The organism is Pseudomonas juntendi (assembly GCF_009932375.1).
Classification (GTDB): domain Bacteria; phylum Pseudomonadota; class Gammaproteobacteria; order Pseudomonadales; family Pseudomonadaceae; genus Aquipseudomonas; species Aquipseudomonas juntendi.
Window position 1 is genome coordinate 1 of sequence record NZ_BLJG01000047.1, and the last position, 55,429, is coordinate 55,429.

Below are 55,429 nucleotides of genomic sequence, written 5' to 3' on the forward strand. Positions count from 1 at the left end.
ATGCGGCTGCCGTAGCCGAACAGCGGCATCACGCCCTGCAGGCTCAACTGCTTGTCGAAGTCGGTACCGCCAATGTGCACGCCGCCCGTGGCCAGGATGTCGCTCTGGCGCTCGGCCAGCAGGTGGCGCTCTGGCGACAGGCGGATCAAGGTGAAGTCCGAGGTACCCCCGCCAATGTCGACAATCAGTACCAGCTCTTCGCGGCTGATGGTCGACTCGTAGTCGAACGCGGCGGCAATCGGTTCGTACTGGAACGACACGTCCTTGAAGCCGAGCTTGCGTGCCACCTCGGCCAGGGTGTCCTCGGCCTCCTGGTCGGCGGCCGGGTCTTCGTCGACGAAAAATACCGGGCGCCCCAGCACGACCTGGTCGAACTCGCGGCCCGCGGCCGCCTCGGCACGCTTTTTCAGCTCGCCGATGAACATGCCCAGCAGGTCCTTGAACGGCAGGGCACTGCCCAGCACGCTGGTGTCGTGCTTGATCAGCTTGGAGCCCAGCAGGCTTTTCAGCGAGCGCATCAGGCGGCCTTCGTAGCCTTCCAGGTACTCGTGCAGTGCCAGGCGGCCATAGACCGGGCGCCGCTCTTCAATGTTGAAGAACACCACCGAGGGCAAGGTGATCTTGCCGTCTTCCAGGGCGATCAGCGACTCGACCCCAGGGCGGTGCCAGCCAACCGTGGAGTTGGAGGTGCCAAAGTCGATGCCCAGGGCACGGGCCGGGGTTACGTCAGACATGGGAAAAGGCTTCCGGAGGCAAAACGGCCGCGCAGTTTATGCCAGTTGGCTACAGAATCAAGACCAGTCGTCTGCGATGGAGCAAAGCCAAGGCGGTCTTGAAAGGCTATGCTTGACCCCTATCTTCAGTAGCATCTTCAGTTGCAACACGCACTTTCACATTGGTGATCCACAGATGGACTTCAAAGACTATTACAAGATACTTGGCGTAGAGCCCACGGCGGACGAGAAGGCGATCAAGGCCGCGTACCGCAAGCTGGCACGCAAGTACCACCCCGATGTCAGCAAGGAACGCGACGCCGAGGACAAATTCAAAGAGGCCAATGAGGCCTACGAGGTTCTGGGCGACGCGCAGAAACGCGCCGAGTTCGATGAGATCCGCAAGTATGGCGGCCAGCACGGCCGGCCATTCCAGGCGCCGCCGGGCTGGGAAAACCGCGGTGGCGGTGGCGGCTTCGAGGGCGGCGATTTCTCCGACTTCTTCAGCTCGATATTCGGCAACCGTGGTGGCAACCCCTTCGGTGGTGGCCGGCAGCAGCAACGCAGTGCCGGCAGGCGGGGGCAGGACGTGGAACTTGAATTGGCCGTATTCCTTGAAGAAACTCTGAGCAAGGAGTCCAAGCAGATCAGCTTCCAGGTGCCGCAAACCAATGCCATGGGCCAGCGCACCGGTTTCACCACCAAAACCCTGAACGTGAAGATTCCGGCCGGGGTCACCGATGGCGAGCGTATCCGCCTCAAGGGCCAGGGCGCGCCGGGCAGTGGCGGCGGGGCCAATGGCGACCTGTTCCTGACCATTCGCATGGCACCGCACCCGCTGTTCGATGTTGAAGGCCATGACCTGATCATCACCGTGCCGCTGGCGCCATGGGAGGCTGCGCTGGGCACCAAGGTTGCGGTACCCACCCTGGACGGCAAGATCAACCTGACCATCCGCCCGGACAGCCAGAGCGGCCAGCGCCTGCGTGTACCGGGCAAAGGCTTGGCGAGCAAGCACGGTGAGCGCGGTAACCTGTATGCACAGCTGAAGGTGGTGATGCCGCCGGCATCCGACGAGTCTGCCCGCGAACTGTGGGCGAAGCTCGCCGAGAAAGCGGCGTTCAACCCGAGGACACAATGGAGTAAGTGATCATGAGCAGCACCCTGATCGTTCAACTGGACATGCGTACCCTGTGTCAGGAAGCCGATGTCACGGCGGACTGCGTGATCGAAATCGTCGAGCACGGCATTGTCGAGCCTTCTGGCCGAACGCCAGAGGACTGGCTGTTTGACGATCAGGCGCCGTTGTTGGCCAAGCGCGCGGCCAAGCTGCACCGGGAACTGGAGCTGGAGTGGGAAGGGGTGGCGCTGGCGCTGGAGCTGTTGCAGGAAGTGCAGCAGCTGCGCAGCGAGAACAGCATGTTGAAGCAGCGGCTGGGCAGGTTTACCCAAATGTAGGCTTGCGCGCCGGCCTTTGTGGGAGTGGCCTTGTGTCGCGAAAGGGCCCTCCCACAAGCGGCCGCATTTCAGCCTGGTTCAGCTCCCGGGTTCAGTACCCGCTGCATGAAGGTCAAATCCAGCCAGCGGCCGAACTTCACGCCAACCTGGGGCATCTGCCCGGTCACCACGAAACCCAGCCGCTCATGCAGGCGGACCGACGCCGCATTGCCACTTTCGATGGCCGCGACCATCACATGCTTGCCGCAGCTTTGTGCACGCTCGATCAGCGCGGCCATCAACACCGCCCCCAGCCCCTTGCCCCGCTGGTCGCCGCGGATGTACACCGAGTGCTCCACGGTCAGGCGGAAACCTTCAAACGGCCGCCAGTCGCCAAACGAGGCATAGCCCAGCACGCCCGTATCATCCACAGCCACCAGGATCGGATAGCCCTGCTGCGCACGGGCTTCGAACCAGGCCTGGCGGTTGGCCAGATCTACCGGGGTTTCGTTCCAGATCGCCGTGGTAGTGCGCACGGCGTCGTTGTAGATATCGAGGATGCCCGGCACGTCGGCGGGCAGGGCATCGCGCAGCTGGTAACTCATGACTGGGTCTCGCAAGTACGGTGCTTGCAGGTTAAATGGTTACCAGGCCGCGCACACCCTCGGCTTGCATGTTTTCGCCGCGCCCGCGCTGCACGATCTCGCCACGGGCCATGACCAGGTACTGGTCGGCCAGCTCTTCGGCAAAATCGTAGAACTGCTCCACCAGCAGGATCGCCATGTCCCCCCGTGCGGCAAGGCGACGGATGACGGCGCCGATTTCCTTGATGACCGACGGCTGGATGCCTTCGGTCGGTTCGTCGAGGATCAGCAGGCGCGGCCGGCTGGCCAGGGCGCGGCCGATGGCCAGCTGTTGCTGCTGCCCGCCAGACAGGTCGCCGCCCCGGCGCTGCTTCATTTGCTCAAGCACCGGGAACAGCTCGTAGATGAAGGCTGGCACTTCGCGGGCCTCCCGCGCGGGGAAACGCGACAGGCCCATCAGCAGGTTCTCCTCGACGGTCAGGCGCGGGAAAATCTCACGGCCCTGGGGCACGTAGGCGATGCCGGCGTGTACGCGTTGCTGGGGTTTGAGCGCGGTAATCAGCTTGCCTTCCCATTCGATGCTGCCATCCCGGGCGGGCACCAGGCCCATCAGGCAGCGCAGCAGGGTAGTCTTGCCGACCCCGTTGCGGCCCAGCAGGCAGGTCACTTCGCCGACTTTGGCTTCGAAGGAGAGGCCGCGCAGAATGTGGCTGCCGCCGTAGTATTGGTGCAGGGTGTCGATCTTGAGCATGTTGGTGTTCCTGAAAGTGTTGCTGTGCCTGTGCCGGCCTATTCGCGGGTGAACCCGCTCCTACAGGGACCGCACAGATTTCAAGACTTGTGCATTACCTGTGGGAGCGGGTTTACCCGCGAATAGGCCGGCACAGGTATCCCTGTCTAGCGGCCCAGGTACACCTCGACCACCCGCTCATCCGCCTGCACCTGCTCCAGCGACCCTTCTGCCAGCACACTGCCCTGGTGCAGCACGGTCACGTGGTCAGCGATGCTGCCGACGAACCCCATGTCGTGCTCGACCACCATCAGCGAATGCTTGCCGGCCAAGCCCTTGAACAGCTCGGCGGTGAACTCGGTCTCGGCATCGGTCATGCCCGCCACGGGCTCATCCAGCAACAGCAACTGCGGCTCTTGTACCAGCAGCATGCCGATTTCGAGGAACTGCTTCTGCCCGTGCGACAGCAGGCCCGCCTGGCGCTGGGCCAGCGGCAGCAGGCGCAAGGTTGTCAGCACCTCTTCGATGCGCTGGCGCTGCTCGCCGCTCAGGCGTGCAGCCAGGCTGGCCCATACCGATTTGTCGGTCTTCAGCGCCAGCTCCAGGTTCTCGTACACCGTCAGCGCCTCGAACACCGTGGGTTTCTGGAACTTGCGGCCAATCCCGGCTTGGGCGATCTGGTACTCGCCCAGGCGGGTCAGGTCGAGGGTGTCGCCAAAGTAGGCCGTGCCGCTGTCTGGGCGGGTCTTGCCGGTGATCACGTCCATCAGGGTGGTCTTGCCGGCGCCATTGGGGCCGATGATGCAGCGCAACTCGCCCACCCCGATATACAGGTTGAGCGCGTTCAGCGCCTTGAAACCGTCAAAGCTGACACTGATGTCTTCCAGGCTCAGCACCGTGCCGTGGCGGGTATCCAGGCCCGCCTTGCGGGTGTGGCCCAGGCCGATGGCGTCGCGGCCGGCGCCGAGCGGGTCGAATACCGGTTCGAGCATGAATTCGGGATGCACCGGGGGCACGCCTCTCATGGCTGGCTCCTTTTTTTCAACAGGCCGACCACGCCCTTGGGCAGGTACAGGGTGACGAGAATGAACAGCGCACCGAGGAAGAACAGCCAGAATTCCGGGAAGGCCACGGTGAACCAGCTTTTCATGCCATTGACCAGGCCGGCGCCGAGCAACGGCCCGATCAGCGTGCCACGGCCACCAAGGGCTACCCACACGGCGGCTTCGATGGAGTTGGTCGGCGACATTTCGCTGGGGTTGATGATGCCCACCTGGGGCACGTACAGCGCCCCGGCCAGGCCGCACAGCACGGCGCTGAGCACCCACACCAGCAGCTTGAAGCCGCGCGGGTCGTAACCGCAGAACATCAGGCGGTTCTCGGCGTCGCGCACTGCGGTCAGCAGGCGGCCGAACTTGCTGCGGGTCAGCCGCCAGCACAGGTACAGGCTGGCCAGCAGCAGGCCGACCGTCAGCAGGAACAACACGGCGCGGGTACCTTGCGCGGTGATGTCGAAGCCCAGAATGGTGCGGAAGTTGGTGAAGCCGTTGTTGCCGCCGAAGCCGGTTTCGTTGCGGAAGAACAACAGCATGCCGGCGAAGGTCAGGGCTTGGGTCATGATCGAGAAGTACACACCCTTGATCCGCGAGCGGAAGGCGAACCAACCGAACACCAGCGCCAGCAGCCCAGGGGCCAGCACCACCAGGCACAGGGCCCAGGCAAAATGCTGGGTTCCGGCCCAGTACCATGGCAGCTCGGTCCACGACAGAAAAGCCATGAACCCGGGCAGGCCGTCCCCGGCCGCCTGGCGCATCAGGTACATGCCCATGGCATACCCGCCCAGGGCGAAGAACAGGCCGTGGCCCAGTGACAGCAGGCCGGCGTAGCCCCAGACCAGGTCCAGGGCCAGGGCGACGATGGCGTAGCAGAGAATCTTGCCTACCAAGGTCAGGGTATAGGCCGACACTTGCAAGGCGTGGTCCGCCGGGAGCAGCGACAACAGCGGCAGGGCGACCAGCAGCAGGGTGACGACGGCGCCGATGGCCAGCGACAGGCGCGGCCCGGCCTTTTGCGTAGCGGTGACTAGCAGTGGCTGGTTCATCAGTCGATTACCCGTCCCTTGAGGGCGAACAGGCCTTGCGGGCGCTTCTGGATGAACAGAATGATCAACGCAAGGATGAGGATCTTGCCGAGTACGGCGCCGATCTGGGGTTCCAGCAGCTTGTTGGCAATACCAAGGCCAAACGCCGCCCACAGGCTCCCGGCCAGTTGCCCGACCCCGCCGAGCACCACCACCAGGAACGAGTCGATGATGTAGCTCTGGCCCAGGTCCGGGCCGACGTTGCCCACCTGGCTCAGGGCTACGCCGCCCAGCCCGGCAATGCCCGAGCCAAGGCCGAAGGCCAGCATGTCGACGCGCCCGGTAGACACACCGCAGCATGCCGCCATGTTGCGGTTCTGGGTCACCGCCCGCACGTTCAGGCCCAGCCGCGTGCGGTTGAGCAGCAGCCAGGTCAGCAGCACCACCGCCAGGGCGAAGCCGATGATCACCAGGCGGTTGTAGGGCAGCACCAGGTTGGGCAGCAGCTGGATGCCGCCCGACAACCATGCCGGGTTGCTGACTTCGACGTTCTGCGCGCCGAACAGCAGGCGGATGGCCTGGATCAGGATCAGGCTGATCCCCCAGGTGGCCAGCAGGGTTTCCAGTGGGCGGCCATACAGGTGGCGGATGACCGTGCGCTCCAGCGCCATGCCGACGCCGGCGCTGATGGCGAAGGCCACCGGCAGGGCGATCAGCGGATAGAACTCGATGGCACCCGGGGCATAACGCTGCACCAGCACCTGGACCATATAGGTGCTGTAGGCGCCGAGCATCAGCATCTCGCCATGGGCCATGTTGATCACGCCCAGCAGGCCGAAGGTGATCGCCAGGCCGAGCGCCGCCAGCAGCAGGATCGACCCCAGCGACAGGCCACTGAAGGCCTGGCCGAGCAGCTCGCCGAACAGCAGCTTGCGCTGCACCTGGGCCAGGCTGGTTTCGGCAGCGGTGCGCACGCCCGGGTCGCTTTCCGCGTCGGGTTGCAGCAGCGCTTCAAGGCGCGTGCGGGCCAGCGGGTCGCCGGTTTCCCCCAGCAGGCGTACGGCGGCCAGGCGTACGGCGGGGTCGCTGGCGCCCAGTTGCAAATTGGCCAGGGCCAGGCCCAGGGCTGCGTGTACGGCAGCGTCCGGCTCGCTGGCGAAGCGCCGGTCGAGGAACGCCATTTGCGCCGGTTGTGCGCTTTTTTGCAGTTGCTGGGCGGCAGCCAGGCGGGTGTCGCTGTCGGCGCTGAGCAACTGGTGGCTGGCCAGGGCATTGTCGATCAAGCCGCGCAGGCGGTTGTTCAGGCGCAGCTTGCGGGTGTCGTCGGCGGCGATGCGGCCCTGGCGCAGGTTTTCCAACAGCGGCAGGCGTGCAGCATCGGGTTGCGCTGCCCAGTTTCCGAGCAGTTGGGCCTGCTCCGCGGGCTTGGCGGTGAGGAAGAATTCGCCCTCGCTGGCGTGGGTTGCCAAGGGCATTAGCAGGAGAAGTGTGAGCAGGAGTCTGAGCATGCGGGCAATCCTGGAAATCGGTGTTGGATTCTTCGCGGGTAAACCCGCTCCTACAGGGATTTCACCGGTCCAGAGGGCAGTGGGGATCCTGTGGGAGCGGGCAAGCCCGCGAATGGGCTGCAAAGCAGCCCCCTGCACTCAGTTACCTTTCACGGCGTAATCTGGCCGCTTGTCATTGCCTGGAATGAACGGGCTCCATGGCTGCGCCCGCAGCGGCTGCTCGGTTTCCCAGACCACGCTGAACTGCCCGTCATCCTGGATCTCGCCGATCATCACCGGTTTGTGCAGGTGGTGGTTGGTCTTGTCCATGGTCAGGGTGAAGCCTGACGGTGCCTTGAAGGTCTGGCCGGCCAGGGCCTCGCGGACCTTGTCCACGTCGGTGGACTTGGCTTTCTCAACCGCCTGGGCCCACATGTGGATGCCCACGTAGGTGGCCTCCATCGGGTCGTTGGTTACCGCCTTGTCGGCACCTGGCAGGCCTTTGGCCTTGGCGTAGGCTTTCCAGTCGGCGACGAACTTCTGGTTGACCGGGTTATCCACCGACTCGAAGTAGTTCCACGCCGCCAGGTGGCCCACCAGCGGCTTGGTATCGATACCGCGGAGCTCTTCTTCGCCCACCGAGAACGCCACCACCGGCACGTCGGTGGCTTTCAGGCCCTGGTTGGCCAGTTCTTTGTAGAACGGCACGTTGGAGTCGCCGTTGACCGTGGAGATGACCGCCGTCTTGCCGCCTGCGGAGAACTTCTTGATGTTGGCGACGATGGTCTGGTAGTCGGCGTGGCCGAACGGCGTGTACACCTCTTCGATGTCCTTGTCGGCCACGCCCTTGCTGTGCAGGAAGGCCCGCAGGATCTTGTTGGTGGTGCGAGGGTAGACGTAGTCGGTGCCCAGCAGGAAGAAGCGCTTGGCGCTGCCGCCGTCTTCGCTCATCAGGTATTGCACCGCAGGGATGGCTTGCTGGTTGGGGGCGGCGCCGGTGTAGAACACGTTTGGCGACATCTCTTCACCCTCGTACTGCACGGGGTAGAAAAGCAGGCCGTTGAGTTCCTCGAACACGGGCAGCACCGACTTGCGCGACACCGAGGTCCAGCAGCCGAACACCACCGCGACCTTGTCCTGGGTCAGCAGCTGGCGGCTCTTCTCGGCGAACAGCGGCCAGTTGGAGGCCGGGTCGACCACCACCGGTTCGAGCATCTTGCCGTTGACCCCGCCTTTGGCGTTGATTTCCTCGATGGTCATCAGCGCCATGTCCTTGAGCGACGTCTCGGAAATGGCCATGGTCCCCGACAGCGAATGCAGGATGCCGACCTTGATGGTTTCGGCGGCCTGGATACTCCAGCTCAGGCCCATTGCCGCAATCGATGCGCTGAGGGTAAAGGCCTTGATCAGACTACGACGCTTCATGTGCTCTCTCCGCTGGTTTTTATGTGTTGGGCAAGCGGGAGGAGCGTTGCAAGGGGTGTGCCTAACGGCGAAACGGGCGGGATAGAGCCGTGGTGCGAGGTGTTGGGGCGTTTGCGCGGGCCAGCATGGTGCTTGTGGGGTTTGCGTGCACAGGATTGGGGCCGCAAAGCAGCCCCAAAGGCCATTAACCGTTGCGCACTGTGGAACGCGGCTGACGGCGGCTGCGCACGCCCTGGTAAGTGGATGCCAGCAACAGGAACCAGATCGGCGTTACCACCAGCGCCGAGCGGGTGTCGGCCTCCAGGCTCAGCAACACCAGGATGAAGGCAAAGAACACCAGGCACACGTAGCACATGAAGCGCCCGCCCGGCATCTTGTACTTCGACGCCTGGTGCAGCGCCGGCCGTTGCTTGCGGTATTTCAGGTACGACAGCAGGATCAGCGTCCAGACGAACATGAACAGCACCGCCGACACCGTGGTCACCAGGGTGAATGCCTCGACCACGTTCGGCACCAGGTAAATCAGCACCGCCCCCAGCAGCAGGCAGGTGCAGGAGAAGTACAGGCCGTTGGCAGGTACCGAGCGGCTGGACAGTTTCTCGAACGCCCTGGGCGCATCACCTTCCTGCGACAGGCCGTACAGCATGCGGCTGGTGGAGAACACGCCGCTGTTGGCCGACGAAGCGGCCGACGTCAGCACCACGAAATTGATGATGCTCGCCGCGGCCGGCAGGCCGGCCAGCACGAACAGCTCGACGAACGGGCTCTTGCCCGGTACCACGTCGCGCCATGGGGTCACCGCCATGATCGCGATCAGCGCCAGCACATAGAACACGATGATGCGTACCGGGATCGAGTTGATCGCCCGCGGCAGGGTGCGCTCGGGGTTTTTCGCTTCGGCAGCGGTGGTGCCGACCAGCTCGATGCCGACGAAGGCGAACACGGCGATCTGGAAGCCGGCGAAGAAGCCCATCACCCCGTTGGGGAACATGCCGCCGTCATTCCACAGGTTGGCCAGTTGCGCCGTGCGCCCGCTGGGCGAGGTGAAGCCGGTGATGACCATGTACAGGCCGGTGGCGACAAGGCCGAGGATGGCGACGATCTTGACCAGGGCGAACCAGAACTCCAGCTCACCGAACATTTTCACCGTTACCAGGTTCAGCGACAGCAGCAGCGCCACGCAGGTCAGCGCGGGTATCCACTGCGGCAGGTCGGGGAACCAGAACTGTGTATAGGCGGCGATGGCGACAACATCGGCGATGCCGGTGACCACCCAGCAGAACCAGTAGGTCCAGCCGGTGAAGTAGCCAGCCCAGGGCCCGAGCAGGTCGGCGGAAAAGTCGATGAACGACTTGTAGTTGAGGTTCGACAGCAGCAACTCGCCCATGGCGCGCATGACGAAGAACAGCATGAAGCCGATGATCATGTAGACGAAGATGATCGATGGGCCGGCCAGGCTGATGGTCTTGCCCGAGCCCATGAACAGGCCGGTGCCGATCGCGCCGCCGATGGCGATGAGCTGGATATGGCGGTTGGTCAGGTTGCGCTGCAGATGCGGTTCATCTGGCGCTGTGGGTGAGGTTTGCGTCATAGGCAGCATTCCCTTGTAAAGGTCAGTCTTCTTGTCAGAGGTAGCCGGCTAGGCTAACACGGGCGTCCCAATTCGGGGCGTGACAGATCGACTCTGCATTTGGGTAGCAGTGTGATGCCTGTGCCGCCCTCTCTACAAAGCCAACGCAGTTCGTTGTAGGAGCAACGGTCTTTCCCAAAATTTGACAAGCCTGCGCGATTCATTGTGGGAGCGGTGAATGACAGCTTCTGCTCCCACTCGTGCTCTAGGCACCTGCGGCATTCAGCTTGTCATTCACTGCTCATGCACAATTAGGCGCTGGCCAACACCCGGCGGCGCCTCACCACCAGGCTGTCCACCGCCCACATCACCACCATCGACACCCCCACCAGCGGGAACATCACCCCCAGCACCAGCATCACCGCCACCGCCGCCTTCCAGCGCGGCAGGTCATGGCGCAGCGGCGGTACGCCCAGGCCGCCCTCGGGCCGGCGCTTCCACCACATCACCAGCCCGCTCACCGAGCCCAGCAGGATCATCAGGCACACCAGCAGGATGATGACCTGGTTGACCACGCCAAACATCCTGCCTTCATGCAGCATCACCCCCAGTTCGGTGGCACGGGCGACCGGGCTGTAGTCCTGCCAGCGCACGTCGGCCAACACCTTGCCGGTGTACTGGTCGACATGCAGGGTGGCGTCATTGCGCGGGTCATCGGCGAACACGGCGACGGTGAACACCCCATCGGCGGTGGTGGGCAGGGTAATGCTGTAGCCCGGCTCGACCTGCCGCGCGGTGGCGATGTCTTCGACCTGCTGCAGGCTTACCTGCGGCGCTGCCGGTTTGGCCGACATCATGTGGTGCCCGGCGTGTTCGGCATGCGCGCCAGACTGCGGCATGGGCGTATTTTCCATGGCCCACGGCACGGTCTGGCGGTGCGCGTCGTTCAGTTCGCCTGCCTGCTGGTCGGACTTGGGCACGTTGGTCCACATGGCCGCCGGGAAGCGGTTCCACAGCTCGGCGTACTGCTTGCCCCACAGGCCGGTCCAGGTCATGCCGCTGAGCAGCATCAACAGCAGCAAGGCCGAACCCCAGAACCCGGTTACCGCATGCAGATCGCGCCACAGCAGGCGGCCACGTGCCGACAGCCGGGGCCACACTACCCCGGCGCCGGTGCGCCCGCGTGGCCACCACAGGTACAGGCCCGACACCACCAGCACGATGCCCCAGCCGGCAGCCAGTTCCACCAGGCGGTCACCGACGGTGCCGACCATCAGTTCGCCATGCAGGGCACGGGCGATGGCCTGCAGGTTCAGCTTGCCGTCCTGTTCGCCGAGGACCTTGCCGCTGTAAGGGTCAACGAAGACGTTCAATTCTCGCCCGCCGTCATGCACCACGAACTGCGCGCTGCGCTCGGCATTCAACGGCGGCAGGTATTGGCCCACGTGGCCATTGGGGTAGGCCTGGTGCACCTCGGCCAGCAACGTATCGGCGGCCTGGCGATGATGGCCGGCTTCGACCACCATCAGGTCGCGGTACAGCACTGGGTCGAGTTGCGGCTTGAACAGGTAGATGATCCCGGTGATGGCCAGCAGGATCATGAAGGGGGCCACGAACAGCCCCGCATAAAAGTGCCAACGCCAGGCCAGGTTATAGAAACTGATGCGTGTTCCTCTCATGGGAACCTCCTTTTGACCCGCAGATGGGCGCAACCGAAGCTGCGCCCGTGGTTAGTGTCAGAAGCTGAAATCGACTTTGGTCCAGAACGTCCTGCCTGGCTCGTTGACCGGCTGTGGGTCGCTTGCCGGGTAGCCGAACCCGGCGTTGCCGGCCAGGTTCAGGTGCTCGGCGTACGCCTTGCCGAACAGGTTGTCGACCCCGGCGCTGAGCTTGAGGTTGGTGTTGACCTTGTAGGCGCCGTTGAGCGAGAACACGCCGAAGCCGGCGCTTTTTTCGTAGTCCTTGCCGACCACGTTGCCCTGGTTCTCGGCGATGCGGTTCTGCGCCGCCACCAGCCGCCACAGCGCACCGACGCTCCACACATCACGGCTGTAGGTCAGGCCCAGGCGGCTTTCCAGCGGGGGCATCTGCGGCAGCGCCTTGCCGTCACTGCTGTTCTTGCCCCACGCGTACGCCAGGCTGGCATCGGCCTTCCAGTGCTCGGTCAGCTGGTAGGCCGCGCCCAGTTCGCCACCCATGATACGCGCATCGACATTCTGGGCCTGCGAGGTGCTCATGCCCATCATGCCGGGGCGGTAGTCGAACAGGATGTAGTCACGGATCTGCCCGACATAACCCGAGGCCCAGGCTTCCAGGCGTTCGCTACGGTACTGGATGCCGAAGTCCAGCTGGGTGGTCTTCTCGGGCTTGATGCCGTCGAAAGCGTTGGCCGCACCGGGCGGTGCCAGCTTGGGCGAAAACAGCTCCCAGTAGTCGGGGAAGCGCTGGGCATGGCCCAGGCCAATGTAAGTGGTGGCCGGCAGGCCTGCCAGGTCATGTTCGTAGCGCACGAAGCCGCTGGGCAGGGTGGCCGCGCGGGTGTCGCCCTGGGTGGCGCTGCCTTGGCGGAAGTCGCGGGCCGAGGCGCGGTCCAGGCGGGCACCGCTGACCAGGCGGTCCTCACCCGTGGCGTACCAGGTCAGTTCGCTGAAGGCACCGTAGTTGTGGAAGTCGGCGTCCTTGGTCCAGGCCTGGCCCTTGTGCGCGTCCACGCCCATGCCGCCACGCTGGCGGTGCTCGTTGGTTTGCGCGTCGAGGCCGCTGATCAGTTGTACGTCGGCCCAGCGCCAGGTGGCCTTGATGCGTGCGCCCAGGGTGCGGCGGTCTACGTTGCTGACCATGGGCATGCCCATCATGCCGCTGCCCGAGGGCGTGCGCAGGCTGTAGTTGTCCATCACGTGGTCGGCGTAGTTGTAGTAGACCTGCGCTTCAAGCGTGTCCAGCACCTCGCCGAGGTTGGACTTTTCAAAGCGCAGGCCCAGGCTTTCGCGCTTGAACTGCGAGCCGTCCATGCCACGCCCGGCGTAGCGGGCTTCGCCATCGCCCTTGCCGGCGGTCAGCTCCAGCAGGGTGTCCTGGTCGGGCGTCCAGCCCAGGGCGACATCGCCGTTCCACTTGTCCCAGCGTGACGGCACGGTGTCGTTGTTACCGTCGTGATAGTCGTCCGAGCGCGACTGGTTGCCGACGAACCGTGCATAGGCCTGGCTGTTCCCGGCAGCGGCATCCAGCACTTTGTCGAAACGGCCGTTGGAGCCGGCCAGCAGGCTGGCATTGACCCGGCTGCCGAGGCTGCCGAACTGCTCGGGTTCGCGTTCGAACAGTATCGTGCCCGCCGAACCGCCTGGCCCCCAGATCACGCTCTGCGGGCCCTTGATAACGGTCAGCCGGTCATAGGTTTCGGGGGAAATGTAGGAGGTCGGCGCGTCCATGCGGTTGGGGCAGGCGCCGAGCATCAGCCCGCCATTGGTGAGGATGTTCAGGCGCGAGCCGAACATGCCGCGCAGGACCGGGTCGCCGTTGGTACCGCCGGCGCGGATCGCCGAGAAACCGGGAATGGTTTTCAGGTAGTCGGCGCCATCGCTGGCCGGCACCGGCTGGCGTGGGTCTTTCGGGGTGGTGACCACGGTCAACGGCGAACTCGGTGCCACGGCGGTGACGACCGTCGGGCTCAGCTCGGCGGCCAGGGCTACCGGCGCAAGCAGCGAGCCGCACAGTGCGGCGATGGTCCCACGCAGGGACAAGGCAAAAACAGGGGTGCAGCCAGACATAATGATTCCAGTCGATCAGTCATGAGGTAGCGCGAAGCCCGCTGGCTTCGTGCACAAAATGTGGGTTCAGGCGCTGATCGAGGAAGGCGGTGCACGGCTGCGCGCACCGGGGAATACAGCCTGCCGGGCATGGCCCTGGTGCGTGGGTGCAATCAGGTGGCTGGTGGGGACGACGCTGCCGGCGCTGAGTGGGCTAAGGGCCTGGGGCAGGGCCGGGCAGTTGAACAACAGGCTGCAGTAGCCGCACTTTTCCCACATCACATGCAGCTGGCCGTCGCTGCCGTGGCCGTGATGGCTGTCGCCAGCGTGCTGATGGGCAGCCGGCATGGGCATGTCCATCGGCATGGCCATGCCGGCGTGGTGGTTCATCGGCATCGCCTGGGAAATCAGCGGGCCGATGAAGATCATCCACATGGCGAACAGGCTCAGCCATCCGCCACCGGCGCGCCTGCGGTCAGGGCGGGTGGTACGGCGCATGCGGGGGTAGGGCAGGCTCATGGCCAGCGCCTGTCAGCTGCGGTCAGTGTGCGTGTTCGTGCGCTTGCGGCTGGTTCGCTGGCGCTTGCTTCTGCACGGCCACTTCGACGGTGACATCGCCGGCCTTCTCGAAGTGCAAGGTCAACGGGAAGCGCTTGCCATCGACCAGCAGGCTGCGATCCTTGGGCTGCATCAGCATCACGTGGTAGGCACTGGGGGCGAAGGTCAGGTCCTTGCCGGCGGGCACCACCACACTGGGTACCTGTTGCATTTTCATGGCGCCGTTGGCGCTCATGGCATGTTCGTGCAGTTGCGCATCATCGCTGATCGGGCTGTCGACGCTGAGCAGGCGGTCGTCGGCCTGGCCGTTGTTGTGCACCACGAAATACGCCGCCACGTTGGGCGCATTGGGTGGCAACTGCAGCGACCAGGGGTGGGCAATGTGCAGGTCACCCACGCTGTATTCGTGGGCGTTGGCGAAAGCGCCAGGCAGCATCAGGGCGGCCAGGACGAGGGCGTGCTTGAGCATGGTGAATCTCCGTTCTGTTTCAGGTTCAGGCAGACAACGACGGAACTCAGGCCAGCGGAGAGGCACGGGGGTTTAACGCAGGCCAGAGCTGGCGCGGCGTGGGTTGGTAGTCAGCCGGTGGCGGCAACAGCCCGGCGAACAGTGTCGGCGGGTTGTGCAATTGCGGCGGGTATGCGGGCAGGGCCAACAGCGGCGCGGCGCCAGAGCAGCACCAGCAGTTCATCAAGGCGGCGCTGTCGTCGCTTTGCGGCCCCAGGTCGATCTTGGCCAGTGCCTGGACATCGACCTTGGCCTTGTTGGCCATGCTGGAACAGAAGGCCCCCCACAGCAGCTGCTCGGCCGGGCCCTTGGGCGCGGCAGAGGACAGCGGCATGGCCAGCAGGTTGAACAGCACTGCAAGGCAGGCTATCCAGGCGATGTGCCGACGTGGGGGCATGGAGAGATCCGGTCAGGAATCGTGGTGGGTATTGTAAGGCGGAGTATAGGTAAATACGCGGGGTGCGGTGAAGTGACGCAGCGCGTGGTGCTATCAAGCCTTGCCACGCCCCATCAGCCCACGCACGGTTTCCTGCAGGTCCGCCGGCAACACCACCACCTTGGCATTGTTGCTCCCGGCCAGGTTTTCCATCGCCCCGACATAGCGCTCACCCAGCAGGTACATGGCCGGCACGGTTTCGTTGCCCACGGCTTCCTTGACCAACGAAATAGCCCGGGCCGAAGCCTCGGCCAGGCTGATTTGCGCTTCGGCGTCCAGCCTGGCGGCTTGCAGGCGCGCTTCGGCTTCCAGGATGGCCGCCTGCTTGGCGCCTTCGGCACGGGTCACATCGGCCTTGCGCTCCCGTTCGGCGGCAGCCTGGCGCTCCATGGCCAGTTGCATGTTTTCCGAGGGTTTGATGTCCTGGATTTCCACCGAACGCACGGTCACGCCCCAGTCTTCGGTCTGCTCGGACATAGCCTCGCGCAGGCGAGCCTTGATCTGCTCGCGGCTGGACAGCGCTTCGTCCAGGTCCATGGCACCGACGATCGCGCGCAGCGAGGTCATGGTCAGGCTGGTGACGGCGAAGGAGAAGTTCTGTACGCCATACGAGGCTTTCTGCGGGTCGACCACCTTGGCGAAGCACAGGGCGTTGGCGACGATCACCGCGTTGTCCTTGGTGATGATTTCCTGCTCCTGCACATCGAGGATGATGTCCTTGGTGGGCAGGCGGTAGGCGACCACGTCCATGTACGGGATGACGATGTTAAGGCCGGGCTTGAGGGTGCTGTGGTAGCGGCCCAGGCGCTCGACGATCCATTCCTCGCCCTGGGGCACGATGCGAACCCCCTTGAACACGGTGATCAGAACGAACAGCGCGATGGCGCCAACGACGATGAGGCTGGTCATGATGCAAAATTCCTTTTTGTGCGGTTTCAGGCCCGGATGACGCGGGCGGTATTGCCCTCGATGGCGGTCAGGCGCACCCGCTCGCCGGCGGCGATTTCGCTGTCGGCGATGCAGGTCCATTCTTCATTGCCGAGGATCGGCTTCTGGAAGCGCACGCGGCCCTTGTGGAACTCCGACACCGCGGCGGTCAGCAGGCCCACTTCGCCGATCACGCTGTCGGCGGTCCAGCGCACATCCGGCTGCTTGCGCCGGAACAGCTTGAACCACAGCGCGGTGGTGGCCGATGACAGCACCACCCACAGCAGTACCTGCATGTCCAGGGCCAGGCTGGGCGCGGCCAGGGCAACCAGCGCGACCAGCACGGCACCGATGCCGAACCAGAGGATGAAGAATGTCGGCAGGACCAGTTCCAACAGGATCAGCCCGATGCCGAACAGCAGCCAGATCCACCATTGCATTTCCATATGGGTTGCGCCTTCCAGGGGGAGGTGCTGAGTGTAAGGCAGCGGGGCGCTACTGGGCCACTTGCAGGGCGTACGGAAAAATCCGAAAAAGCTGTCAGTGCACGCCCAGCGCGGCCAGCAGTGCCAACGGCGTGTCGAATGCACGGTCCACCGCTGGCAACGCCGGGCGTTTCAGGACCAGCACCGGCACCCCCAGCTCACGCGCCACTTCCAGTTTGGGTTCGGTCGCCACGCTGCCGCTGTTCTTGCTGATCAACACGTCTATGTTGCGCCGCTGGAACAATGCCCGTTCATCCTCGAGAACAAACGGCCCGCGCGCACCGATCACTTCACAGCGCTCATTGCCGGGGCAGGCCTCCAGTGCCCGCAAGGTCCAGAACTGCTGTGGCGGAATTTCGTCCAGGTGCTGCAGCGGCTCACGGCCCAGGGTAAACAGCGGCCGGCGAAACGGCTGCAGTGCTGCGATCAAGTGCGCCCAGTCTGCCACTTCGCGCCAGTCATCCCCCTTTTGCGCCTGCCAGGCCGGGCGGCGCAGGGCCCAACAGGGGATGCCGGCGCTGCGTGCGGCCTGGGCGGCATTGCCGCTGATCTGTGCTGCATAGGGGTGGGTGGCGTCGATCAGCAGGGTAATGCCCGACTCGCGCAAGTAGCGCGCCAGGCCTTCGGCGCCACCGAAGCCACCGACCCGCACCTGGCATTGCAGGTCCTGCGGCGCACGGCCGATACCGGCCAGGCTGTAGACATGCTGCGGGCCGAGGCGGCGGGCGATGGCCAGGGCCTCGGTGATGCCACCCAGCAGCAGGATACGGGCGGTCATGCCACGCCAGCCTTGCCGACAATGCCGCCCTGGCGGTCGATGGCGAACACTTCCACCTGCACTGCCGCCGGCACCACGCTGCGGGCAAAGGCCAGGGCATGGGCGCACACCGCATCACCCAGCGCGATACCGGCCGCATGCGCCAGTGCGAGAGCCTGCTGGCTGGTATTGGCGTCGATGATCGCGGCTTGCAGGGCTGTGTCAGCACCGATCGCAACTGCCCAGCCGGCCAGCTGCGGCAGGTCGATGCTGGAATGGCGGCTGTGCAGGTCCATGTGCCCGGCAGCCAGCTTGCTGATCTTGCCAAAGCCGCCGCACAAGGTCAGGCGCGGCACCGGCACCTTGCGCAGGTGCTTGAGCACCGCGCCGACGAAGTCGCCCATTTCGATCAGGGCGATTTCCGGCAGGCCGTAGACACGGCGCATGGTGTCTTCACTGGCGTTGCCGGTGCAGGCGGCGATGTGGGTGTAGCCGTTGGTGTGAGCTACGTCGATGCCCTGGTGGATCGAGGCGATATAGGCGGCGCAGGAGAATGGCCGCACGATACCGCTGGTGCCGAGGATCGACAGGCCGCCGAGGATGCCCAGGCGCGGATTCATGGTCTTCAGCGCCAACTGTTCACCACCCTGCACGTTGACCGTGACCTCGAAGCCGCCAGGGTGGCCACACTCATCGGCCAGGCGCTGCAGGTGCTCGCTGATCATGCGCCGGGGCACCGGGTTGATGGCAGGTTCACCGACCGCCAGCACCAGCCCCGGGCGGGTCACGGTGCCGACGCCGCTGCCAGCGACAAAACGCACCCCCGGTTCGCCCAGCAGGCGCACCCGGGTGTACAGCAGCGCACCATGAGTCACGTCGGGATCATCGCCGGCATCCTTGACGGTCCCGGCTTCGGCGCATTCGCCCACCAGGCGACAGAATTCCAGGCGCATCTGCACCACCTTGCCTTTGGGCAGGGTGATAGCCACGGCGTCGTCACGCTGCCCGGTGAGCAATAGCTTGGCTGCCGCCAGGCTGGTGGCGGTGGCGCAACTGCCGGTGGTCAGGCCGCTGCGCAGTGGGGCGGGCTGTTCGCGGGTTTCTTCACGCATCGACGGGTTTCTGCACTTCCAGCAGGGTGATCGGCAGCGCCTGGCGCCAGGTGTCGAACGCGCCCAGTGGCTGGGCATGGGCGACATGCACGCGGGTCAGTTCGCCGCCGTGCTGTTGGCGAAAATGCGCCAAGGCCAGTTCGCTTTGCAGGGTCACCGCATTGGCCACCAGGCGCCCGCCAGGGCGCAGGCTGGCCCAGCACAGGTCGAGCACCCCTTCGCGGGTGACGCCGCCGCCGATGAAAATGGCATCGGGCGGCTCCAGCCCATGCAACGCTGCCGGCGCCTTGCCGCGAACCAGCTGCAGGCCGGGAACACCCAGCGCATCGCGGTTATGTTCGATGAAGCCCTGGCGGCCTTCGTCGGCCTCGATGGCCAGGGCGCGGCAGGCCGGGTGGGCGCGCATCCATTCGATACCGATCGAGCCGCAGCCAGCACCCACGTCCCACAGCAGTTCGCCTGGCTGCGGTGCCAGGCGCGCCAGGGTCATGGCGCGGACATCGCGCTTGGTCAGCTGGCCGTCGTGGCGAAAGGCGCTGTCGGGCAGCCCGGCCAGGCGATGGTGACGGGGGGCGTGGGGCGTGGCCTGGCAATCGATGGCCACCAGGTTGAGCGCAGCGATATCGGTGTGCGGCCAGTCCTGGGCAGTGCCGACCAGCGTGCGTTCGGCTTCGCCACCGAGGTGCTCGAACACCTGCAGGCGGCTGGGCCCGAAGCCATGTTCGCAGAGCAGTGCAGCGATGGCCGCCGGGCTGTCGCCATCGTTGCTCAGCACCAGCAGGCGCAGGCCGCTGTACAGGTGGGCGTTGAGGGCAGCCAGCGGCCGCGCCACCAGTGACACCACGTGCAGGTCCTGCAGTGGCCAGCCCAGGCGGGCCGCTGCCAGGGCGCAGGAGGAGGGCATCGACAGCACGCGCATTTCGGCCGCGGGCACCAGGCGCGCCAGGCTGGCCCCGACGCCGTAGAACATGGGGTCGCCGCTGGCCAGCACGCACACCGGCTCGCCACGCAGGGCCAGTACCGGGTTCAGCGAGAATGGGCTGGGCCAGGGCAGTTGTTCAGCGCGCGTGCAGTGCGGCAGCAGGGCCAGCTGGCGGGGGCTGCCGACAATCTTCGTGGCACCCAGCAGGGCGCGCCTGGCTTGTTTGCCCAAGCCAGGGAAGCCGTCTTCGCCGATGCCTACTACTGTCAGCCAGGGTGTCATTCATACCTCTTAAAGATTCTGGGGCGCACAGCGCCCCAGAATTTCTGCTCAAACCCGAATGATGCTCGACCACCGGCTTTTCATGCCGCCGGCCAAAGCAGGCATAATACCGCGCCTTCTACACTCAAGCGCACTTTCACAGATTGCCGGATACTCCATTGACCCAGGCCGATGCCCCCGCTGTTACCCCACGTCCCTCGGCTTGCCCGGGGTTGTGGCGCATCGTCAGTGCCCGCGATGGCGGTATCTGCCGGATCAAACTACCGGGCGGCCTGCTGCTGGCCGACCAGGCCGATGCGGTAGCGGCCGCTGCCGAGCGTTTCGCCGGCGGCGTGATCGAGGCCACCAACCGCGGCAACCTGCAGATCCGCGGCATCGGCAATGCACACCACGCCCTGGTCGAGACCTTGCTCGCGGCAGGCCTGGGCCCGCGCGATGCGGCAGGCGACGATGTGCGCAACCTGATGCTCAGCCCGCTGGCCGGGCATGATCCGGCCATGCTGCTGGATGCACGGCCCCTGGCCGGGCAGATTCTAGACCTGCTCGAAAGCACCCCGCGCTTCCACCAGTTGTCAGCCAAGTTCGCCGTGCAGCTCGATGCCGGCGAAGCCCTGGCCATGCTCGAACACCCTCACGACCTGTGGTTGTCGGCCTTGCGGCTGGGCCAGCAAACCTGGCTGGCTTTCGGCCTGGCGGGTTGCCCGGCAGATGGCCAAGTGCTGGGTGCGGTTCCGCTGGCCGATGGCCTGGCCTTGGTGCGTGCCGTGCTCGACCGTTTCCTCGACCTGGCCAGCCCCGCGCATTCGCGCATGCGCCAGCTGCTGGAAGCCTGCCCGGCCGGCGAGTTTGTCGAAGGCCTGCCTCTGGATATCCGCCGCGACGCTGCCGTGCTCGGCTGGCGCCGGCACCAGCCTGCTCCCGTGTGGTTGGGCAAGCTGCCCCAGGCCCGCGGCCTGGCCCTTGGCGTTGCCCCGGCGCAGGGCCGCCTGACCCCGGCCATGCTGCGCGGCGTCGCCCAGGTCTGCCGTGAGCTGGGCGACGGCAGCCTGCGCCTGAGCCCATGGCAAAGCCTGGTGCTGACCAACTTGCCGGCGCAGCACATCGAGCAGGCCCAGGCCGGGTTGTCTGCCCTGGGCCTGCTTTGCCACGTGGATGAGCCGCTGGCACGTATCAGCGCCTGCACCGGCAGTAGCGGCTGCGCCAAGGCCCTGGGCGAGACCAAGGGCGATGCCGTGGCCCTGGCCGCGCTGCTCGGCCCTGGCGCCCCGGGCAGCGTGCACCTGTCTGGCTGCCCCCGTTCCTGCGCCGTGGCCTACGTTGCCCCGGCCACCCTGTTGGCCCGTTCACCGGGCCGTTATGACCTGTACCTGCGTGACGCGTGCCAGCCAGGCTTTGGCGCCCTGCGCGGCACCGACCTTACCTTGAATGAAGCAGGCGCCATGCTCGACCTGCCGACGGAGCACCTTGATGATTGACTACATCCGCGATGGTCAGGAGATCTATCGCAATTCCTTCCGGATCATCCGCGAGGAAGCCCGGCTCGAGCGGATCCCCGCAGACCTCGAAAAGCTCGCCGTGCGGGTGATCCACGCCTGTGGCATGGTCGAAGCCATCGATGGCCTGCAGTTCTCTGCAGGTGCTGGCCATGCCGGGCGCGAAGCGTTGCGCAATGGCGCACCGATCCTGTGCGATGCGCACATGGTCGCCGAGGGCATCACCCGGGCCCGCCTGCCAGCCGACAACCAGGTCATCTGCACCCTGCGTGACCCCAGCGTGCCTGGCCTGGCCAAAGAGGCCGGCAACACCCGCTCGGCCGTGGCCCTGGAGTTGTGGCGCCCGCACCTGGAGGGCAGCGTGGTGGTCATCGGCAACGCCCCCACCGCCCTGTTCTACCTGCTGGAAATGCTCGACGCCGGTGCGCCCAAGCCGGCGCTGATCCTCGGCTTCCCGGTCGGCTTCGTCGGTGCTGCCGAGTCCAAGGCGATGCTCGCTGCCGACAGCCGCGGCGTGCCGTTCGTGATCATGCAAGGCCGCCTGGGCGGCAGCGCAATGGCCGCTGCCGCGGTCAACGCCCTGGCCACGGAGGTGGAATGATGGCGCCGCGTGGACGACTGCTGGGCCTGGGCGTAGGCCCCGGCGACCCCGAGCTGATCACCGTCAAGGCCCTGCGCCTGCTGCGCGAGGCCCCGGTGGTCGGCTACTTCGTGGCCAAGGGCAAGCGTGGCAATGCCTTCGGCATCATCGAGGCGCACCTGCAGCCTGCCCAGACCCTGCTGCCGCTGGTCTACCCGGTGACCACCGAAGCCCTGCCGGCGCCTTTGTCCTATGAACAGGTCATCAGCGACTTCTACGACGAAGCCAGCGTGCAAGTGGCCGAGCACCTGGATGCCGGTCGGGACGTGGCGGTGATCTGCGAAGGCGACCCGTTTTTCTACGGCTCGTACATGTACCTGCACGACCGCCTGGCACAGCGTTATGAGGCCGAGGTGATTCCTGGGGTGTGCTCCATGCTGGGGGGCGCTTCGGTGCTGGGCGCGCCCTTGGTGTACCGCAACCAGAGTTTGTCCGTGCTGTCGGGGGTGTTGCCGGCCGATGAGCTGAAGCGCCGCCTGGCCGACGCCGATGCGGCGGTGATCATGAAGCTCGGCCGCAACTTCCCCAAGGTCCGCGACGTGCTGGCCGAGCTAGGCCTGGACGGGCGCGCGCTGTACGTGGAACGGGCGACCATGGCCAATCAGAAAATCGTGCCGCTGGACCAGGTCGACCCGCTGTCGTCGCCGTACTTTTCGCTGATCATCGTGCCGGGGGAAAAATGGCAGGGCTGACCATGAACCCGGCACCGGCCATCGTCATTCTCGGGCCAGGCAGCCTGTTGACGGCACAGCGCATCCAGCAGTGTTATCCACAGGCTTTGATCCATGGCCTGCAGGGCCGCGTGGAGGGCGCCGACTGCTACTACAGTGCCTTTGGCGACACCCTGCGGGCGCTGTACCAGCAAGCCACCCCGATCATTGCGCTGTGCGCAGCCGGTATCGTCATTCGCAGCCTGGCGCCCCTGCTCAACGAGAAGGGCAGCGAACCGCCGGTGCTGGCCGTGGCTGAAGATGGCAGTGCGGTGGTGCCATTGCTCGGTGGCCTGGGCGGGGTGAACGTGATGGCGCGGGAAATCGGCGCGGCGCTGGGTGTTGCCGCCGCCATCACGACCAGCGGCGAACTGCGTTTCGGCACCTGCCTGCTGAACCCGCCGCAAGGCTATGCCCTGGCCGATGTCGAGCAAGGCAAGCGCTTTGTTTCCGACCTGCTGGCTGGCGAGTCGGTGCGGGTCGAGGGGCATGCGCCCTGGTTGCAGCAGGCGCAATTGCCCGCCAGCGAGGTGGCCCGGCGCACCATTCATGTGGGGCACCTGGCGCGCCCTGCCAGCCGCGACGAGTTGCTGATCCACCCGCGCTCGGTGGTCGTGGGGGTTGCAGGCGGCGCGCTGCACACTATCCGTGCTACCTTGCAGCAGGCCGGCATTGCCGAGCCAGCTGTGGCCTGTGTGTTGGCGGGCGAGCACGCCATGGCCGACACCACCCTGCACGAAGCGGCGCAGGCTTTGGGGGTTGCCCTGCGCTTCGCGGCCCAGCCAGGCGATGTTGCCAGCATGCTGGCGGCGGCATTGCCCGGTGCCCAACTGATCGGGCAGGGCGACGTGGTCATCGCGGTGGCACCCGCCCCGGTCGAGGTAGAGCGGCTGGGCCGCCGCCGCGGCCGTTTGGCCGTTATCGGCCTGGGGCCGGGCGCTGCCGAGCTGATGGTGCCAGCGGTCAAGGCGGAATTGGCCCGGGCGCAGGACGTGCTTGGCTATGAAACCTATGTGCGCATGGCCGGGCCGTTCCGTAGCGACCAGGTGCTGCACTGCACCGACAACCGCGAAGAGATGCAGCGCGCCAAGCATGCTTTCGAGCTGGCGGCCCAAGGCCGTTCGGTGGTGGTGGTGTCGTCGGGCGACCCGGGGGTATTCGCCATGGCGGCGGCAGTGCTCGAAGCGCTGCACGCGTCGACCGACCCGGCGTGGCACCGGGTCGACCTGGAGATCCTGCCGGGGGTATCCGCCTCGCTGGCGACCGCTGCCCAGGCAGGTGCCCCGCTGGGCCATGACTTCTGCGTGATGTCGCTGTCGGACAACCTCAAACCCTGGTCGATCATCGAGAAGCGCCTGGACCTGGCCGCCCAGGCTGACCTGGTGTTGGCATTCTACAACCCGATTTCCCGCTCGAGGCCGCATCAGCTCGGCGTGGCGCTCGAAGTGGTTCGGCGGCACCGTGCTGGCAACACGCCTGTAGTCCTGGGGCGTGATATCGGTAGGCCAGGGCAGACGCTCAAGGTAGTCACATTGGCCGAGCTGCTGCCAGAAATGGTCGACATGCGCACCATGGTGCTGGTGGGCTCCTCCACAACCTGCGTGTTTCCTCGCCTCACGGGTGGGGTGTGGGCCTACACGCCACGTTGGTACCCTTCGGCCAGCTAGCTGCCGCGGAAACCCTTCAGCGCGCTGTCTTGCGAGCGCGCTGGCTAAGGTGGCTGCCCCTGATTCAGGGGTAACCACCAAGGAGTTTCCCGATGTCTGAAACACAAGCCACTACCCGCGACGCCGCCGTCCTGGTCGAAGGCAACCTGCTTGCCTGTGGCGCGGGTATGTCCGTGCAAAGCCGCCATGACTGCAAGAATGCATACCACTTTGCCACCTTGGTGGCGGACAAAGCCTTCGATGCCGAAAAGCAGAGCAGGGAGTGGTATGACAAGCTCATCGATGTGATGCGTGACCTGGGCTTCACCATCCCCAAGCGCAGCTTCGAGCAGGAAACATCGGCTGAGCTGTCGGTCACCGTCGGCGCCATTGCTGTACGTGCTATTGCCGTTGCCGGCAACGCAATGTTGGGCGGCACCCAACTGGGCAGCCTGGCCAAAAAGGCCTTCGACAAGATGGCCACCGTCGAGAGCGACGCCAAAGTGCTCGACCACAAGCGCAAGAACAAGACCCGGGGCATGGTCGGCCTGGCTGCGTGCATCGAGACCGAGCAAGGTGATGTGGTCATGGTGATCAGCTGCATCCAGGCGTCTGCCCCGCAGCTGGACGACGACGTGCTGGGCATCCAGTGGAAGCTGAACAAGAGCCGCTACTACGCCGGTACGGCGGTGCTCACCCTCAACAACTTCGTCTACGACAAAGTGCGCGAAACCGTGGAAAACAAACTGGGCGTGCGCAGCGTCGAGAACGTTCTGCAGTACGACATCTGATTGCCTGGCGGCATTTCGCCGATGCCGCCTTTTCGACTCTCCTTGAAATGAGGCAACACACATGGATAAAGCATCCGAGCAACTGATGCTGATCGGTGGCACGGCGTTGGTTTACCCGCAGAGGGCGGGCGAAATACTGCGCCAGGCCGCTTTCGACTCGATACTGTACGCCCAGCTCGTGGCCAACAAGCACGCCGGGTCGCGTTTCGAGCAGTATGACGCCTGGTACGCGGCCAACCGCGAGGCATTTCGCCAATTGGGCTGGATCAAGCTGGCCAGCACCCACGACCTCAAACAGCTGGGGCAACCCGTTCGCAGCACCCAGCCCCAGCCGCTGGAAGCCTGGTTGAAAATGCGCGCGATCAGCCCCGAAGCCCTGCTGAGCACGGTAAGGGCAGGCCTGCGCCGCTCTGCCCAGGGTGTTGGCCATTTGCTGAAGTTCAGCGCCCAGGAGCAGGGCCAGCGCTCCAGACTGGTCGTGGAGGTGGGGCTGCTGAAAGCCGGGCCAACCCTCGATCTTTGCAGCATCACGCTGCAGGTCGACGAGCGTATTTCTGCCGTGCCCTTGGATGTGCTGCTGAGCGAGCAGGTACTCAGGGGCGAAGCCGAGTTCGATGGTATTTCCCTGGCACTGGATAACGGGCGCTTCGAGCACCAGCGCACTGCACTGCAGGCGCTGATGGAGGACAAGAATGCCCAGGGTGACTACCGCTTCGACCCTTATGCGCCAGTAGTGGGGGCAACACTATGACTGAGGTTGCCCCTGCGGTAATCGGTGCCGGTATCGTCTCGTTCTTGCCAGGAATGGACGCAGCCCAGGCGGGCAAGGTGAAGCTGGCCCTGGCGATGGCCGAGCGGGCCACGGAAACAGCCTATAGGGAGGGCTTGATCCAGGACTGGTTTACCTACTACCGCAACCAGCTCAAGTTCATGGGCTGGGACTCGGTGTCTCCCGAGCAGGCGCATTGTCCCGACCCGCGCCGTGCCAAACAGACCGATCAGGTTCTGGAAACCATCGCTGACAAGGCGGGGGAGCGCTATGCAACGGCGACCGGGCTCTCCATCCGGAAACTGTTGAGGCAGCCCTCGGTGCTGCGTGAGCTGGAACGGTGTGCATACGAGCGCCAGCATTTCCAGTTACTGCCATGTGCGCCCGCCGGTGCTGGCCGGGTCGACATGGTGCTTTACCATGAGGTCGACAGCCACGCGGCATTCAAGGCTGGCTTCCTCAGCCACAAGCGTAGCCACCGGGTGGTGCGGGCGGAACTGGTGCGGTTCAATGTGCTGGCGTTCGAGAACAGCTTCTTGGGCAAAGTGCAGGAGCGGGTGGTGCAAGCCTCGTTGAACCGTATTCTCGAATACGGCCTTTAAGGTGCCAGGTAGCCCTTAATGCCGGTGAAGATGATCTGTGCAGCCAGAGCGCAGACGAACAGGCCCATCAGCCGGCTGACGATCTGCAAGCCCTGGTCACCGAGCAGGCGCTCGATGCGGTGCGACAGGTACAGCACCACACCCACGGTGAAGCTGGCCAAGGCAATGCCGATGATTGCCAGCAACTTGTCGCCCCAGTGCGGTTGGCTGACGCCCATTACCAGCAGGGCGCCGATGGTGCCGGGCCCGACGGTCAACGGGATGGTCAGCGGCACGATGGTGACGTCCTGTTGCACGTTGTCGGCCTGCACCGCGGACTTGCCTTGGGCCATGCCCAGCGCAGAAATGAACAGCACACTGCCTGCGCCGATGCGGAAGGCGTCGGCGGTGATGCCGAAAATACCGAAGATTGCCCGGCCGAACAGGTACAGCAGCACGCTGGCGATGAGCGCGGCAAAGGCTACCTTCCAGGCCAGTTGCTTGCGTTCTTTGCTGGAGTGGCCACGGGTCAGGCTGATGAAGCACGACAGCACGAAGAACGGGCTGTAGAGCACGAGCATTTTCAGGTAGACGCTGAACAACTCATGGAGCATGAGCGCGGGTCCTTGGCAAAGTCGGTTGGCGTGGGCTGGGGCTGTGGTGGGCCTGCGCCGGAAGGTCAGGAAATGTGCGCCGGGTCGGTCGCGGCTTCGCGCTGGCTGGCCCAGTACTGAATCAGTTCGCGCAGTTGCGACAACTCCACCGGCTTGGCCATGTGCCCGTCCATGCCGGCCAGCCGCGCGCGTTCCTTGTGCTCGGCAAGAATATGCGCCGTCAGCGCCACCACCGGGGTGCGCTGGCGCTTGTTGGCGGCTTCCCAGGCGCGCAGCTGCCGGGTGGCCGAGAAACCGTCCAGCACAGGCATTTCACAGTCCATCAAGACCAGGTCGTAATGCCTTTCTTTCATGGCCTGCAGGGCTTCCTCACCATTGCTGGCGGTGTCTGGTTGCAGGTTCAGCTTGCCGAGCATGCCGCGTATCACCTTGGTCGAAATGCTGTTGTCCTCGGCCACCAGTACGCGGAAATCTGCTGGCAAGTCCAATGCCTGGGGGACCCCAGGCGGGCTGGCGGGTAGCGCCTGCTCGCGGCCGCGCTGGGCCAGCTCCTCGGCCAGGGTGGTTTTCAGGGTATAACCGGCCACCGGCTTGGCGAGTATCCGTTTGACCCCGGCGTTACGCGCGATGACTTTGCTGGGCGCGTTGCTGATACCGGTGAGCATGACCACCAGAATGTCGTGGTTCAGGCTGGGGTCTTCCTTGATTTTGGCGGCCAGCTGCATGCCGGTCATGCCGGGCATGTTCTGGTCCAGCAGCACGGCGTCGAAGTAGTCGCGCAGGTGCGCCTTGGTGCGCAACAGGGCCAGGGCCTCCTTGCCTGACGGCACCGCGCTGACATTCATGCCCCAGGCACTGCACTGCTGCACCAGCACTTTGCGGCAGGTATCGTTGTCGTCCACTACCAGCACCCGGGCATCGCGCAGCGGGCCTTCGAGGTCGGCCAGGGGCTGTTCCAGGCGCGAAGGGTCCAGCGGCAGGGTCAGCCAGAGGGTATTGCCCATGCCGGTGCTGCTCTTGATGCCGAATTCACCTTGCATCAGGCCGATCAGTTGCTTGGCGATGACCAGCCCCAGGTGGCCCCCCAGCTTGCTGCTGGAGAGGAAATGGTGGCTGTGCAGTTCGGCCTGCAGCAGGGCCTCGCGGTCTGCGGCCGGCAGCGGCTCGCCACTGTCCTGCACGGCAATGCGCAGGCGTGGCACTTCACCACGCTGATCCAGGGCCACCACCAGCAGGATCTCGCCCTGGTCGGTGTTTTTCAGTGCGTTTTCCAGCAGGCTGGACAACGCCTGGCGCAGCCGCGTGGGGTCACCGCTGATGACCCGCGGCACCTGCGGCTGGGTAAAGCTGATCAGCTCGATGTTCTGCTGTTCGGCCTTGGCGCGGAATATGTTCAGGCAGTCCTCGATCAGCGCGTTGAGGTCGAACTGCACATCATCCAGCTCGATCTGCCGGGACTCGAGCTTGGAAATGTCGAGTATCTCGTTGATCAGGGTCAGCAGTTCGTTGCCCGCGCTGTGGATGGTCTGCACGTAGTCGCGCTGCTTGACCGACAACGGCGTGCCCAGCAACAGCTCGGTCATGCCCAGCACCCCGTTCATCGGGGTGCGGATTTCGTGGCTGATCTTGGCCAGGAACTCGGCTTTGGCGTTGATTTCTGCATCGCTGGCAGCCAGTGCCCGGCTGACGCTGAAGCGCTCTTCACTCATGCGCCGCAGGCGCTCGCTGACCGCCAGGTTGAGCAGCAGGCCGCTGGCCACGGCCAGGCCCAGCAAAATGCTCAGTAGCCATGGCGTGGAAGTGCGGGTAAAGCCGAGCAGGGCCGGCAACAGCACCAGGCCACCCAGGTTGAACAGCACCATTGCCAGGCAGAACAGCCGGGCGGGGGCATAGCCCTTGTACCACTGGTAGCTGCTGACCAGCAGCATGCTCACGGTGCCCAGCGCCATCAGGGCGTAGGTCATCAGGTTGAGGGGCAGGGTATCGACGAACAGCAGCACCAGGCCGCTGAGCCCGACCAGCAGCATTTCACCTTGCAGCAAACGGTTCAGCCGGGGCGAATTGCACGGCGAGAAGAAGTGCTGGGTGAAATACAGCCCGGCCAGCCCCGCCAGTACCAGGGTCAGGTAGGCCGCGGGCGTTTGTGCGCTGTGCCATACATGCCACCATGGGCCGCTGAGGTTCAGCAAGATGAGGCCGCTGAGCAGCATCAGGCCGTGATACAGCGCCAGCACCAGGGAAGTGCTGGAGCGGCTGTAGAGGAAGCGGATCAGGTTGTGCAGGATCAGCATCACCAAACCGCCGAACAGCATGCCGAACAGCAGCGGCTGGCGCTGGTCGGCGGCGGCCTGGGCGGCGGGTTCCAGGCTGATGGCCGGGCGCAGCTGGTGTTCGGACACCAGGCGCAGGTAGATGTCCACCGGTTGCTTGCTGTTGGGCAGGGGGAGTACATGGTCGCTGCCGCGCAGGGTGGGGCTGGCATTGCCGGCCTGGCGCCCGTGGTGCAGCTGACGCAGAAGTTGGTCGCCTTCGAGGGCGTAGAGGTCCAGGCCAGACAGGTCCGGGGCGAAAACCCGCAGCAGCTGTTCCTGGTCGCCCGGTTCCAGGCGGTAATGCAGCCACAGGGCTTGTTCTGCCGGTGCGGCATCCAGTTCGGCAAGGATCAGCGGGCTGAACTGGTTACGGTAGCGCTCGGAACGCACGTCGCTCAGTTGCAGGTTGGCCTGTTCATCGAGCAGCACCGACCAGCCCCCGCCATGATCGGCCGCAGCCGGGAACATGCAGAGCAAGGTCAGCAAGCTGACGATAAGAGCTGAGGCAATCCGAAGCCGACGCACTACGAAATCCCTTCTTGGCCGATGTGCCGGGTATCAACTATGCGCGGCGCACCAAGCCGAAGGCAAGGCCCATGGCGGGCCTTGTCGACGAGCCGGGCGCCGGGTGCACAGGGCACCGCGGCGTGCCGGTAGTGGTTACTGCTGGTGTTCACCGCGCTCACGGGCAATGGCCCGGTAGCCGATGTCGGTGCGGTAGAAGCTGCCGTTCCAGCTGACTTCCTTGGCCAGGCGGTAAGCCTGCTGCTGCGCGTCGGCAACGGTGCTGCCCATGGCGGTGGCACACAGCACGCGGCCGCCGTTGGTGACCACCTGGCCATCCTTGAGCGACGTACCGGCATGGAACACCTTGCCTTCGATCTGCGCTGCAGCGTCCAGGCCGTTGATCACGTCGCCCTTGGCGTAGTCGCCCGGGTAACCGCCAGCGGCCAGTACCACGCCCAGGCTCGGGCGTGGATCCCACTGGGCTTCGACCTTGTCCAGCGCCTTGGCGAAGGCCGCTTCTACCAGCAGCACCAGGCTCGACTCCAGGCGCAGCATGACTGGCTGGGTTTCCGGGTCACCGAAGCGGCAGTTGAATTCGATGACCTTGGGGTTGCCCGCCTTGTCGATCATCAGGCCGGCATACAGGAAGCCGGTGTAGACGTTGCCTTCCTCCGCCATGCCGCGCACGGTGGGCCAGATCACCTGGTCCATCACGCGCTGGTGCACGTCGGCGGTAACCACCGGGGCAGGGGAGTAGGCACCCATGCCGCCGGTGTTGGGGCCCGTGTCCTGGTCACCGACGCGTTTGTGATCCTGGCTGGTTGCCATCGGCAGTACGTTGTGGCCATCGACCATGACGATGAAGCTGGCTTCTTCGCCGTCGAGGAACTCCTCGATCACCACACGCGAACCGGCGTCACCGAAGGCGTTGCCAGCCAGCATGTCACGCACGGCGGCTTCGGCTTCTTCCAGGGTCATGGCGACGATCACGCCTTTGCCCGCGGCCAGGCCGTCGGCCTTGATCACGATCGGCGCGCCTTTTTCCTGCAGGTAGGCCAGCGCCGGCTCGATCTCGGTGAAGTTCTGGTAGTCGGCGGTCGGGATCTTGTGGCGTGCCAGGAAGTCCTTGGTGAAGGCCTTGGAGCCTTCCAGCTGGGCCGCGCCCTTGGTTGGGCCGAAGCAGTCCAGGCCGCGGCTGCGGAACAGGTCGACCACACCGATGACCAGCGGCGCTTCCGGGCCGACGATGGTCAGGTCGACGTTCTTCTCGGCGAAGTCGGCCAGTTGCTCCAGGGCGCACACATCGATGGCGACGTTTTCGCACTTGGCTTCGATGGCGGTGCCGGCGTTGCCTGGGGCAACGAAGACTTTTTCTACGCGTGGGTCCTGCGCGACTTTCCAGGCCAGGGCGTGCTCACGGCCGCCGCTGCCGATGATCAAAACTTTCATGTCAAAACCTCGATTCAGGTGACCCCGAGGCGGGCGGGGAACGCTGTGGGAGCGGGCGTGCCCGCGAATGCGGCGGTGAATTCACCATCGTATTCGCGGGCGCGCCCGCTCCCACAGGATCGCCGCTTGCCCGGGGGCCGCGTAATTAGTGGCGGAAGTGACGCATACCGGTGAATACCATCGCGATGCCCGCTTCGTCAGCCGCGGCGATGACTTCTGCATCACGCATCGAACCACCCGGCTGGATCACGGCGCTGATACCCACTTTGGCGGCATTGTCGATGCCGTCACGGAACGGGAAGAACGCATCCGAGGCCATGACCGCGCCCTGTACCTGCAAGCCAGCATGCTCGGCCTTGATGGCGGCGATGCGGGCAGAGTTGACGCGGCTCATCTGGCCAGCGCCCACGCCGATGGTCTGGCGCTGCTTGGCGTAGACAATGGCGTTGGACTTGACGAACTTGGCCACTTTCCAGGCGAATACCAGGTCGTGGATTTCCTGCTCGGTTGGCGCACGTTTGGTAACGATCTTCAGGTCATCGGCAGTGATCATGCCGATATCACGGCTTTGCACCAGCAGGCCGCCGTTGACACGCTTGAAGTCCCAGCCGGCAGCGCGCTCGGCTGGCCACTCGCCGCATTCCAGCAGGCGCACGTTCTGCTTGGCAGCCACTACGTCGCGCGCCGCCTGGGAAATTTTCGGGGCGATGATCACTTCGACGAACTGGCGCTCGACGATGGCCTTGGCGGTTTCGCCGTCCAGTTCACGGTTGAAGGCGATGATGCCGCCGAATGCCGACTCGGTGTCGGTGGCATAGGCCAGGTCGTAGGCCTTGCGGATGCCGCCTTCGTCTTCCGGCACCACGGCCACGCCACACGGGTTGGCGTGCTTGACGATGACGCAGGCCGGCTTGACGAAGCTCTTCACGCACTCCAGCGCGGCGTCGGTGTCGGCCACGTTGTTGAACGACAGTTCCTTGCCTTGCAGCTGCACGGCGGTGGAGATGCTGGCTTCGCCCTTCTTGGCTTCTACGTAGAACGCCGCGCTCTGGTGCGGGTTCTCGCCGTAGCGCATTTCCTGGGCCTTGACGAACTGGCTGTTGAAGGTGCGCGGGAATTCGCTGCGGGCAGCCGTGGACAGGGTCTGCTGGGCCTGGTCGATGGTGCCCATGTAGTTGGCGATCATGCCATCGTAGGCGGCGGTGTGCTCGAACGCCTTGAGCATCAGGTCGAAGCGCTGGGCGTAGGTCAGGCCACCGGCCTTGAGGCCTTCGACGATGCCGGCGTAGTCGCTGGCGTTGACCACGATGGCCACGTCCTTGTGGTTCTTGGCTGCCGAACGGACCATGGTCGGGCCGCCGATGTCGATGTTCTCGATGGCGGTCGGCAGGTCACAGCCAGGCTTGGAAATGGTGGCTTCGAACGGGTACAGGTTGACTGCAACCAGATCGATCGGCTTGATGCCGTGCTCGCTCATGATGGCGTCGTCGGTACCGCGACGACCGAGGATGCCGCCGTGGATTTTCGGGTGCAGGGTCTTGACCCGGCCGTCCATCATTTCGGCAAAGCCGGTGTAGTCAGCCACTTCCACCGCGTCAACGCCGTTGTCCTTGAGCAGCTTGTAGGTGCCGCCGGTGGACAGGATCTCGACACCGAGCTGTTGCAGCTCACGGGCGAATTCGAGGATACCGGTCTTGTCGGAGACGCTGATCAGGGCGCGGCGGACTGGCAGGCGGGTAGTCTGGTCGGTCATTTCGGGTTCCAATAACGCGGTGGAGTCAGCAAAAAAGGCGCCTCTGTTCAGGGAGCCGCCTTTTCTGGTTGGGATTCTGTGTTACAGCAAATCGTACTGCTTGAGCTTCTTGCGCAGCGTGCCTCGGTTCAGCCCGAGCATCTCGCTGGCCTTGGTCTGGTTGCCCTTCACGTAGTTCATGACGCTTTCGAGCAGGGGGGCCTCCACTTCGGAGAGCACCAGGTTGTAGACGTCCGTGACGGTCGCGCCTTCCAGATGGGCGAAGTAATTGTGCAGCGCCTTCTCGACGCTGTCGCGAAGGGTCTGGCCCTCTTCGCTCGGCGTGTTCAGGTGCTGTTTCAGGTTGGCGTTGTCGCTCACGGGCGTTGTTCCACTCACAAAATTCTCGGTCATCATCGTCATGCGGCCACCCCTTGTCCGTCCTCTGTCTCAAGGCTCTGTCGACGCTCGCTGAAAAACGCGCGAACGTTGGCGCACTGCGCTTGTGTGTCTTCCAAAGCGTTGAACCGGGAGCGAAACTCCTTGCCGCCGGGTCGTGTTGCCAGGTACCAGCCAACGTGCTTGCGGGCGATACGTACGCCCATCACATCGCCATAGAAGGCATGCAGCGCGGCCAGGTGTTGCAGCAGAATGTGTTCCACTTCGTCCAGCTGCGGCGCCGGCAGGTGTTCGCCGGTGCGCAGGTAATGCTCGATCTCGCGAAAGATCCATGGCCGCCCCTGGGCAGCCCGGCCAATCAGCAGGCCATCGACCCCGGTGGCATCCAGCACCGCCCGGGCCTTTTCGGGCGACGTGATGTCGCCGTTGGCAAAAACCGGGATCGACACCGCCTGCTTGATGGCAGCGATGGTGTCGTATTCGGCTTCGCCGGTGTACAGGTCGGCGCGTGTGCGGCCATGTACCGCCAGCGCCTGGATGCCGGCCTGCTCGGCGATTTTCGCCACGTTCAGGCCGTTCTTGTTCGCCCGGTCCCAACCGGTGCGGATCTTCAGGGTCACCGGAACGTCCACGGCGCCGACCACGGCGTGGAGAATTTCGTGGACCAAGGCTTCATCCTTCAATAAAGCAGAGCCTGCAGCTTTGTTGCAGACTTTTTTTGCCGGGCAGCCCATGTTGATATCGATGATCTGGGCGCCTGCCTCGACATTGGCCCGTGCTGCCGCTGCCATCATCTGCGCATCACCGCCGGCGATTTGCACCGAGCGCGGCTCGGGATCACCCTCATGGATGCGGCGCAGGCTCGACTTGCGGCTGTTCCACAGGTTCATGTCGCTGCTGACCATTTCCGACACGACCATGCCTGCGCCCAAGCGCTGGCAAAGTGTACGGAAAGGCTGGTCCGTGACCCCGGCCATGGGCGCGAGGATCAGGTTGTTGCGTAGCGTGTATTGGCCGATGCGTACCGCCGACATAGGTGATCCCTGTTGTGGGGCCGAATCTTGGAGTTCGAAAAAGGGTTGGCATGATACCCGCTCTCGGTGACCGGATAAAGATGGAGCTGGATAAAATCTGAACAACCGGGGCTGGCGACAAGCGGCAAGTTGCAAGCCACAAGACAAGCAAGCCGACAGCCGGCCTGCTTCGTCTTGTAGCTTGAAGCTTGAAGCTTGCCGCTTGTCGCTTGTCGCTTATTCCGGCGAGCGGAAGCTCAGGCTGTAGTTGACCGCCTTCGGGCCGGGGTCGAGGATGTCCAGGGCTATGTGGATCGGCGTCTGGCTGGGCATTTCGCCACGCCCCGCCAACTCACCCGACAGGTATTCGCTGGGCTTGAAGCGGCGGCTGGCGATCAACTGGCCATTGAGGTCGGCGAAGCGCAGTTCGAGCAACGGGAATGGCTGGGCAAATGGTGCACGGTTGTAGATGATCGCATCAACGATGAGCGCGCCTTTGAAATCCGGGTGGCTGCGTACCACCAGGTTGCTGCTCTTGATCCGGCCAATGTCGACACGGGTGGGCACCTGGCAGCCGACCAGCGGGCACAGCTGCAGGAACATGGGCCGGTACTGGTCCTGGCGGGCCATTTCGTCGAAGTGGAACCACACGTACTGGAAGGCCAGCAGGCCCGCGGCCAGCAAAGACAGCACGCCCCACAGGATCCGCTTGCCCCAGTTGGGCGCAGGCCTTTCCCAGCCCAGTTGCAGGGGGTCGTCGACCACGTCGACCAGCGGCTCCTTGCGCGGTGTGCGCTCGGGCTTGCCGGCAAGGCCGGGTTCCAGGCGTTCACCGGGCAGCGGTTCGCCAAGCTCGTCGTCACGCGCCGACAGCTGCAGTGGCAGCGGTTCATCGTCGCGCGCGCTCAGGCCTTTTTCCGGGATGTCGTCATCGTCAGTGTGCAGCGGTTCGCCGAGTGTTTCAGGCTCACCGGTTTCGCCAGTGCGCTGCACGGGCGGCTGGTCGTCGAAGTCCAGGTCGAAATTGCTGCCCAGTACGGGCTCGGTGCGCTCGCCAGGGGCAGGCTGCAGGTCTGGCGCCTGTGGCTCTGGCGTCAGCAGCACTGGCGCAGGCTGTGCCTGCAGTGGCGGCTCGAGGGGGTCATCGGTTGCCGTGCCGAACAGGTCGTCCACAGGCTCGTCGGCATGCCCCTCATCGCGCCGCGCTTGCAACCCGTCATCCTGCCGGGCGGCGCGTGCCTGCGCCGGCCCCCCGCGCCGCTCAAGGCGCTCCAGCTCTTTGTCGAGGTCAAGGGCATCGAGCGCCTCGGCGGTGACGGCCCAGTCCTCCCCTGGCGCAGGGGTGGGCGCACTGCTGGCCGCCTTGGGCGGAGCAGGCGTTGCCGCCTCGGCGTCGGGCAGCGCTGGCGCCGCCGGGGCAGCAGGCGCCGCCGGCGCTGGCGCGACGCTGGCAGCGCGGTTCTGCTCCAGCAACTGCTTGGCGGCGTTGAACACCTGCAGGCAATGGCCGCACCGCACCACGCCGCGCGCTACGCTCAGCTGGTGGTGGGTGACGCGAAAGCTGGTCTGGCAATGCGGGCACTGGGTGACGAAACTGTCGGTCATGCGGCAATCCGGGAGCTGTGCAGAAAAGTATTCTAGGCCCGCTTAGCGGCGCCGACCACTGATGCGCACCCAGCCGTCGCGCACGACGATCGGGTCCAGGTCGAAGTCGGCGGCATAGGCTGCGGCCACTTCCTCGCCCTGTTCGGCAAGGATGCCCGACAGTGCCAGGAGGCCACCTGGGCGAACCAGCCCGGACAGCTGCGGGGCCAGCGACACCAGCGGGCCGGCAAGGATGTTGGCGACCAGCACGTCGGCCTGCATCGCCGGCATGTGCTCTGGCAGGTACAGGGCCAGTTTCTCGTCGGCGATGCCATTGCGCTGGGCGTTGTCGCGGGAAGCCTCGATGGCTTGCACGTCGATGTCGGTACCCACCGCCTCACGGGCGCCGAGCAGCAGGGCGGCGATGGCCAGAATGCCCGAGCCGCAACCGAAGTCCAGCACCTGGGTGCCTTCGAGCTGCTGGCCATCGAGCCATTCCAGGCACAGGGCGGTGGTGGGGTGGGTGCCGGTGCCGAAGGCCAGGCCCGGGTCGAGCAGCAGGTTGACCGCGTCTTTCTCGGGGGCGTCATGCCAGCTGGGCACGATCCACAGGCGGCGGCCAAAGCGCATGGGCTGGAAGTTGTCCATCCAGCTGCGTTCCCAGTCCTGGTCCTCGATCACTTCGGCCTGGTGCTCGGGCAGTTCGGCGCCGGTCAGCAGGCGCAGGTGGGCGAACACCTGCTCAGCGTCGGTATCGGCTTCGAACAAGGCCAGCAGGTGGGTGTGCGACCACAGCGGGGTGGTATTGAGGTCGGGTTCGAATATCGGCTGGTCTTCGGCATCCATGAACGTGACAGAAACGGCGCCTACTTCAAGCAGGGCGTCTTCGTAGGTTTCGGCTTGTTCCGGGCTGATGGCCAGGCGTACTTGCAGCCAGGGCATGGCGGGCACCTTTGGTAAATCGACAGGGGCAGCCCTAGGCTGCGCGAAGGCTGGCAGTTTACGCGAGTGCGCAGGGTTTGTAGAGAAGGCCTGGCACCGGCCTTGTGGGGGCAACTGTCTTGTATTGCCTGGGCGGGCCTCTTCGCCGGCAAGCCAGCTCCTACAGGTACTGCACAGGGCTTGAGGCGGATACGGTCGAGGTGGGAGCGGCCTTGTGTCGCGATAGGGCTGCGCAGCAGCCCCAGGATCTCAACGTCATGCAACCATTGCCGGGGCCGCTTTGCGGCCCAATCGCGACACAAGGCCGCTCCCACAGGGGCGCGGTGCATCAGACAAAGCAGAGCGAAAGCGACTCAGCAATATAAGCAGGCTTCTCTTCACCCTCGATTTCCAGCGTGGCAATCGCCTTGAGCAGCCACTGCCCGGGTCTTTTTTCGGTCACCTCGGCCAGGTCCACTTTCAGCCGCACCTGGCTGTTCACCTTGACCGGCTGGATGAAACGCACGCTGTCCAGCCCGTAGTTCACCACCATCTTCATGCCTTGCGGCAGCACCAGGATGTCTTCGATCAGCTTGGGGATCAGTGAAAGGGTCAGAAAGCCATGGGCAATCGTGCTGCCAAACGGGGTTTGCGCGGCCTTTTCCGGGTCGACATGGATGAACTGGAAATCGCCGGTGGCTTCGGCGAACAGGTTGATGCGCTGCTGGTCGATCTTCAGCCAGGCCGAGTGGCCCAGTTCCTTACCAACGTATTGCGAAAGCTCTGTAACCGGTACATAGGGCATCGCGGACTCTCCAGGTTGTCAGTTGGTACGAAAGTGCAAGATCAGCACGCTCGGCCATTGCAGTCAAGTTGTCCGCTTTTCGGCGAATATCGATCTATAGCACGGCGTGCTTATAATGGCGCCATGCCCAAGGGAGATGCTTATGCTGTTGCGTGGTCTGACCTGGCTGGTGCTGTTCCAGCTGTTGGGAACGGCGATCAACCACCTGTTGCTGCCGGTTTTGCCGGGCCCGATCATTGGCCTGTTGCTGCTGCTGGGCTTCCTCATGGCCCGCGGCGAGGTTGGCAAGCCACTGAATGAAGCGGCCAGCAGCCTGCTGCGCTACCTGCCGCTGTTGCTGGTACCGCCGGCGGTGGGGGTGATGGTCTATGCCCGGGATATCGCTGCCGACTTCTGGGCGATTGTCGGCGCCCTGCTGATTTCCTGCTTGCTGACCCTGGTTTTCGTCGGGGTGCTGATGCAGAAACTGATCCAGCGCCAGAGCAAGCGCGAGGAGCAGCCATGATGCTTGACTGGCAAGGCGCCCTGGATGCGGTCGTGCACCACCCTTTGTTTGGCATCGGTCTCACCCTGGCAGCCTACCAACTGGTGCTCGCCGCCTACGACAAGACGCGCTGGATCTTCCTGCAGCCGGTGTTGGTGTCGATGCTGCTGGTGATCGGCGTGCTGCTGGCGTGCGGCATCGACTACAGCGAATACCGCAACAGCACGCAAATCATGAATACCCTGCTGGGCCCGGCCACCGTGGCCCTGGCGGTGCCTTTGTACCTCAACCTGCGGCGCATCCGGCAGTTGTTCTGGCCCATCTTTACTACGCTGGTAGTCGGGGGGCTGTTTGCCACCCTGTGTTGCCTGCTGCTGGGCTGGTGGTTCGGTGCCGAGCATATGATCCTGATGACCATGGCGCCCAAGTCGGTCACCTCGCCGATCGCCATGCTGGTGGCCGAGCAGATTGGCGGGGTCGCTGCCCTGGCAGCGGTGTTCGTGCTGATTACCGGGGTAATCGGCGCCATCTTCGGCCCGGCGCTGCTCAGCCGTGTTGGCGTGCACAGCCCGGAAGCCCGCGGCATGTCGCTGGGGGTGACGGCGCACGCGGTGGGCACTTCGGTGGCCCTGCAGGAAAGTGACGAATGCGGCGCCTTTGCCGCGCTTGCAATGAGCCTGATGGGCGTAGCCACGGCGGTGTTCCTGCCGTTGGCGGTGAGCCTGGTGGCCTGAGGACTGGTGATGACGCTACCGCTGTTTCCGCTCAATACCGTGCTGTTTCCTGGCTGCTTTCTCGACTTGCAGATTTTCGAGGCGCGCTACCTCGACATGATCGGGCGCTGCATGAAGCAGGGCGAAGGGTTTGGCGTGGTGTGCATCCTGGAGGGCGAGCAGGTGGGCAAGGCGCCGCCGACGGTCGCCTCGATCGGCTGCGAGGCGCTGATCCGCGATTTCGTACAGCAGGACAACGGCTTGCTGGGCATTCGCGTCGAAGGCGTGCGGCGCTTCAACCTGGACAGCACCGAGGTGCAAAAGGACCAGTTGCTGGTAGGGCAGGTGCAGTGGCTGGCCGAGCAGGCCGACAGCCCGTTGCTGGAAGCGGACGATGACCTGGTGGCGCTGCTGGTGGCCTTGGGTGAGCACCCGATGGTCGAGGCGCTGGACATGCCGCGCCCGCTGGACGGGCGCCAGGCGCTGGCCAACCAGCTGGCTTACCTGCTGCCGTTCATGGAAGAAGACAAGCTGGACCTGCTGAGCCTCGACTCGCCGCAGCAGCGGCTGGGCGAGATCCAGAAATTGCTGGAGCGGATTCAGGGCGAGCTGTTTGCCTGAGGTGAGAGTTGCCTGCGCCGGCCTGTTGGTAGCGGAGCCTGTTTACTAGCGGCTTGCCCCATCGACAGGCTGGCAACATCAATAGTGATACCTGGCCAACGCCTGCGGCAGTGCGTGCATGGCAAAAAAGGCCAACAGCGCCACGCAAGCCGGCAACACCAGCCACCATACCCGCTGCGGCAAGGCCGGCAGCGGCTGGCGGTACTGCACCAGGGTCAGGCTGAAGGCACACACGCAGCAGGCCAGCAGAGCCCCGGCGAGGATATCGGTGGGCCAGTGAGCACCCAGGTAGACCCGCGACAGGGCAATCGCCAGCGCCGGAATGCAGCCCAGCATCACCCAGGTCAGGCGCATCCGTGGCGGCTGACCGCGCCCGGCCAGCACCGCCATCACCAGGAAGAAGGCAAACGATGCCGAGCTGTGCCCGCTGGGCATGCTGTAGCTGGTCAGCGGGTCGCTCAGTACCTCGGGCCGGGCACGGGCAAACAGCCATTTGAGGGTGCCATTGGCGATTGCCGTGCCCATCAGCGCGCCACCGGCGAACACGGCGTGACGCCATTGCCGGGCCAGCAGCAACAGGCCGGTCAGCAAGCCGCCCAGGAACAGCTGGGTTCTGAAGTCGCCCAGGCGGGTGACCAGGACCACGGTGCCATCGATGGCCTGGCTGCGGTGCTCCTGCACCAGGGTCATCACGCCTTGGTCGAATTCATGCAGGTACGGCCAGCCCAGAAAAATGCCGGCCAGGGCGAGCAGGCTCAAGCCGGCAACCAGCCGGGTGCCGTGGCGTTGATCGCGAATGCTGCTGTTCAGGCTCAGGCCGATTAGCGCAGCCAGGCCGCCGGCGAGGATGCCGGCGTCCAGCCAGAAGCCCTCTGGCAAGGGCAGGCGCATGGCAGCCCCCGTGGCCCAGCCAGGCAGCAGGTAGGCCACTGACCAACCCGCGCCGGCCACCAGGCTGACGGCGATGAAGCGTGGCAGCGGCATGTCGAACATGCCGGCGACCATCGGCAGCATGGGGCGCAGCGGGCCGATGAAGCGGCCGACCAGCAGGCTGGCGATGCCGTAGCGCTGGAAGTAGGTTTCGGCACTGCCGATCCACTCCGGGTGATGGCGCAGCAATGGCAGCCGGCGGATGTTCTGGTGGAAGTACTTGCCCACCGTGTATGACAGGGCGTCGCCCAGCAGCCCGCCGAGAAAACCCAGCAGCAAGGTCTCGCCCAGGCTGAAGGTGCCGCTACCGGCCAGTACCGCCACGGCGAACAGCAGCACCGTACCCGGCACGATGATGCCGGCGATGGCCAGGCATTCGACGCAGGCCACCAGGAAAATCGCCACGCCAAGCCACTGTGGGTTGGCGCTGAGCCAGCCGGTCAGGCTGTCGAGCCATTGGCCCATGGTCAGCTTCCTTGTTCGAGAATGAAGAAATCGCGACCTTCGACTTGGCCGCGGCGCAAGGGGTTCCGCGTGCAGAAACGCGCGTACTCGGCATCGACGAAGCGGTATGGCAAGTGCTCGTCGCGCCCGTGCGGGATACCCAGGCGGGTGGCCTGGATCACCTTCGGCACGGGGCTGCCACAATCCTCCACATACAGGCGCTCGGCGTCGAAGCGCCGGGCGTCCCACTGTGGCACTTTCAAGCCCAAGGCGCGGCACAGCAGCGTTTGCCCGGCGCACAGGCGTTCCGGCGGGCGCAGCTTGCCACTGGCATCGGGGTTGTTCAGTTGCATCTGGGCCAGGCTGTTGGGGCCCGAGCGGGCGTCCTGCCAAGGATAGGCGGACTTGATGAGCACTGCGTTGCCAGGGCCGTGGGCGCTGAAGTTCAGCGAGTCGCCGCCGCGCGCGTAGTACATGTAGATATGCCCGCCATCGAGGAACAGCGCCTTGCGCTTCTCGGTGTAGCCGAGCGAGGCATGGCTGCCTTTGTCGGTGAGGTAGTAGGCCTCGGTTTCGATGATGCGCGCCGCCAGCCACAGGTCGCCCTGGCGATGGCGGATGACCTTGCCCAGCAGGGCTTTGGCCAGGGTTTGAGCGTCGCGGTCGAAAAAGCTGTCGGGCAGGGCTGGCATGCGGGCTGTTCGCGGTTTGGGGACGCCAGATGATAGCAATGAATCGCTTAATCGAGGCTGAATCGAGTGTGGTGTTGGCGGGGCCGGCCCTTTCGCGGGCATACCCGCTCCCACAGGTACTGCATGGCCCAAGGCCTTGTGAAATCCCTGTGGGAGCGGGCGCGCCCGCGAAAGGGCCACAGCAGGAGAGTGATTTCGATAAGAGCGGTTACATCTTTCCTGCATATTGCCCAGGCCATTTTCGACCATCCGCCACCCACCGCTGGGCGTATACCTGCGCGGCAGTTATAATCAGCCGATTTCCCCTTCGCCAAGACACCGAACCCATGACTGAGTCCGTTCTTGACTATATGACCCGCCTGGGTCGCGCTGCCCGCGAGGCGTCCCGGGTCATCGGCCGTGCCAGCACTGCGCAGAAGAACCGCGCCCTGTTGGCCGCCGCCGATGCGCTGGATGCTGCCCGCGCCGAGCTCACCGCTGCCAACGAACTGGACCTGGCCGCCGGCCGTGCCAATGGCCTGGAGCCTGCGCTGCTGGACCGCCTGGCGCTGACCCCGGCCCGCATCGACGGCATGATCACCGGCCTGCGCCAGGTGGCCAGCCTGCCGGACCCGGTGGGCGCCATCCGGGACATGAGCTACCGCCCATCGGGCATCCAGGTCGGCAAGATGCGTACGCCACTGGGGGTGATCGGGATCATCTACGAGTCGCGCCCCAACGTGACCATCGATGCCGCCAGCCTGTGCCTGAAGTCGGGTAACGCCACCATCCTGCGTGGCGGCTCCGAAGCCATTCATTCCAACCGCGCCATCGCCACCTGCATCCAGCGTGGCCTGGCCGCTGCCGACCTGCCGGCCGCGGTGGTCCAGGTGGTCGAAACCACCGACCGCGAGGCCGTGGGCGCGCTGATCAGCATGCCTGCGTTCGTCGATGTCATCGTCCCCCGTGGTGGCCGTGGCCTCATCGAGCGCATCAGCCGCGATGCCCGTGTGCCGGTGATCAAGCACCTGGACGGTATCTGCCACATCTATGTCAGCCAGCATGCCGACCTGGACAAGGCCTGGAATGTGGCATTCAACGCCAAGACATACCGCTACGGCATTTGCGGGGCCATGGAAACGCTGCTGGTCGACCAGCAGGTGGCCGAGCGCTTCCTGCCGGAAATGGCCCGCCGCTTCCGGGACAAAGGCGTGGAACTACGGGGTTGCGAGCGCACCCAGGCACTCATCGACGCCAAACCGGCTACCGAAGACGACTGGCACACCGAGTACCTGGACGCGATCCTAGCAATTCGCGTGGTCGACGGCCTGGACCAGGCTATCGAACACATCAATCACTATGGCTCGCACCACACCGACTCGATCATCAGCGAACACCAGGGCGAAGCCCGCCAGTTCATGGCGGAGGTCGATTCGGCATCGGTCATGCTCAACACCCCAACCTGTTTCGCCGATGGCTTCGAGTACGGGCTGGGCGCGGAAATCGGCATTTCCACCGACAAGCTGCATGCCCGCGGCCCCGTCGGCCTGGAGGGGCTGACCTGCGAAAAATACGTCGTCATCGGTGACGGCCAGTTGCGCGGTCAGGGGTCCTGCTGAGTTGAGCAAGGCCCAGGCAGTCCGGCGCATCGGCATTCTCGGCGGAACGTTCGATCCGGTGCACATCGGCCACCTGCGCAGCGCGCTGGAAGTGGCCGAGTTCATGGGGCTGGACGAACTGCGCCTGCTGCCCAATGCCCGGCCGCCGCACCGCGATACCCCGCAGGTGGCCGCGCAAGACCGCCTGGCCATGGTGCGCGAAGCAGTACAGGGGGTGGCCTGCCTGAGCGTCGACGCCCGTGAGCTTGAGCGTGACAAGCCGTCGTACACCATCGACACACTGGAGTCGGTCCGTGCCGAACTGGCCGGTAACGACCAGTTGTTCCTGGTGCTGGGCTGGGATGCCTTCTGTGGCTTGCCCAACTGGCACCGCTGGGAAGAATTGCTGCAACACTGTCACATTCTGGTGCTGCAACGCCCGGATGCCGACGTAGAACCCCCTGACGAGCTGCGCAACCTGCTGGCTGCGCGCTCGGAGAGCGATCCCACCGCCATGTCCGGCCCGGCGGGAAATATTTCGTTCGTCTGGCAGACACCGCTTGCGGTGTCGGCTACACAGATCCGACAGCTGCTGGCCAGCGGCAAATCGGTGAGGTTCCTGGTGCCGGACGCCGTACTGGCCTATATCGAGGCGCACGAACTGTATCGTGCGCCCAACTGACGGCGCCCCTGGCGCCTCATCCAACGAGTTGAACGAGTTTTATATGACCAAGCAGAAAATTTACGGCGAAGAACTGGTCGCAGTGACCAAGGCCGCGCTGGAAGACGTGAAGGCCCAGGACATCCAGGTCATCGACGTGCGCGAGAAGCACAGCCTGACCGATTACATGATCATTGCCACCGGTACCTCCAACCGCCAGATCAACGCCATGGCCGAAAAGGTCCGTGAAGCCGTCAAGGCCAAGGGCGCACAGCCTCTGGGCGAAGAAGGCAAGGGCGACAGCGATTGGGTGCTGCTGGACCTGAACGACGTCATCGTGCACATGATGACCGCCGCTGCGCGCCAGTTCTACGACCTGGAGCGCCTGTGGCAAGGCGCCGAGCAAAGCCGTGCTGCCGATGGCAAGCACCACAGCCCGGACCATGCCCACGAGTACTCCGACAAGCTCAAAGACCGCGAATAAGGGCAGCGCCGTGCGTTTGCGCCTGATTGCGGTCGGCTCGCGCATGCCGAAGTGGGTCGAGGAAGGCTGGCATGAATATGCCAAGCGCCTGCCCGCCGAGCTGTCGCTGGAGCTGGTGGAAATTCCGCTGAACACCCGTGGCAAGAATGCCGACGTCGCCCGCCTGATCCGTCAGGAGGGCGAGGCCATGCTGAGCAAGGTGCAGCCCGGGGAACGCATCGTTACCCTGGAGGTCCATGGCAAGCCCTGGAGTACCGAGCAACTGGCGGGCGAGCTGGATCGCTGGCGGCTGGACGCGCGCACGGTCAATTTGATGGTTGGCGGCCCGGAGGGCCTGGCGCCTGAGGTTTGCGCGCGCGCCGAGCAACGCTGGTCGCTGTCGCCGCTGACCCTGCCACACCCGTTGGTAAGGATACTCATCGGCGAGCAGATCTACCGCGCCTGGACCGTGTTGTCCGGGCACCCTTACCACAAATGAGCCTGTAAGCCGTCCGATGTCGCAGCCGATCCGTCTCAAGGACCACGAGAAAGACGCCCGCCTGGTGCGTAACCGCGTCGTGGTCGGCGCAATCGCGGTGGTGCTGCTGGTGTGCGTGCTGATCGCGCGGCTGTACTACCTGCAGATCATCCAGTACGACTACCACTCCACGCTGTCGGAGAACAACCGGGTGCATGTGCAGCCGATCCCGCCGACCCGCGGGTTGATCTTCGACCGTAACGGCGTGATCGTGGCCGACAACCGGCCCAGTTTCAGCCTGTCGATGACCCGCGAACGCGCGGGGAACTGGCAGGAAGTACTGGACACCATCGTCGAAGTGCTGGAATTGACCGAAGACGACCGCGCCCTGTTCGAGAAGCGCATGCGCCAGGGCCGCCGGCCGTTCGAGCCGGTGCCGATCCTGTTCGAGCTCAACGAAGAACAGATTGCCCGGGTGGCGGTCAACCAGTTCCGCCTGCCGGGTGTCGAGGTGGTCGCGCAGCTGGTGCGGCATTACCCACAGGGGGCGCACTTCGCCCATTCGGTGGGTTACGTGGGGCGGATCAACGAGAAAGAGCTGAAAACCCTCGACCCGGTGAACTACAGCGGTACCCACCATATCGGCAAGACCGGCATCGAGCGCTTCTACGAGGATGCGCTGCACGGCCAGGTCGGTTACGAGGAAGTCGAGACCAACGCCCGCGGCCGCGTGCTGCGGGTGCTCAAGCGCACCGACCCCAAGCCGGGCAAGGACATCGTGCTGAGCCTGGACATCAAGCTGCAGGAAGCCGCCGAGGCCGCCCTGGGTGGCCGCCGGGGCGCCGTGGTGGCGCTGGACCCGCGCACTGGCGAGGTTCTGGCCATGGTCAGCCAGCCAAGCTTCGATCCCAACCTGTTCGTCACCGGCATCAGCTTCAAGGCGTATGCCGAGTTGCGTGATTCGATCGACCGGCCGCTGTTCAACCGCGTGTTGCGCGGCCTGTACCCGCCGGGCTCCACCATCAAGCCGGCGGTGGCGATTGCCGGCCTGGACAGCGGTGTGGTCAACGCCAGTAGCCGGGTATTCGACCCTGGCTACTACCAACTGCCCAACTACGACCACAAATACCGTAACTGGAACCGCTCGGGTGATGGCTGGGTCGACCTGGACACCGCGATCATGCGCTCCAACGACACCTACTTCTACGACCTTGCGCACAAGATGGGCATCGACCGGCTGTCCAGTTACATGAACAAGTTCGGCATCGGCCAGCGGGTATCCCTGGACATGTTCGAGGAATCTGCCGGGCTGATGCCATCGCGGGAATGGAAGCGCGCCACCCGCCGCCAGGCCTGGTTCCCCGGTGAAACCCTGATTCTTGGCATTGGCCAGGGCTACATGCAGGCGACGCCGTTGCAACTGGCCCAGGCCATTGCGCTGATCGCCAACAAAGGCGTATGGAACCGCCCGCACCTGGCCAAGACCATCGAAGGCCAGCCGCCGGTGGACGAAAACCCCATGGCGAACATCGTGCTGCGGGACAAGTCGGACTGGGCCAAGGTCACCCACGGCATGGAGCAGGTGATGCACAACGCCCGCGGTACCGCACGCAAGGCCGCCCTCGGTGCCCAATACCGCATCGCCGGCAAGAGCGGTACCGCCCAGGTGGTGGCGATCAAGCAGGGTGAAAAGTACGACCGTAACAAACTTCAGGAGCGCCACCGTGACCACGCCCTGTTCGTTGCCTTCGCTCCGGCCGAAGCACCGCAGATCGTGGTGTCGGTGATGGTCGAGAACGGCGAGTCCGGTTCGGGTGTTGCGGCACCGGTGGTCCGCCAGATCATGGACGCCTGGCTGCTCGACGAAAATGGCCGTCTCAAGCCCGAGTTCGCGCCTGCTACCGCTACCCAGGAATCAGCCCTGTGATGAACAATTTCGATCGCATGCTCTCCAGTGAGGATGTGATGCGTCGGCGCGCCAGCTTCCTGCAGCGCATTCATGTCGACGGCCCCTTGCTGGTCATCCTGCTGACCCTCGCCGCCGGCAGCCTGTTCGTGCTGTATTCGGCCAGCGGCAAGAACTGGGACCTGCTGCTCAAGCAGGCGACCTCGTTCGGCATCGGTCTGGTGTCGATGTTCGTCATCGCCCAGCTGGAGCCGCGCTTCATGGCCCGCTGGGTGCCGCTGGCCTACCTCACCGGGGTGCTGCTGCTGGTGGTGGTGGATGTGATGGGCCATAACGCCATGGGCGCCACGCGCTGGATCAATATCCCGGGGGTGATCCGCTTCCAGCCCTCGGAATTCATGAAGATCATCATGCCGGCGACCATTGCCTGGTACCTGTCCAAGCGCACCTTGCCGCCGCACCTGAAGCACGTGGCCATCAGCCTGGTGCTGATCGGCGTGCCATTCATCCTGATCGTGCGCCAGCCCGACCTGGGCACCGCACTGCTGATCCTGGCATCGGGAGCCTTCGTGCTGTTCATGGGTGGCCTGCGCTGGCGCTGGATCCTCAGCGTATTGGCAGCGGCGGTGCCAGTGGCGGTGGCGATGTGGTTCTTTGTCATGCACGACTATCAGAAGCAGCGGGTACTGACCTTCCTCGACCCGGAAAGCGACCCGCTGGGCACCGGCTGGAACATCATCCAGTCCAAGGCGGCAATCGGTTCGGGCGGGGTGTTCGGCAAAGGCTGGCTGCTCGGCACCCAGTCGCACCTAGACTTCCTTCCGGAAAGCCATACCGACTTCATCATCGCCGTGCTCGGCGAGGAGTTCGGCCTGGTCGGTATCTGCCTGCTGCTGATCGTCTACCTGCTGTTGATCGGCCGTGGCCTGATGATTACCGCCCAGGCCCAGACCCTGTTCGGCAAGCTGCTGGCGGGTAGCCTGACCATGACCTTCTTTGTCTACGTATTCGTCAATATCGGCATGGTCAGCGGCCTGCTGCCCGTAGTGGGCGTGCCGCTGCCCTTTATCAGCTATGGCGGAACATCCTTGGTAACGCTGCTGTCAGCGTTTGGCGTTCTCATGTCGATCCATACGCACCGAAAATGGATCGCACAGGTTTGAAAAAGGTGAACAATTTGATGCAAGCAGTGCGTAACTGGGCTGCCCGTTGTGCGCCGTGGGTCGGCGCGGTGGGCCTGTTCGGCGCTGTACAGCTGGCCCATGCCGGCGACTATGAGGGTTCGCCACAGGTGGCCGAGCTGGTGGGCGAAATGAGCCGTGACTACGGTTTTGCCCCGGAGCAGCTGATGGGGGTGTTCCGTGAGGTGCAGCGCAAGCAGTCGATTCTGGATGCCATCTCGCGCCCTGCCGAGCGGGTAAAGCCGTGGAAGGACTACCGGCCGATGTTCATCACCGATGCGCGCATTGCCCGCGGGGTGGACTTCTGGCGCCAGCACGAGGCGGTGCTGGCCCGCGCCGAGCAGGAGTACGGGGTGCCGGCGCAATATATCGTCGCGATCATCGGGGTCGAAACCTTCTTCGGCCGCAACACCGGCAACTACCGAGTGATCGATGCCCTGTCGACGCTGGGCTTCGACTACCCGCCGCGCGCCGAGTTCTTCCGCAAGGAGCTGCGCGAGTTCCTGCTGCTGGCGCGCGACGAGCAGCTGGACCCGTTGACCCTCAAAGGCTCCTACGCCGGTGCCATGGGCCTTCCACAGTTCATGCCGAGCAGTTTTCGCAACTACGCGGTGGACTTCGACGGTGACGGCCACATCAACATCTGGAACAACCCGGACGATGCCATTGGCAGCGTGGCCAACTACTTCAAGCGCCACGGCTGGGTAGCCGGCGAAGGCGTGGTCAGCCGCGCCTGGGTAGAAGGTGCGCGCGCCGACGAAGGCCTGACCACCGGTATCGAGCCGGTCAAGACCGCGGGGGAGTTGCGCGCGCTTGGCTGGTCGGTTCATGATTCGCTGCGCGATGATCTGCCGGTTACGGCCTTCCGGCTCGAAGGCGACAATGGCCCCGAGTACTGGATGGGGCTGAAGAACTTCTACGCGATCACTCGCTACAACCGCAGCGTGATGTATGCCATGGCGGTGCATCAGCTCGCGGAACAGCTGGTTCAAGTACGGGGCGTCAAGTAATGCGCGCAATCATCTCTGCACACTCTTTCAAGCTGCTCACCTGCCTCGCCGTTGGCCTGGTGCTGGCCAGTTGCTCTTCCAACCGCCCGGCCCCGCAAAAAAGCAGCGGCAACGTGGTACGCAGCCAGCCGGGCCTGGATATCAACCGGGCACACAAGGATGGCGCGCCGTGGTGGGACGTGGATGTGAACAAGATTCCCGACGCCACGCCGACCGTGCACACCGGTAACTACAAGGCCAACCCCTACACGGTGCTGGGCAAGACCTACTACCCCATGCAGGACTCGCGCAACTACCGCGCCGAGGGTACTGCGTCCTGGTACGGCACCAAGTTTCACGGGCAGAACACCGCCAATGGTGAGCTGTACGACCTGTACGGCATGAGTGCCGCGCACAAGACCTTGCCGCTGCCGGCCTATGTGCGCGTGACCAACCTGGCCAACGGTCGTAGCGTGATTCTGCGGGTCAATGACCGTGGGCCGTTCTATTCCGACCGCATCATCGACCTGTCCTATGCCGCAGCGAAAAAGCTCGGCTATGCCGAAATCGGCACCGCACACGTGCGTGTCGAGGGCATCGACCCGCAACAATGGTGGGCCCAGCGTGGCCAGACACCACCGATGGTGCTGAAGGAGCCCCAGGTGGCCCAGACCCAGGCGGTGCCGGCCACGACCGGGCGGGTCGAGCAATGGACGCCGCCGCCGCAGCAGCACGCGGCGCCGGTGGTGCCGGTACAGGTAGGGGGCAACAACGTCCCCGGTGGCAATGGCGGCAGCTTCCTGCAGGTGGGTGCCTTCGCCAACCCGGATGCCGCCGAATTGCTGCGCTCCAAGCTCAGCACCATGGTCAGCGCGCCGGTGTTCATCAGCTCGATCGTGCGTAACCAGCAGACCCTGCACCGCGTGCGGCTGGGGCCGATCGGCAGCCAGGGCGAGATCCAGCAAGCCCAGGACAGCATCCGCCTGGCGAACTTGGGGCAGGCCAAGCTGGTCACAGACTGAGCTCAGCTACAAGCAACCGGCTGCAAGCTGCAAGAAGACCCTGCGCCCAGCCGCTTTGTCTTTCAGCTTGCAGCTTGAAACTCTTGCTGTCGGTTTTGTCATGAACTGCCGGGCTCGGCCATGTACAATGTCGGCTTTTGCCCGCAGCGACATAAAGCCGCACTGTAGCGGGCCAGGCCTCTGGCCATAAAACTAGACTGACTGGCGCTGGGCGCATGATGTTGCCCAGGGAACATCAGACCATTAGCGATTTTCGAGAGACGGATGAACATCACCAACCTTGCCAAACGACTTTGCCTGCCTGTACTGCTGCTGATCACGCCTGCCGCCTTCGCGGCCGAGCAGATGACACCGGCACCACCGCAACTGGCAGCCAAGTCCTACGTACTCATGGACGCGTCCAGCGGCAACGTGCTGGTCGAAAACAACGGTGACGAGCGCCTGCCGCCAGCCAGCCTGACCAAGCTGATGACCGCCTACATCGCCACCCTGGACATCCGCCGTGGCCAGATCGGCGAGAACGACCCGGTTACCGTCAGTGAAAACGCCTGGCGTACCGGCGGTTCGCGCATGTTCATCAAGGTTGGCAGCCAGGTCACCGTCAGCGACCTGCTGCACGGCATCATCATCCAGTCCGGCAACGATGCCTCGGTCGCCCTGTCCGAGCACATCGCCGGCAGCGAAGATGCGTTCGCCGACATGATGAACAAGACCGCGGCCGACCTGGGCATGACCAACAGCCACTTCATGAACCCGACTGGCCTGCCGAACCCAGACCACTACTCGTCGGCCCATGACATGGCGGTACTGGCCCGGGCGATCATCAACGTCGACCCGGCGCACTACGCCATCTATTCGCAGAAAGAGTTCTTCTGGAACAACATCAAGCAGCCTAACCGCAACCTGCTGCTGTGGCGTGACAAGACCGTCGACGGCCTGAAAACCGGCCACACCGAAGAAGCAGGCTACTGCATGGTGGCTTCGGCGGTACGCGATGGCCAGCGCCTGATCGCGGTGGTGTTCGGCACCAACAGCGAACAAGCGCGTGCTGCCGAAACCCAGAAGCTGCTGACCTACGGCTTCCGCTTCTTCGAAACCCAGACCTTCTACCAGAAGGGCACCGAGCTGACCCAGGCGCCGGTGTGGAAGGGCGCCACTGGCCAAGTCAAGGCCGGCCTGGCCGACGACCTGACCATGACCATGCCTAAAGGCCAGCTCAAGCGCCTGGTCGCCACGATGACCATGAACCCGCAGCTCACCGCGCCAATCGCCAAAGGTGACGTGATCGGCAAAGTGGAAGTCAAACTGGACGAGAAAGTGGTTCACAGCGCCGACCTGATCGCCCTCGATGGCGTCGAGGAAGGTGGTTTCTTCCGCCGTATGTGGGATAGCATCCGTCTATTCTTCTACGGGTTGTTCAACTGATACGTGACCTGCACACCCCCGCGCATCACGCGGGGGTGTTGTTGCCACGGCTTACGAGGCCGTTTCCGCCATGAGCGAACCAGACGTCAAGTCGCACAAGATCGAATTCCCTTGCGCCGATTACCCGATCAAAGTCATCGGTGACACCGTTGTCGGCTTCAAGGACACGGTTATCGAGATTCTCAGCAAGCACGCCAAAGTCGACCTTTCCACCCTGGCCGAACGCCAGAGCAAGGAAGGCAAGTACACCACCGTGCAACTGCACATCGTTGCCGAAAGCGAGAACCAGCTGCACGATATCAACAGCGCCCTGCGCGCTACCGGTATCGTGAAAATGGTGCTCTGATGCCCGCCTGCCTCGGTTTTCGCGAGCTTGGCCTGCAGCCCTACCAACCGGTGCTGGAGGCCATGCGGCGCTTCACCGAGCAGCGCAGCCCGGCCAGCCAGGATGAAATCTGGCTGGTCGAGCACCCTGCGGTCTTTACCCAGGGCCAGGCCGGCAAGGCCGAGCACCTGCTGGTGCCGGGCGACATCCCGGTGGTGCAGACCGACCGCGGCGGCCAGGTGACCTACCATGGCCCCGGCCAGTTGGTGGCCTACCTGCTGCTGGATGTACGCCGGCTGGGTTTTGGTGTACGTGAGCTGGTCAGCCGTATCGAGCAGACCCTCATCGACCTGCTGGCCAGCTATGGCGTGCAGGCTTCAGCCAAGCCCGATGCGCCGGGCGTCTATGTCGATGGAGCGAAAATCGCCTCCCTCGGCCTGCGAATTCGCAACGGCCGTTCGTTTCACGGCCTTGCCCTGAACGTGGACATGGACCTTGCGCCATTCCGCCGAATCAACCCCTGCGGTTATGCGGGGCTGGCGATGACCCAGCTACGTGACCTGGCAGGCCCGATCGAACTCGACGAGGTCAGGACAAGGCTGCGCGGACAGCTGGTCAAGCACCTCGACTACGCTGAGCAGACGACCCTCACGGGCGGAATCGACTGAATATGACAACTGTGCAAGAAGCCGTGCCCAACCTGATACCTACCCAGGATGCCACCCCGCGCCCAGCGCCGAAGAAGGTGGAAGCCGGGGTCAAGCTGCGTGGCGCCGAGAAGGTGGCGCGCATCCCGGTGAAAATCATCCCGACCGACGAGTTGCCGAAAAAGCCCGACTGGATTCGCGTGCGTATCCCAGTCTCGCCGGAGGTCGACCGCATCAAGCAACTGCTGCGCAAGCACAAGCTGCACAGCGTGTGCGAGGAAGCTTCCTGCCCGAACCTGGGTGAGTGCTTCTCGGGCGGCACCGCCACCTTCATGATCATGGGTGACATCTGCACCCGTCGTTGCCCGTTCTGCGACGTAGGCCACGGCCGACCGAAGCCGCTGGACCTGGACGAGCCGAAAAACCTGGCGGTCGCCATCGCTGACCTGCGCCTGAAGTACGTGGTGATCACTTCGGTAGACCGCGACGACCTGCGTGACGGTGGTGCCCAGCACTTTGCCGACTGCATCCGCGAAATCCGCGCGCTGTCGCCAGGCGTGCAACTGGAAACCCTGGTGCCGGACTACCGCGGGCGTATGGACGTGGCACTGGAAATCACTGCGCAAGAGCCGCCGGATGTGTTCAACCACAACCTCGAAACCGTGCCGCGCCTGTACAAGGCCGCGCGCCCGGGCTCTGACTACGACTGGTCGCTGGACCTGTTGCAGAAGTTCAAGCAGTTGGTGCCGCATGTACCCACCAAGTCGGGCCTGATGCTGGGCCTGGGTGAAACCGACGAAGAAGTGATCGAAGTGATGCACCGCATGCGCGAGCATGACATCGACATGCTTACCCTCGGTCAGTACCTGCAACCGTCGCGCAGCCACCTGCCGGTGCAGCGTTTCGTGCACCCCGACACCTTTGCCTGGTTCGCCGAGGAAGGCTACAAGATGGGCTTCAAGAACGTGGCTTCCGGCCCGCTGGTGCGCTCTTCGTACCATGCCGACCAGCAGGCGCACGAAGCCAAGATCAAGCTCTGAGCCTGGCTGAAACACAAATGCCGATGCTTGCCGAAAGGGCAGCATCGGCATTTTTTTTTGTGGCCGACAAGCCCTAAGCTACACGCGACAAGTTGTTTGGAGCTGCATGATGAATTGTGTCGATAGCGTTCACCTCCACCTGCCCAAGGCAACCCCGCAGGACGCCTGCTTCGCCATCATTGCCCCGGCGGGCGCGGCGCGGCTGGACCCGGGCAAGGTCAGCCAGTGGTTCGCCGAACGCGGTTACCGGTGCCGCATCTTCCCAGGTGCCCTGCAGGCACAGGGTTATCTGGCAGGGCCCGACCAGCAGCGTTTGCAAGACCTGCATGATGCCTTTGCCGACCCAGCCATCGACGCCATTCTGTGCATGCGTGGCGGCTATGGCAGCATGCGCCTGCTCGACCAGCTGGATTTCCAGCTGATACGGCGCAACCCCAAGCCGCTGATTGGCTACAGCGATATCACGGCGCTGCATACGGCCCTTTATCGGCATGCCGGGCTGATCACGTTCCATGGCGGGATGCTCAATGCCGACTTGCTCGGCGGCAAGCTGGCGCCGACCGAGTCGTCTTTGCTGGCCCAGCTGGGTGGGCATGTGCGCGCAGGGGAGCAGATTGCCCACCCAGCGGGCTATGCCATGAGCACGGTGCTGCCGGGGGTTGCCAGCGGGCGTTTGCTGGGTGGCAACCTGTCGATGCTGGGCGCGACGCTTGGCACCGTGGCCGAGCTGGATACCGAGGGCTGCATCCTGTTTATCGAAGACGTCAATGAGCCGCTGTACCGGGTAGACCGGCTACTGACGCAGTTGCGCCTGGCGGGCAAGCTGGCGGGCGTGAAAGGCGTGCTGGTAGGGGATTTTGCCGGGATTACCACGGCGGCGTTGGCGCCACTGCTGGAGGAAACTTTTGGGCCCTTGGGTGTGCCGGTGCTGGCGGGGTGGCGCAGTGGGCATTGTGACCCGAATGTGTGCTTGCCGCTGGGAGCTCGGGTACGGCTGGACAGTGTTCAGCAGAGCTTGGTGTTGGAGCAGGATGTGTTCAAGGCTTGAGATAGCCGGGGCTGCTTTGCAGCCCTTTCGCGACACAAGGCCGCTCCTACAGGGATCGCGTTACACCAACCTACCGCAACCCCCAGCTATCTCACTGGCTACGCAGGCTCTCAAGCAGCTTATGGGTCGGGTAACCATCCGCCGGCCACCCCAGCCCTTGCTGGGCATTGCGTATGGCCTTGCGGGTGTTGGCGCCGATAATGCCATCGGCATTGCCCGCATCATACCCCCGGCCGTTAAGCAGGTTCTGCAACTCCACGCGTTCGCTGCGGCTCAGCGGCAAGTCTTCCTTCGGCCAGCTGCCGGCAATGAAGCCCCAGCCGCTGAAGCGGTCGGCCAGCAGGCTCACCGCCAGTGCGTAGGACGATGAGTTGTTGTACTTGAGGATGGCGCGGAAGTTATCCAGTACCAGGAACGCCGGGCCGCGCGCGCCTGCTGGCAACAGCAACGCGGCAGACAGCTGGTTGCTGCCCGCTGGCAATTGGGTGCCGGTTGGCAGCTTCACACCCATTGCCAGCCACTCGCTCACCGGCCTGCGCAACGCGCCATCGGCCTGCCAGAAATCGAAGCCTGGCGGTACCTGCACCTCGAAGCCCCACGGTTGGCCACGCTTCCAGCCCGAGCTTTGCAGGTAGTGCGCGGTCGAGGCCAGGGCATCGGGGGTGCTGTTCCAGATGTCGCGGCGGCCGTCGCCGTCAAAGTCCACGGCATGGGTGTTGTAAGTGGTCGGGATGAACTGGGTCTGGCCCATGGCGCCAGCCCACGAGCCACGCATGGCCTCAGGCTGAATGTCACCATGCTGGATGATTTGCAGGGCGGCGATCAGCTGGTCCTGGGCGAACTGCGGGCGACGGCCTTCATAGGCCAGGGTCGCCAGCGAGCGGATCACCGACTTGTTGCCCTGGAACTGGCCGAAATTGCTCTCCATGCCCCACACCGCCACCAGCACCTGGCGGTCAACGCCATAGCGTTGCTCGATGCGGGTCAGCAGTTCGGCGTTCTGATCCAGCAACCGCTTGCCATTGCGCACGCGCAAAGGGGACAGCGCGCCTTCGAGG

55 protein-coding genes (1 of these 55 cut by a window edge) are annotated in these 55,429 nt (G+C 64.5%); 25 read left to right on the plus strand and 30 right to left on the minus strand.

The features are described 5' to 3' along the window. Positions 1-734: Hsp70 family protein (locus GYA94_RS07075; protein ID WP_161892015.1), on the minus strand; the 734-nt coding region annotated here is incomplete at its 3' end. A gap of 175 nt (positions 735-909) precedes the next feature. Here GYA94_RS07075 and cbpA point away from each other — a divergent pair. Together cbpA and GYA94_RS07085 are read left to right on the plus strand one after the other, a co-directional pair. Continuing rightward, positions 910-1,863: a curved DNA-binding protein gene (cbpA, locus tag GYA94_RS07080; RefSeq protein WP_009683289.1), complete on the plus strand. Its 954-nt coding sequence runs from the start codon at positions 910-912 to the stop codon at positions 1,861-1,863. A 2-nt stretch (positions 1,864-1,865) separates the two neighbouring features. After that, a complete protein-coding gene (locus GYA94_RS07085) occupies positions 1,866-2,171 on the plus strand; it encodes a chaperone modulator CbpM (protein ID WP_009683288.1) in 306 nt (101 codons plus the stop codon). Between the two features lie 68 nt (positions 2,172-2,239). On the opposite strand, the gene GYA94_RS07090 is transcribed toward GYA94_RS07085, so the two are convergent. The 17 genes from GYA94_RS07090 to cbiE all read right to left on the minus strand — a co-directional run bounded on the left by GYA94_RS07090 (position 2,240) and on the right by cbiE (position 19,759). Continuing rightward, on the minus strand, positions 2,240-2,755 hold the full coding sequence (locus GYA94_RS07090; RefSeq protein WP_161892016.1) for a GNAT family N-acetyltransferase: 516 nt from the start codon (positions 2,753-2,755) through the stop codon (positions 2,240-2,242). Between the two features lie 31 nt (positions 2,756-2,786). Continuing rightward, positions 2,787-3,485, minus strand: a complete 699-nt coding sequence (gene urtE / locus GYA94_RS07095) for an urea ABC transporter ATP-binding subunit UrtE (RefSeq protein ID WP_110676665.1) — start codon at positions 3,483-3,485, stop codon at positions 2,787-2,789. A gap of 146 nt (positions 3,486-3,631) precedes the next feature. Continuing rightward, a complete protein-coding gene (gene urtD, locus GYA94_RS07100) occupies positions 3,632-4,489 on the minus strand; it encodes an urea ABC transporter ATP-binding protein UrtD (protein WP_029885711.1) in 858 nt (285 codons plus the stop codon). Next, entirely contained in the window at positions 4,486-5,565 is a 1,080-nt protein-coding gene (gene urtC / locus GYA94_RS07105; RefSeq protein ID WP_009683284.1) for an urea ABC transporter permease subunit UrtC, read from the minus strand. The genes urtD and urtC overlap by 4 nt, the downstream gene beginning before the upstream one ends. Further along, on the minus strand, positions 5,565-7,052 hold the full coding sequence (gene urtB / locus GYA94_RS07110) for an urea ABC transporter permease subunit UrtB (protein WP_110676669.1): 1,488 nt from the start codon (positions 7,050-7,052) through the stop codon (positions 5,565-5,567). The genes urtC and urtB overlap by 1 nt, the downstream gene beginning before the upstream one ends. A 138-nt stretch (positions 7,053-7,190) precedes the next feature. After that, positions 7,191-8,456: an urea ABC transporter substrate-binding protein gene (gene urtA, locus GYA94_RS07115; RefSeq protein WP_161892017.1), complete on the minus strand. Its 1,266-nt coding sequence runs from the start codon at positions 8,454-8,456 to the stop codon at positions 7,191-7,193. A gap of 184 nt (positions 8,457-8,640) precedes the next feature. Further along, positions 8,641-10,047 carry a D-serine/D-alanine/glycine transporter gene (cycA, locus tag GYA94_RS07120; RefSeq protein WP_161892018.1) on the minus strand — a complete coding sequence of 469 codons (1,407 nt, stop codon included), beginning with the start codon at positions 10,045-10,047 and terminating at the stop codon, positions 8,641-8,643. A 290-nt stretch (positions 10,048-10,337) separates the two neighbouring features. Beyond that, positions 10,338-11,705, minus strand: a complete 1,368-nt coding sequence (locus tag GYA94_RS07125; RefSeq protein WP_161892019.1) for a PepSY-associated TM helix domain-containing protein — start codon at positions 11,703-11,705, stop codon at positions 10,338-10,340. Positions 11,706-11,762: 57 nt separating this feature from the next. After that, the gene (locus GYA94_RS07130) at positions 11,763-13,793 is read right to left on the minus strand and encodes a TonB-dependent copper receptor (RefSeq protein ID WP_161892020.1); all 2,031 of its coding nucleotides are present in this window, start codon (positions 13,791-13,793) and stop codon (positions 11,763-11,765) included. A 66-nt stretch (positions 13,794-13,859) separates the two neighbouring features. Next, positions 13,860-14,291 carry a DUF2946 domain-containing protein gene (locus GYA94_RS07135; RefSeq protein WP_054914067.1) on the minus strand — a complete coding sequence of 144 codons (432 nt, stop codon included), beginning with the start codon at positions 14,289-14,291 and terminating at the stop codon, positions 13,860-13,862. 22 nt (positions 14,292-14,313) lie between these two features. Further along, positions 14,314-14,799, minus strand: a complete 486-nt coding sequence (locus GYA94_RS07140; RefSeq protein ID WP_009683277.1) for a copper chaperone PCu(A)C — start codon at positions 14,797-14,799, stop codon at positions 14,314-14,316. A 46-nt stretch (positions 14,800-14,845) separates the two neighbouring features. Then, positions 14,846-15,235 (minus strand): DUF2946 domain-containing protein, encoded by a 390-nt coding sequence (locus GYA94_RS07145; protein ID WP_054904938.1) that lies wholly within the window; start codon positions 15,233-15,235, stop codon positions 14,846-14,848. A 93-nt stretch (positions 15,236-15,328) separates the two neighbouring features. Beyond that, on the minus strand, positions 15,329-16,183 hold the full coding sequence (locus GYA94_RS07150; RefSeq protein WP_009683275.1) for an SPFH domain-containing protein: 855 nt from the start codon (positions 16,181-16,183) through the stop codon (positions 15,329-15,331). Positions 16,184-16,209: 26 nt separating this feature from the next. Beyond that, entirely contained in the window at positions 16,210-16,647 is a 438-nt protein-coding gene (locus GYA94_RS07155; protein WP_110676679.1) for an NfeD family protein, read from the minus strand. A 94-nt stretch (positions 16,648-16,741) separates the two neighbouring features. After that, positions 16,742-17,464 carry a cobalt-precorrin-6A reductase gene (locus GYA94_RS07160; RefSeq protein ID WP_161892021.1) on the minus strand — a complete coding sequence of 241 codons (723 nt, stop codon included), beginning with the start codon at positions 17,462-17,464 and terminating at the stop codon, positions 16,742-16,744. Continuing rightward, entirely contained in the window at positions 17,461-18,555 is a 1,095-nt protein-coding gene (locus tag GYA94_RS07165; protein WP_161892022.1) for a cobalt-precorrin-5B (C(1))-methyltransferase, read from the minus strand. The genes GYA94_RS07160 and GYA94_RS07165 overlap by 4 nt, the downstream gene beginning before the upstream one ends. After that, positions 18,548-19,759, minus strand: a complete 1,212-nt coding sequence (gene cbiE, locus GYA94_RS07170) for a precorrin-6y C5,15-methyltransferase (decarboxylating) subunit CbiE (protein ID WP_161892023.1) — start codon at positions 19,757-19,759, stop codon at positions 18,548-18,550. The genes GYA94_RS07165 and cbiE overlap by 8 nt, the downstream gene beginning before the upstream one ends. 143 nt (positions 19,760-19,902) lie before the next feature. Between cbiE and cobG the strand changes: the two genes are divergently transcribed. From cobG to GYA94_RS07205, 7 genes are all read left to right on the plus strand, one after another. After that, the gene (cobG, locus tag GYA94_RS07175) at positions 19,903-21,234 is read left to right on the plus strand and encodes a precorrin-3B synthase (protein ID WP_110676683.1); all 1,332 of its coding nucleotides are present in this window, start codon (positions 19,903-19,905) and stop codon (positions 21,232-21,234) included. Beyond that, complete coding sequence (locus tag GYA94_RS07180; protein ID WP_009683269.1) at positions 21,227-21,853, plus strand: precorrin-8X methylmutase; 627 nt, start codon at positions 21,227-21,229, stop codon at positions 21,851-21,853. Before cobG ends, GYA94_RS07180 begins: the two co-directional genes overlap by 8 nt. Further along, the gene (locus GYA94_RS07185) at positions 21,850-22,584 is read left to right on the plus strand and encodes a precorrin-2 C(20)-methyltransferase (RefSeq protein WP_033690487.1); all 735 of its coding nucleotides are present in this window, start codon (positions 21,850-21,852) and stop codon (positions 22,582-22,584) included. Before GYA94_RS07180 ends, GYA94_RS07185 begins: the two co-directional genes overlap by 4 nt. Then, positions 22,572-24,269 carry a precorrin-3B C(17)-methyltransferase gene (gene cobJ, locus GYA94_RS07190; protein ID WP_161892024.1) on the plus strand — a complete coding sequence of 566 codons (1,698 nt, stop codon included), beginning with the start codon at positions 22,572-22,574 and terminating at the stop codon, positions 24,267-24,269. The genes GYA94_RS07185 and cobJ overlap by 13 nt, the downstream gene beginning before the upstream one ends. Positions 24,270-24,361: 92 nt before the next feature. Continuing rightward, positions 24,362-25,039, plus strand: coding sequence for a hypothetical protein (locus tag GYA94_RS07195; protein ID WP_054913303.1), 678 nt, complete (start codon positions 24,362-24,364; stop codon positions 25,037-25,039). A 61-nt stretch (positions 25,040-25,100) separates the two neighbouring features. Beyond that, positions 25,101-25,790, plus strand: a complete 690-nt coding sequence (locus GYA94_RS07200; RefSeq protein WP_110676689.1) for a hypothetical protein — start codon at positions 25,101-25,103, stop codon at positions 25,788-25,790. Next, positions 25,787-26,410, plus strand: coding sequence for a hypothetical protein (locus tag GYA94_RS07205; protein WP_110676691.1), 624 nt, complete (start codon positions 25,787-25,789; stop codon positions 26,408-26,410). Before GYA94_RS07200 ends, GYA94_RS07205 begins: the two co-directional genes overlap by 4 nt. Here GYA94_RS07205 and GYA94_RS07210 read toward each other — a convergent pair. From GYA94_RS07210 to GYA94_RS07250, 9 genes are all read right to left on the minus strand, one after another. Beyond that, a complete protein-coding gene (locus GYA94_RS07210) occupies positions 26,407-27,003 on the minus strand; it encodes a MarC family protein (protein ID WP_009683262.1) in 597 nt (198 codons plus the stop codon). The two genes, GYA94_RS07205 and GYA94_RS07210, sit on opposite strands and share 4 nt — an antisense overlap. Positions 27,004-27,068: 65 nt before the next feature. Beyond that, positions 27,069-29,840, minus strand: a complete 2,772-nt coding sequence (locus GYA94_RS07215; protein ID WP_054904928.1) for a hybrid sensor histidine kinase/response regulator — start codon at positions 29,838-29,840, stop codon at positions 27,069-27,071. A 135-nt stretch (positions 29,841-29,975) separates the two neighbouring features. Beyond that, complete coding sequence (gene purD, locus GYA94_RS07220) at positions 29,976-31,271, minus strand: phosphoribosylamine--glycine ligase (protein WP_054913305.1); 1,296 nt, start codon at positions 31,269-31,271, stop codon at positions 29,976-29,978. Between the two features lie 145 nt (positions 31,272-31,416). After that, positions 31,417-33,024 (minus strand): bifunctional phosphoribosylaminoimidazolecarboxamide formyltransferase/IMP cyclohydrolase, encoded by a 1,608-nt coding sequence (gene purH / locus GYA94_RS07225; protein ID WP_009683258.1) that lies wholly within the window; start codon positions 33,022-33,024, stop codon positions 31,417-31,419. An 81-nt stretch (positions 33,025-33,105) separates the two neighbouring features. After that, positions 33,106-33,426, minus strand: a complete 321-nt coding sequence (fis, locus tag GYA94_RS07230; protein WP_003249693.1) for a DNA-binding transcriptional regulator Fis — start codon at positions 33,424-33,426, stop codon at positions 33,106-33,108. Continuing rightward, positions 33,423-34,436, minus strand: a complete 1,014-nt coding sequence (dusB, locus tag GYA94_RS07235) for a tRNA dihydrouridine synthase DusB (protein WP_009683257.1) — start codon at positions 34,434-34,436, stop codon at positions 33,423-33,425. The genes fis and dusB overlap by 4 nt, the downstream gene beginning before the upstream one ends. A gap of 216 nt (positions 34,437-34,652) precedes the next feature. Further along, entirely contained in the window at positions 34,653-36,020 is a 1,368-nt protein-coding gene (locus tag GYA94_RS07240; protein ID WP_161892025.1) for a DUF3426 domain-containing protein, read from the minus strand. A gap of 42 nt (positions 36,021-36,062) precedes the next feature. Next, a complete protein-coding gene (gene prmA, locus GYA94_RS07245; protein WP_047150017.1) occupies positions 36,063-36,941 on the minus strand; it encodes a 50S ribosomal protein L11 methyltransferase in 879 nt (292 codons plus the stop codon). 328 nt (positions 36,942-37,269) lie between these two features. Next, on the minus strand, positions 37,270-37,725 hold the full coding sequence (locus GYA94_RS07250) for a MaoC family dehydratase (protein ID WP_029885804.1): 456 nt from the start codon (positions 37,723-37,725) through the stop codon (positions 37,270-37,272). A gap of 142 nt (positions 37,726-37,867) precedes the next feature. On the opposite strand from GYA94_RS07250, the gene GYA94_RS07255 reads away from it, so the two are divergent. The 3 genes from GYA94_RS07255 to GYA94_RS07265 are packed head-to-tail and all read left to right on the plus strand — an operon-like array spanning position 37,868 to position 39,543. Continuing rightward, positions 37,868-38,230 (plus strand): CidA/LrgA family protein, encoded by a 363-nt coding sequence (locus GYA94_RS07255; RefSeq protein WP_029885805.1) that lies wholly within the window; start codon positions 37,868-37,870, stop codon positions 38,228-38,230. Then, complete coding sequence (locus tag GYA94_RS07260; protein ID WP_009685817.1) at positions 38,227-38,943, plus strand: LrgB family protein; 717 nt, start codon at positions 38,227-38,229, stop codon at positions 38,941-38,943. The genes GYA94_RS07255 and GYA94_RS07260 overlap by 4 nt, the downstream gene beginning before the upstream one ends. 9 nt (positions 38,944-38,952) lie before the next feature. Beyond that, a complete protein-coding gene (locus GYA94_RS07265) occupies positions 38,953-39,543 on the plus strand; it encodes an LON peptidase substrate-binding domain-containing protein (protein WP_009685818.1) in 591 nt (196 codons plus the stop codon). A 78-nt stretch (positions 39,544-39,621) separates the two neighbouring features. On the opposite strand, the gene GYA94_RS07270 is transcribed toward GYA94_RS07265, so the two are convergent. Both GYA94_RS07270 and GYA94_RS07275 read right to left on the minus strand, forming a co-directional pair. Next, positions 39,622-40,938, minus strand: a complete 1,317-nt coding sequence (locus GYA94_RS07270) for a bifunctional DedA family/phosphatase PAP2 family protein (RefSeq protein ID WP_110676702.1) — start codon at positions 40,936-40,938, stop codon at positions 39,622-39,624. Positions 40,939-40,940: 2 nt separating this feature from the next. Beyond that, the gene (locus tag GYA94_RS07275) at positions 40,941-41,609 is read right to left on the minus strand and encodes a DNA-3-methyladenine glycosylase (protein ID WP_029885808.1); all 669 of its coding nucleotides are present in this window, start codon (positions 41,607-41,609) and stop codon (positions 40,941-40,943) included. Positions 41,610-41,935: 326 nt separating this feature from the next. Between GYA94_RS07275 and GYA94_RS07280 the strand changes: the two genes are divergently transcribed. The 13 genes from GYA94_RS07280 (at position 41,936) to GYA94_RS07340 (ending at position 54,371) form a co-directional block, all read left to right on the plus strand. Continuing rightward, the gene (locus GYA94_RS07280; protein WP_029885809.1) at positions 41,936-43,207 is read left to right on the plus strand and encodes a glutamate-5-semialdehyde dehydrogenase; all 1,272 of its coding nucleotides are present in this window, start codon (positions 41,936-41,938) and stop codon (positions 43,205-43,207) included. Between the two features lies 1 nt (position 43,208). After that, a complete protein-coding gene (gene nadD, locus GYA94_RS07285) occupies positions 43,209-43,868 on the plus strand; it encodes a nicotinate-nucleotide adenylyltransferase (RefSeq protein WP_009685824.1) in 660 nt (219 codons plus the stop codon). A 43-nt stretch (positions 43,869-43,911) separates the two neighbouring features. Further along, on the plus strand, positions 43,912-44,331 hold the full coding sequence (gene rsfS / locus GYA94_RS07290) for a ribosome silencing factor (RefSeq protein ID WP_009685825.1): 420 nt from the start codon (positions 43,912-43,914) through the stop codon (positions 44,329-44,331). 10 nt (positions 44,332-44,341) lie between these two features. Next, a complete protein-coding gene (rlmH, locus tag GYA94_RS07295) occupies positions 44,342-44,809 on the plus strand; it encodes a 23S rRNA (pseudouridine(1915)-N(3))-methyltransferase RlmH (RefSeq protein WP_009685826.1) in 468 nt (155 codons plus the stop codon). A gap of 16 nt (positions 44,810-44,825) precedes the next feature. Next, positions 44,826-46,715, plus strand: a complete 1,890-nt coding sequence (gene mrdA, locus GYA94_RS07300; RefSeq protein WP_161892026.1) for a penicillin-binding protein 2 — start codon at positions 44,826-44,828, stop codon at positions 46,713-46,715. Positions 46,716-46,753: 38 nt separating this feature from the next. Further along, the gene (gene rodA / locus GYA94_RS07305) at positions 46,754-47,857 is read left to right on the plus strand and encodes a rod shape-determining protein RodA (protein ID WP_042131952.1); all 1,104 of its coding nucleotides are present in this window, start codon (positions 46,754-46,756) and stop codon (positions 47,855-47,857) included. 17 nt (positions 47,858-47,874) lie between these two features. Then, positions 47,875-48,885 carry a lytic murein transglycosylase B gene (mltB, locus tag GYA94_RS07310; RefSeq protein ID WP_009685829.1) on the plus strand — a complete coding sequence of 337 codons (1,011 nt, stop codon included), beginning with the start codon at positions 47,875-47,877 and terminating at the stop codon, positions 48,883-48,885. After that, the gene (locus GYA94_RS07315; protein ID WP_054906037.1) at positions 48,885-49,886 is read left to right on the plus strand and encodes a septal ring lytic transglycosylase RlpA family protein; all 1,002 of its coding nucleotides are present in this window, start codon (positions 48,885-48,887) and stop codon (positions 49,884-49,886) included. The genes mltB and GYA94_RS07315 overlap by 1 nt, the downstream gene beginning before the upstream one ends. 264 nt (positions 49,887-50,150) lie before the next feature. Next, positions 50,151-51,311 carry a D-alanyl-D-alanine carboxypeptidase family protein gene (locus GYA94_RS07320; RefSeq protein ID WP_009685831.1) on the plus strand — a complete coding sequence of 387 codons (1,161 nt, stop codon included), beginning with the start codon at positions 50,151-50,153 and terminating at the stop codon, positions 51,309-51,311. A 70-nt stretch (positions 51,312-51,381) separates the two neighbouring features. Next, positions 51,382-51,657 carry a DUF493 domain-containing protein gene (locus GYA94_RS07325; RefSeq protein ID WP_009685832.1) on the plus strand — a complete coding sequence of 92 codons (276 nt, stop codon included), beginning with the start codon at positions 51,382-51,384 and terminating at the stop codon, positions 51,655-51,657. Beyond that, complete coding sequence (gene lipB / locus GYA94_RS07330; RefSeq protein WP_009685833.1) at positions 51,657-52,304, plus strand: lipoyl(octanoyl) transferase LipB; 648 nt, start codon at positions 51,657-51,659, stop codon at positions 52,302-52,304. Before GYA94_RS07325 ends, lipB begins: the two co-directional genes overlap by 1 nt. Positions 52,305-52,306: 2 nt before the next feature. After that, positions 52,307-53,323 carry a lipoyl synthase gene (lipA, locus tag GYA94_RS07335; RefSeq protein WP_009685834.1) on the plus strand — a complete coding sequence of 339 codons (1,017 nt, stop codon included), beginning with the start codon at positions 52,307-52,309 and terminating at the stop codon, positions 53,321-53,323. Between the two features lie 109 nt (positions 53,324-53,432). After that, positions 53,433-54,371: a S66 peptidase family protein gene (locus tag GYA94_RS07340; RefSeq protein WP_110676706.1), complete on the plus strand. Its 939-nt coding sequence runs from the start codon at positions 53,433-53,435 to the stop codon at positions 54,369-54,371. Between the two features lie 91 nt (positions 54,372-54,462). Here the strand turns inward: GYA94_RS07340 and GYA94_RS07345 are convergent, their stop codons facing one another. After that, on the minus strand, positions 54,463-55,429 hold the 3' portion of the coding sequence (locus GYA94_RS07345) for a lytic murein transglycosylase (RefSeq protein ID WP_009685837.1). It continues 350 nt past the right edge of the window; only the last 967 of its 1,317 coding nucleotides appear in the window; the start codon falls outside the window, past its right edge; its stop codon occupies positions 54,463-54,465.

What these genes read in the sequence shown, in the direction of transcription:
- cobJ (WP_161892024.1), top strand. Translation starts at nt 22,572, where the DNA reads ATGGCAGGGCTGACCATGAACCCGGCACCGGCCATCGTCATTCTCGGG.
- purD (WP_054913305.1), bottom strand. Translation starts at nt 31,271, where the DNA reads ATGAAAGTTTTGATCATCGGCAGCGGCGGCCGTGAGCACGCCCTGGCC.
- cbpA (WP_009683289.1), top strand. Translation starts at nt 910, where the DNA reads ATGGACTTCAAAGACTATTACAAGATACTTGGCGTAGAGCCCACGGCG.
- GYA94_RS07315 (WP_054906037.1), top strand. Translation starts at nt 48,885, where the DNA reads ATGCGCGCAATCATCTCTGCACACTCTTTCAAGCTGCTCACCTGCCTC.
- lipA (WP_009685834.1), top strand. Translation starts at nt 52,307, where the DNA reads ATGACAACTGTGCAAGAAGCCGTGCCCAACCTGATACCTACCCAGGAT.
- GYA94_RS07145 (WP_054904938.1), bottom strand. Translation starts at nt 15,235, where the DNA reads ATGCCCCCACGTCGGCACATCGCCTGGATAGCCTGCCTTGCAGTGCTG.
- GYA94_RS07270 (WP_110676702.1), bottom strand. Translation starts at nt 40,938, where the DNA reads ATGGGCCAATGGCTCGACAGCCTGACCGGCTGGCTCAGCGCCAACCCA.
- urtC (WP_009683284.1), bottom strand. Translation starts at nt 5,565, where the DNA reads ATGAACCAGCCACTGCTAGTCACCGCTACGCAAAAGGCCGGGCCGCGC.
- purH (WP_009683258.1), bottom strand. Translation starts at nt 33,024, where the DNA reads ATGACCGACCAGACTACCCGCCTGCCAGTCCGCCGCGCCCTGATCAGC.
- GYA94_RS07085 (WP_009683288.1), top strand. Translation starts at nt 1,866, where the DNA reads ATGAGCAGCACCCTGATCGTTCAACTGGACATGCGTACCCTGTGTCAG.
- rodA (WP_042131952.1), top strand. Translation starts at nt 46,754, where the DNA reads ATGCGTCGGCGCGCCAGCTTCCTGCAGCGCATTCATGTCGACGGCCCC.
- GYA94_RS07125 (WP_161892019.1), bottom strand. Translation starts at nt 11,705, where the DNA reads ATGAGAGGAACACGCATCAGTTTCTATAACCTGGCCTGGCGTTGGCAC.
- GYA94_RS07200 (WP_110676689.1), top strand. Translation starts at nt 25,101, where the DNA reads ATGGATAAAGCATCCGAGCAACTGATGCTGATCGGTGGCACGGCGTTG.
- GYA94_RS07195 (WP_054913303.1), top strand. Translation starts at nt 24,362, where the DNA reads ATGTCTGAAACACAAGCCACTACCCGCGACGCCGCCGTCCTGGTCGAA.
- GYA94_RS07185 (WP_033690487.1), top strand. Translation starts at nt 21,850, where the DNA reads ATGATGGCGCCGCGTGGACGACTGCTGGGCCTGGGCGTAGGCCCCGGC.
- GYA94_RS07265 (WP_009685818.1), top strand. Translation starts at nt 38,953, where the DNA reads ATGACGCTACCGCTGTTTCCGCTCAATACCGTGCTGTTTCCTGGCTGC.
- GYA94_RS07210 (WP_009683262.1), bottom strand. Translation starts at nt 27,003, where the DNA reads ATGCTCCATGAGTTGTTCAGCGTCTACCTGAAAATGCTCGTGCTCTAC.
- mltB (WP_009685829.1), top strand. Translation starts at nt 47,875, where the DNA reads ATGCAAGCAGTGCGTAACTGGGCTGCCCGTTGTGCGCCGTGGGTCGGC.
- GYA94_RS07155 (WP_110676679.1), bottom strand. Translation starts at nt 16,647, where the DNA reads ATGGAAATGCAATGGTGGATCTGGCTGCTGTTCGGCATCGGGCTGATC.
- urtB (WP_110676669.1), bottom strand. Translation starts at nt 7,052, where the DNA reads ATGCTCAGACTCCTGCTCACACTTCTCCTGCTAATGCCCTTGGCAACC.
- GYA94_RS07130 (WP_161892020.1), bottom strand. Translation starts at nt 13,793, where the DNA reads ATGTCTGGCTGCACCCCTGTTTTTGCCTTGTCCCTGCGTGGGACCATC.
- cbiE (WP_161892023.1), bottom strand. Translation starts at nt 19,759, where the DNA reads ATGACACCCTGGCTGACAGTAGTAGGCATCGGCGAAGACGGCTTCCCT.
- GYA94_RS07255 (WP_029885805.1), top strand. Translation starts at nt 37,868, where the DNA reads ATGCTGTTGCGTGGTCTGACCTGGCTGGTGCTGTTCCAGCTGTTGGGA.
- GYA94_RS07180 (WP_009683269.1), top strand. Translation starts at nt 21,227, where the DNA reads ATGATTGACTACATCCGCGATGGTCAGGAGATCTATCGCAATTCCTTC.
- GYA94_RS07320 (WP_009685831.1), top strand. Translation starts at nt 50,151, where the DNA reads ATGAACATCACCAACCTTGCCAAACGACTTTGCCTGCCTGTACTGCTG.
- GYA94_RS07240 (WP_161892025.1), bottom strand. Translation starts at nt 36,020, where the DNA reads ATGACCGACAGTTTCGTCACCCAGTGCCCGCATTGCCAGACCAGCTTT.
- GYA94_RS07140 (WP_009683277.1), bottom strand. Translation starts at nt 14,799, where the DNA reads ATGCTCAAGCACGCCCTCGTCCTGGCCGCCCTGATGCTGCCTGGCGCT.
- lipB (WP_009685833.1), top strand. Translation starts at nt 51,657, where the DNA reads ATGCCCGCCTGCCTCGGTTTTCGCGAGCTTGGCCTGCAGCCCTACCAA.
- urtD (WP_029885711.1), bottom strand. Translation starts at nt 4,489, where the DNA reads ATGAGAGGCGTGCCCCCGGTGCATCCCGAATTCATGCTCGAACCGGTA.
- GYA94_RS07280 (WP_029885809.1), top strand. Translation starts at nt 41,936, where the DNA reads ATGACTGAGTCCGTTCTTGACTATATGACCCGCCTGGGTCGCGCTGCC.
- prmA (WP_047150017.1), bottom strand. Translation starts at nt 36,941, where the DNA reads ATGCCCTGGCTGCAAGTACGCCTGGCCATCAGCCCGGAACAAGCCGAA.
- GYA94_RS07325 (WP_009685832.1), top strand. Translation starts at nt 51,382, where the DNA reads ATGAGCGAACCAGACGTCAAGTCGCACAAGATCGAATTCCCTTGCGCC.
- mrdA (WP_161892026.1), top strand. Translation starts at nt 44,826, where the DNA reads ATGTCGCAGCCGATCCGTCTCAAGGACCACGAGAAAGACGCCCGCCTG.
- rsfS (WP_009685825.1), top strand. Translation starts at nt 43,912, where the DNA reads ATGACCAAGCAGAAAATTTACGGCGAAGAACTGGTCGCAGTGACCAAG.
- GYA94_RS07160 (WP_161892021.1), bottom strand. Translation starts at nt 17,464, where the DNA reads ATGACCGCCCGTATCCTGCTGCTGGGTGGCATCACCGAGGCCCTGGCC.
- GYA94_RS07165 (WP_161892022.1), bottom strand. Translation starts at nt 18,555, where the DNA reads ATGCGTGAAGAAACCCGCGAACAGCCCGCCCCACTGCGCAGCGGCCTG.
- GYA94_RS07205 (WP_110676691.1), top strand. Translation starts at nt 25,787, where the DNA reads ATGACTGAGGTTGCCCCTGCGGTAATCGGTGCCGGTATCGTCTCGTTC.
- GYA94_RS07135 (WP_054914067.1), bottom strand. Translation starts at nt 14,291, where the DNA reads ATGAGCCTGCCCTACCCCCGCATGCGCCGTACCACCCGCCCTGACCGC.
- GYA94_RS07250 (WP_029885804.1), bottom strand. Translation starts at nt 37,725, where the DNA reads ATGCCCTATGTACCGGTTACAGAGCTTTCGCAATACGTTGGTAAGGAA.
- GYA94_RS07260 (WP_009685817.1), top strand. Translation starts at nt 38,227, where the DNA reads ATGATGCTTGACTGGCAAGGCGCCCTGGATGCGGTCGTGCACCACCCT.
- urtA (WP_161892017.1), bottom strand. Translation starts at nt 8,456, where the DNA reads ATGAAGCGTCGTAGTCTGATCAAGGCCTTTACCCTCAGCGCATCGATT.
- dusB (WP_009683257.1), bottom strand. Translation starts at nt 34,436, where the DNA reads ATGTCGGCGGTACGCATCGGCCAATACACGCTACGCAACAACCTGATC.
- GYA94_RS07150 (WP_009683275.1), bottom strand. Translation starts at nt 16,183, where the DNA reads ATGACCAGCCTCATCGTCGTTGGCGCCATCGCGCTGTTCGTTCTGATC.
- cycA (WP_161892018.1), bottom strand. Translation starts at nt 10,047, where the DNA reads ATGACGCAAACCTCACCCACAGCGCCAGATGAACCGCATCTGCAGCGC.
- GYA94_RS07090 (WP_161892016.1), bottom strand. Translation starts at nt 2,755, where the DNA reads ATGAGTTACCAGCTGCGCGATGCCCTGCCCGCCGACGTGCCGGGCATC.
- fis (WP_003249693.1), bottom strand. Translation starts at nt 33,426, where the DNA reads ATGACGATGATGACCGAGAATTTTGTGAGTGGAACAACGCCCGTGAGC.
- GYA94_RS07275 (WP_029885808.1), bottom strand. Translation starts at nt 41,609, where the DNA reads ATGCCAGCCCTGCCCGACAGCTTTTTCGACCGCGACGCTCAAACCCTG.
- urtE (WP_110676665.1), bottom strand. Translation starts at nt 3,485, where the DNA reads ATGCTCAAGATCGACACCCTGCACCAATACTACGGCGGCAGCCACATT.
- GYA94_RS07340 (WP_110676706.1), top strand. Translation starts at nt 53,433, where the DNA reads ATGAATTGTGTCGATAGCGTTCACCTCCACCTGCCCAAGGCAACCCCG.